The sequence below is a fragment of the Sporosarcina trichiuri genome (assembly GCF_030406775.1).
GTDB lineage: Bacteria > Bacillota > Bacilli > Bacillales_A > Planococcaceae > Sporosarcina > Sporosarcina trichiuri.
Genome location: NZ_CP129119.1, coordinates 1,363,183 through 1,420,853, shown reverse-complemented (window position 1 = coordinate 1,420,853; position 57,671 = coordinate 1,363,183). Strand labels below are relative to the sequence as shown.

Annotated in this window: 59 protein-coding genes and 1 other annotated feature (2 of these 60 only partly in view); of the genes, 57 read left to right on the top strand and 2 right to left on the bottom strand. The window is 55.2% G+C overall.

The genetic code is table 11. From position 1 onward, the window contains the following. The 35 genes from bshC to pyrE all read left to right on the top strand — a co-directional run. A protein-coding gene (bshC, locus tag QWT68_RS07515) for a bacillithiol biosynthesis cysteine-adding enzyme BshC (protein ID WP_290150366.1) crosses the window boundary here: on the top strand, positions 1-298 show its 3' end. The gene continues 1,310 nt to the left of window position 1, outside the view; only the last 298 of its 1,608 coding nucleotides appear in the window; its start codon lies off the left edge, out of view; its stop codon occupies positions 296-298. A 406-nt stretch (positions 299-704) separates the two neighbouring features. Continuing rightward, a complete protein-coding gene (gene mraZ / locus QWT68_RS07510; protein WP_040286942.1) occupies positions 705-1,136 on the top strand; it encodes a division/cell wall cluster transcriptional repressor MraZ in 432 nt (143 codons plus the stop codon). 35 nt (positions 1,137-1,171) lie between these two features. Then, entirely contained in the window at positions 1,172-2,104 is a 933-nt protein-coding gene (gene rsmH / locus QWT68_RS07505) for a 16S rRNA (cytosine(1402)-N(4))-methyltransferase RsmH (protein WP_040286941.1), read from the top strand. Between the two features lie 16 nt (positions 2,105-2,120). After that, positions 2,121-2,489, top strand: coding sequence for a cell division protein FtsL (ftsL, locus tag QWT68_RS07500; RefSeq protein ID WP_290150365.1), 369 nt, complete (start codon positions 2,121-2,123; stop codon positions 2,487-2,489). 83 nt (positions 2,490-2,572) lie between these two features. Continuing rightward, the gene (locus QWT68_RS07495; RefSeq protein ID WP_290150364.1) at positions 2,573-4,723 is read left to right on the top strand and encodes a penicillin-binding protein; all 2,151 of its coding nucleotides are present in this window, start codon (positions 2,573-2,575) and stop codon (positions 4,721-4,723) included. 55 nt (positions 4,724-4,778) lie between these two features. After that, a complete protein-coding gene (locus QWT68_RS07490; RefSeq protein ID WP_488803640.1) occupies positions 4,779-6,692 on the top strand; it encodes a penicillin-binding transpeptidase domain-containing protein in 1,914 nt (637 codons plus the stop codon). A gap of 57 nt (positions 6,693-6,749) precedes the next feature. Continuing rightward, a complete protein-coding gene (gene mraY, locus QWT68_RS07485; protein ID WP_040286937.1) occupies positions 6,750-7,721 on the top strand; it encodes a phospho-N-acetylmuramoyl-pentapeptide-transferase in 972 nt (323 codons plus the stop codon). Next, entirely contained in the window at positions 7,722-9,077 is a 1,356-nt protein-coding gene (gene murD / locus QWT68_RS07480) for a UDP-N-acetylmuramoyl-L-alanine--D-glutamate ligase (RefSeq protein WP_040286936.1), read from the top strand. Between the two features lie 42 nt (positions 9,078-9,119). Next, the gene (gene ftsW, locus QWT68_RS07475; RefSeq protein WP_040286935.1) at positions 9,120-10,211 is read left to right on the top strand and encodes a putative lipid II flippase FtsW; all 1,092 of its coding nucleotides are present in this window, start codon (positions 9,120-9,122) and stop codon (positions 10,209-10,211) included. 20 nt (positions 10,212-10,231) lie between these two features. Next, complete coding sequence (locus QWT68_RS07470; protein ID WP_052461797.1) at positions 10,232-11,065, top strand: cell division protein FtsQ/DivIB; 834 nt, start codon at positions 10,232-10,234, stop codon at positions 11,063-11,065. Then, positions 10,995-11,765 (top strand): DUF881 domain-containing protein, encoded by a 771-nt coding sequence (locus QWT68_RS07465; protein WP_338066436.1) that lies wholly within the window; start codon positions 10,995-10,997, stop codon positions 11,763-11,765. The genes QWT68_RS07470 and QWT68_RS07465 overlap by 71 nt, the downstream gene beginning before the upstream one ends. A 25-nt stretch (positions 11,766-11,790) precedes the next feature. Continuing rightward, on the top strand, positions 11,791-12,504 hold the full coding sequence (locus tag QWT68_RS07460; RefSeq protein WP_040286934.1) for a DUF881 domain-containing protein: 714 nt from the start codon (positions 11,791-11,793) through the stop codon (positions 12,502-12,504). 2 nt (positions 12,505-12,506) lie between these two features. Next, positions 12,507-12,878: a small basic family protein gene (locus QWT68_RS07455; protein WP_040286933.1), complete on the top strand. Its 372-nt coding sequence runs from the start codon at positions 12,507-12,509 to the stop codon at positions 12,876-12,878. Positions 12,879-12,969: 91 nt separating this feature from the next. Next, positions 12,970-14,247: a cell division protein FtsA gene (gene ftsA / locus QWT68_RS07450; protein ID WP_290150362.1), complete on the top strand. Its 1,278-nt coding sequence runs from the start codon at positions 12,970-12,972 to the stop codon at positions 14,245-14,247. 48 nt (positions 14,248-14,295) lie between these two features. Continuing rightward, entirely contained in the window at positions 14,296-15,486 is a 1,191-nt protein-coding gene (ftsZ, locus tag QWT68_RS07445) for a cell division protein FtsZ (protein ID WP_040286931.1), read from the top strand. A 151-nt stretch (positions 15,487-15,637) separates the two neighbouring features. After that, the gene (locus QWT68_RS07440; protein ID WP_040286930.1) at positions 15,638-16,489 is read left to right on the top strand and encodes a sigma-E processing peptidase SpoIIGA; all 852 of its coding nucleotides are present in this window, start codon (positions 15,638-15,640) and stop codon (positions 16,487-16,489) included. Continuing rightward, positions 16,479-17,189, top strand: a complete 711-nt coding sequence (sigE, locus tag QWT68_RS07435; RefSeq protein ID WP_040286929.1) for an RNA polymerase sporulation sigma factor SigE — start codon at positions 16,479-16,481, stop codon at positions 17,187-17,189. Before QWT68_RS07440 ends, sigE begins: the two co-directional genes overlap by 11 nt. A 93-nt stretch (positions 17,190-17,282) precedes the next feature. Then, positions 17,283-18,068 carry an RNA polymerase sporulation sigma factor SigG gene (gene sigG / locus QWT68_RS07430; protein ID WP_040286928.1) on the top strand — a complete coding sequence of 262 codons (786 nt, stop codon included), beginning with the start codon at positions 17,283-17,285 and terminating at the stop codon, positions 18,066-18,068. Between the two features lie 76 nt (positions 18,069-18,144). Beyond that, positions 18,145-18,402, top strand: a complete 258-nt coding sequence (locus QWT68_RS07425) for a PRC-barrel domain-containing protein (protein WP_290150360.1) — start codon at positions 18,145-18,147, stop codon at positions 18,400-18,402. A gap of 57 nt (positions 18,403-18,459) precedes the next feature. Next, positions 18,460-19,152, top strand: a complete 693-nt coding sequence (locus QWT68_RS07420; RefSeq protein ID WP_040287285.1) for a YggS family pyridoxal phosphate-dependent enzyme — start codon at positions 18,460-18,462, stop codon at positions 19,150-19,152. Then, complete coding sequence (locus QWT68_RS07415; RefSeq protein WP_290150359.1) at positions 19,149-19,619, top strand: cell division protein SepF; 471 nt, start codon at positions 19,149-19,151, stop codon at positions 19,617-19,619. Before QWT68_RS07420 ends, QWT68_RS07415 begins: the two co-directional genes overlap by 4 nt. A 19-nt stretch (positions 19,620-19,638) precedes the next feature. Then, complete coding sequence (locus QWT68_RS07410; protein WP_040286925.1) at positions 19,639-19,923, top strand: YggT family protein; 285 nt, start codon at positions 19,639-19,641, stop codon at positions 19,921-19,923. Positions 19,924-19,998: 75 nt separating this feature from the next. Beyond that, positions 19,999-20,775 carry a YlmH family RNA-binding protein gene (locus QWT68_RS07405; protein ID WP_290150358.1) on the top strand — a complete coding sequence of 259 codons (777 nt, stop codon included), beginning with the start codon at positions 19,999-20,001 and terminating at the stop codon, positions 20,773-20,775. 88 nt (positions 20,776-20,863) lie between these two features. Further along, positions 20,864-21,373, top strand: a complete 510-nt coding sequence (locus QWT68_RS07400) for a DivIVA domain-containing protein (RefSeq protein ID WP_040286923.1) — start codon at positions 20,864-20,866, stop codon at positions 21,371-21,373. Positions 21,374-21,424: 51 nt separating this feature from the next. Next, positions 21,425-21,640 (top strand) — a binding site (T-box leader). A gap of 87 nt (positions 21,641-21,727) precedes the next feature. Next, a complete protein-coding gene (ileS, locus tag QWT68_RS07395) occupies positions 21,728-24,484 on the top strand; it encodes an isoleucine--tRNA ligase (protein ID WP_290150355.1) in 2,757 nt (918 codons plus the stop codon). Positions 24,485-24,622: 138 nt separating this feature from the next. Next, positions 24,623-25,102 (top strand): signal peptidase II, encoded by a 480-nt coding sequence (gene lspA / locus QWT68_RS07390; RefSeq protein ID WP_290150353.1) that lies wholly within the window; start codon positions 24,623-24,625, stop codon positions 25,100-25,102. Next, positions 25,102-26,010, top strand: a complete 909-nt coding sequence (locus QWT68_RS07385) for an RluA family pseudouridine synthase (protein WP_290150351.1) — start codon at positions 25,102-25,104, stop codon at positions 26,008-26,010. The genes lspA and QWT68_RS07385 overlap by 1 nt, the downstream gene beginning before the upstream one ends. Positions 26,011-26,254: 244 nt before the next feature. Then, complete coding sequence (gene pyrR / locus QWT68_RS07380) at positions 26,255-26,797, top strand: bifunctional pyr operon transcriptional regulator/uracil phosphoribosyltransferase PyrR (RefSeq protein ID WP_040286919.1); 543 nt, start codon at positions 26,255-26,257, stop codon at positions 26,795-26,797. Positions 26,798-26,826: 29 nt separating this feature from the next. Beyond that, positions 26,827-28,140 carry a solute carrier family 23 protein gene (locus tag QWT68_RS07375; protein WP_040286918.1) on the top strand — a complete coding sequence of 438 codons (1,314 nt, stop codon included), beginning with the start codon at positions 26,827-26,829 and terminating at the stop codon, positions 28,138-28,140. A 155-nt stretch (positions 28,141-28,295) separates the two neighbouring features. Further along, on the top strand, positions 28,296-29,207 hold the full coding sequence (locus tag QWT68_RS07370) for an aspartate carbamoyltransferase catalytic subunit (protein ID WP_290150349.1): 912 nt from the start codon (positions 28,296-28,298) through the stop codon (positions 29,205-29,207). Continuing rightward, on the top strand, positions 29,173-30,447 hold the full coding sequence (pyrC, locus tag QWT68_RS07365; RefSeq protein ID WP_290150347.1) for a dihydroorotase: 1,275 nt from the start codon (positions 29,173-29,175) through the stop codon (positions 30,445-30,447). Before QWT68_RS07370 ends, pyrC begins: the two co-directional genes overlap by 35 nt. 55 nt (positions 30,448-30,502) lie before the next feature. Continuing rightward, positions 30,503-31,279 carry a dihydroorotate dehydrogenase electron transfer subunit gene (locus tag QWT68_RS07360; RefSeq protein ID WP_040286915.1) on the top strand — a complete coding sequence of 259 codons (777 nt, stop codon included), beginning with the start codon at positions 30,503-30,505 and terminating at the stop codon, positions 31,277-31,279. Further along, positions 31,276-32,190, top strand: a complete 915-nt coding sequence (locus tag QWT68_RS07355) for a dihydroorotate dehydrogenase (protein WP_040286914.1) — start codon at positions 31,276-31,278, stop codon at positions 32,188-32,190. Before QWT68_RS07360 ends, QWT68_RS07355 begins: the two co-directional genes overlap by 4 nt. Further along, a complete protein-coding gene (gene pyrF, locus QWT68_RS07350; RefSeq protein ID WP_040286913.1) occupies positions 32,187-32,903 on the top strand; it encodes an orotidine-5'-phosphate decarboxylase in 717 nt (238 codons plus the stop codon). Before QWT68_RS07355 ends, pyrF begins: the two co-directional genes overlap by 4 nt. Then, positions 32,903-33,532 carry an orotate phosphoribosyltransferase gene (gene pyrE, locus QWT68_RS07345; protein ID WP_040286912.1) on the top strand — a complete coding sequence of 210 codons (630 nt, stop codon included), beginning with the start codon at positions 32,903-32,905 and terminating at the stop codon, positions 33,530-33,532. Before pyrF ends, pyrE begins: the two co-directional genes overlap by 1 nt. A 379-nt stretch (positions 33,533-33,911) precedes the next feature. On the opposite strand, the gene QWT68_RS07340 is transcribed toward pyrE, so the two are convergent. Beyond that, positions 33,912-35,603: an Rqc2 family fibronectin-binding protein gene (locus tag QWT68_RS07340; protein WP_290150343.1), complete on the bottom strand. Its 1,692-nt coding sequence runs from the start codon at positions 35,601-35,603 to the stop codon at positions 33,912-33,914. Between the two features lie 138 nt (positions 35,604-35,741). Here QWT68_RS07340 and gmk point away from each other — a divergent pair, with 138 nt between their 5' ends. The 13 genes from gmk to spoVM all read left to right on the top strand — a co-directional run bounded on the left by gmk (position 35,742) and on the right by spoVM (position 48,283). Further along, positions 35,742-36,359 carry a guanylate kinase gene (gene gmk, locus QWT68_RS07335; RefSeq protein ID WP_040286910.1) on the top strand — a complete coding sequence of 206 codons (618 nt, stop codon included), beginning with the start codon at positions 35,742-35,744 and terminating at the stop codon, positions 36,357-36,359. 5 nt (positions 36,360-36,364) lie between these two features. Further along, positions 36,365-36,589, top strand: a complete 225-nt coding sequence (rpoZ, locus tag QWT68_RS07330) for a DNA-directed RNA polymerase subunit omega (protein WP_040286909.1) — start codon at positions 36,365-36,367, stop codon at positions 36,587-36,589. An 87-nt stretch (positions 36,590-36,676) separates the two neighbouring features. Continuing rightward, the gene (coaBC, locus tag QWT68_RS07325; RefSeq protein WP_290150342.1) at positions 36,677-37,885 is read left to right on the top strand and encodes a bifunctional phosphopantothenoylcysteine decarboxylase/phosphopantothenate--cysteine ligase CoaBC; all 1,209 of its coding nucleotides are present in this window, start codon (positions 36,677-36,679) and stop codon (positions 37,883-37,885) included. Then, positions 37,882-40,293, top strand: coding sequence for a primosomal protein N' (gene priA, locus QWT68_RS07320; RefSeq protein ID WP_040286907.1), 2,412 nt, complete (start codon positions 37,882-37,884; stop codon positions 40,291-40,293). The genes coaBC and priA overlap by 4 nt, the downstream gene beginning before the upstream one ends. 24 nt (positions 40,294-40,317) lie before the next feature. Beyond that, positions 40,318-40,839: a peptide deformylase gene (def, locus tag QWT68_RS07315; protein ID WP_052461796.1), complete on the top strand. Its 522-nt coding sequence runs from the start codon at positions 40,318-40,320 to the stop codon at positions 40,837-40,839. Beyond that, the gene (gene fmt, locus QWT68_RS07310; RefSeq protein WP_290150341.1) at positions 40,832-41,773 is read left to right on the top strand and encodes a methionyl-tRNA formyltransferase; all 942 of its coding nucleotides are present in this window, start codon (positions 40,832-40,834) and stop codon (positions 41,771-41,773) included. Before def ends, fmt begins: the two co-directional genes overlap by 8 nt. Beyond that, positions 41,770-43,128, top strand: coding sequence for a 16S rRNA (cytosine(967)-C(5))-methyltransferase RsmB (rsmB, locus tag QWT68_RS07305; RefSeq protein ID WP_290150340.1), 1,359 nt, complete (start codon positions 41,770-41,772; stop codon positions 43,126-43,128). The genes fmt and rsmB overlap by 4 nt, the downstream gene beginning before the upstream one ends. A gap of 26 nt (positions 43,129-43,154) precedes the next feature. Continuing rightward, complete coding sequence (locus QWT68_RS07300; RefSeq protein ID WP_040286904.1) at positions 43,155-43,913, top strand: Stp1/IreP family PP2C-type Ser/Thr phosphatase; 759 nt, start codon at positions 43,155-43,157, stop codon at positions 43,911-43,913. Beyond that, positions 43,910-45,892 (top strand): Stk1 family PASTA domain-containing Ser/Thr kinase, encoded by a 1,983-nt coding sequence (pknB, locus tag QWT68_RS07295; protein WP_290150338.1) that lies wholly within the window; start codon positions 43,910-43,912, stop codon positions 45,890-45,892. Before QWT68_RS07300 ends, pknB begins: the two co-directional genes overlap by 4 nt. A gap of 14 nt (positions 45,893-45,906) precedes the next feature. Next, positions 45,907-46,788 (top strand): ribosome small subunit-dependent GTPase A, encoded by an 882-nt coding sequence (rsgA, locus tag QWT68_RS07290; RefSeq protein WP_040286902.1) that lies wholly within the window; start codon positions 45,907-45,909, stop codon positions 46,786-46,788. A 4-nt stretch (positions 46,789-46,792) separates the two neighbouring features. After that, positions 46,793-47,461, top strand: a complete 669-nt coding sequence (gene rpe, locus QWT68_RS07285) for a ribulose-phosphate 3-epimerase (protein ID WP_040286901.1) — start codon at positions 46,793-46,795, stop codon at positions 47,459-47,461. After that, the gene (locus tag QWT68_RS07280) at positions 47,458-48,111 is read left to right on the top strand and encodes a thiamine diphosphokinase (protein WP_290150336.1); all 654 of its coding nucleotides are present in this window, start codon (positions 47,458-47,460) and stop codon (positions 48,109-48,111) included. The genes rpe and QWT68_RS07280 overlap by 4 nt, the downstream gene beginning before the upstream one ends. 13 nt (positions 48,112-48,124) lie before the next feature. After that, the gene (spoVM, locus tag QWT68_RS07275; protein ID WP_290150335.1) at positions 48,125-48,283 is read left to right on the top strand and encodes a stage V sporulation protein SpoVM; all 159 of its coding nucleotides are present in this window, start codon (positions 48,125-48,127) and stop codon (positions 48,281-48,283) included. A gap of 34 nt (positions 48,284-48,317) precedes the next feature. Here spoVM and rpmB read toward each other — a convergent pair whose 3' ends face one another. Beyond that, complete coding sequence (gene rpmB, locus QWT68_RS07270; protein WP_082023348.1) at positions 48,318-48,506, bottom strand: 50S ribosomal protein L28; 189 nt, start codon at positions 48,504-48,506, stop codon at positions 48,318-48,320. Positions 48,507-48,710: 204 nt separating this feature from the next. On the opposite strand from rpmB, the gene QWT68_RS07265 reads away from it, so the two are divergent. From QWT68_RS07265 to fabG, 9 genes are all read left to right on the top strand, one after another. Continuing rightward, positions 48,711-49,073, top strand: coding sequence for an Asp23/Gls24 family envelope stress response protein (locus tag QWT68_RS07265; protein WP_040286899.1), 363 nt, complete (start codon positions 48,711-48,713; stop codon positions 49,071-49,073). A gap of 17 nt (positions 49,074-49,090) precedes the next feature. Then, complete coding sequence (locus QWT68_RS07260) at positions 49,091-50,755, top strand: DAK2 domain-containing protein (RefSeq protein ID WP_290150333.1); 1,665 nt, start codon at positions 49,091-49,093, stop codon at positions 50,753-50,755. 135 nt (positions 50,756-50,890) lie between these two features. Continuing rightward, positions 50,891-51,553 (top strand): L-serine ammonia-lyase, iron-sulfur-dependent subunit beta, encoded by a 663-nt coding sequence (sdaAB, locus tag QWT68_RS07255; RefSeq protein ID WP_290150332.1) that lies wholly within the window; start codon positions 50,891-50,893, stop codon positions 51,551-51,553. Between the two features lie 14 nt (positions 51,554-51,567). Then, positions 51,568-52,476 carry an L-serine ammonia-lyase, iron-sulfur-dependent, subunit alpha gene (sdaAA, locus tag QWT68_RS07250; RefSeq protein ID WP_040286896.1) on the top strand — a complete coding sequence of 303 codons (909 nt, stop codon included), beginning with the start codon at positions 51,568-51,570 and terminating at the stop codon, positions 52,474-52,476. Next, positions 52,457-54,505 (top strand): ATP-dependent DNA helicase RecG, encoded by a 2,049-nt coding sequence (recG, locus tag QWT68_RS07245; protein ID WP_290150331.1) that lies wholly within the window; start codon positions 52,457-52,459, stop codon positions 54,503-54,505. Before sdaAA ends, recG begins: the two co-directional genes overlap by 20 nt. Positions 54,506-54,643: 138 nt before the next feature. Next, positions 54,644-55,222, top strand: a complete 579-nt coding sequence (gene fapR / locus QWT68_RS07240) for a transcription factor FapR (RefSeq protein WP_040286894.1) — start codon at positions 54,644-54,646, stop codon at positions 55,220-55,222. Further along, positions 55,219-56,208 carry a phosphate acyltransferase PlsX gene (gene plsX, locus QWT68_RS07235; RefSeq protein WP_290150329.1) on the top strand — a complete coding sequence of 330 codons (990 nt, stop codon included), beginning with the start codon at positions 55,219-55,221 and terminating at the stop codon, positions 56,206-56,208. Before fapR ends, plsX begins: the two co-directional genes overlap by 4 nt. Continuing rightward, positions 56,208-57,149 (top strand): ACP S-malonyltransferase, encoded by a 942-nt coding sequence (gene fabD, locus QWT68_RS07230; protein ID WP_290150328.1) that lies wholly within the window; start codon positions 56,208-56,210, stop codon positions 57,147-57,149. The genes plsX and fabD overlap by 1 nt, the downstream gene beginning before the upstream one ends. Further along, positions 57,149-57,671, top strand: partial view of a 3-oxoacyl-[acyl-carrier-protein] reductase gene (fabG, locus tag QWT68_RS07225; protein ID WP_290150327.1) — the 5' portion only. 224 nt of this gene lie beyond the right edge of the window; the window shows 523 of its 747 coding nt (coding positions 1-523); it begins with the start codon at positions 57,149-57,151; its stop codon lies beyond the right edge, outside the window. The genes fabD and fabG overlap by 1 nt, the downstream gene beginning before the upstream one ends.

Genomic DNA, 57,671 nt, shown 5'->3' with positions numbered 1-57,671 from the left:
AATCCAGCAGCATCTCGGCGATACGGATCTGGGTGCGCTTTCAGAAAAAAACCTTGGGTACCATCTCCGCCAAGTGGAATTCCTGCGGGAGAAGACGGAAGACGCGCTGCTGCGGAAGTATGCAGCGGCTCTCGGCAGCTACAACCTGCTGGAGGGCGATCTGTATCCGGAACGCAATCTTCAGGAACGGACCTATACACCGTTCAAATACCTGAACGAATATGGGCCGTCCCTGATCCGCGATCTCCTCGCCGAAGAGATTCCATCGGACGGCAGCCACGTCATCATCTATCTATGACAATTCGAAAGCACATGATCTGCGCGCAGAAGCGCAGGTCATGTGCTTTTTTGGCTGCGCCAATCGGCGGTGCCGATCCCTGGTATAAGCGCGTGGCTAAAGCGGTTCTAACTGCGACTCGCGCGCAAATCCAGGTCCGGGTCGAAGATAGACGAGCCACGCTTGTGAGTTGACCGCAAAACAATCCGAGCAGCAAACCAGCCAGAACAAACGGCAGCCTGCGAACTGGAAAAACCCGGCCCATCAACCTGCTGGTCCTGGTTGAAAAACACCGCCCTGAATTGTAACAAACGTAATAATCTCAATGAATCGAGTGCTATTGATACAAATTCATTGCAAATACAAAAATGGGTGGAGGAAAGTGGGGGGATGTGGTACATTAAACTTATATAGTGGGGTGAAGGGTATGTTCATGGGTGAATACCAACATTCAATCGATACCAAAGGCCGTCTGATCATCCCTTCGAAATTCAGGGAGCATCTTTCGGATGGTTTCGTATTGACCCGCGGACTGGATAACTGCCTCTTCGGCTACCCGATGAATGAATGGAAGAAACTTGAAGAGAAACTGAAAGCGCTGCCCGTCACAAAGAAAGACGCACGGGCATTCACCCGTTTCTTCTTTTCAGGAGCCACCGAAGCCGAGCTGGATAAGCAGGGGCGTGTCAACATTCCCGCTTCCCTTCTCGGCTACGCCAAAATCGCGAAAGACTGCATGGTCATCGGTGTATCCGGCCGTTTTGAAATCTGGTCGGAAGAAATTTGGCAATCCTACTATGAAGAGTCTGCGGACTCCTTCAACGACATTGCAGAGAATATTATGGACTTCGATTTTTAATCAGTACCAGATGACATGGAAAGCAGGCGGTACCCGTGTTCGATCACACAACAGTATTACTGCATGAAGCAGTGGATGGGCTGGCGATCCAGCCGGATGGAATCTATGTCGACTGCACGCTCGGCGGTGCAGGTCACAGCAAAGAAATCGCAAAGCAGCTTTCTGGCGCAGGCAGACTGATCTGTTTCGATCAGGACATGACAGCAATCGAAGCCGCAAAAGAAACACTTCATGACTACTTGGACCGGGTCACATTCATTCATTCGAACTTCAGCCGCATCAAAGAAGAACTGGCCGCTATCGGAATTGAATATGTCGATGGCATCCTCTATGACCTCGGCGTCTCATCGCCGCAACTGGACACCCCGGAGCGCGGATTCAGCTACAACCACGACGCGCCGCTCGACATGCGGATGGACACGGATGCACCGTTGACCGCGTTCGACGTGGTCAACGAATGGAGCTACCAGGATCTGATCCGGATCTTTTTCCGGTACGGAGAAGAGAAATTTTCGAAGAGCATCGCCCGTAAAATCGAGGAAGCCCGCTCGGAACAGCCGATCCGGACAACCGCTGAACTTGCGGAACTCATCAAAGCAGGCATCCCTGCGGCGGCCCGCCGTACAGGCGGCCACCCGGCAAAACGTGTATTCCAGGCAATCCGGATTGCCGTGAATGACGAACTCGGGGCTGCCGAAACGTCATTGACCGATGCGATCGATCTGCTGAATCCGAAAGGCCGGATCAGCGTCATCACGTTCCATTCCCTGGAGGACAGGCTGTGCAAAACAATTTTCAAGGAAGCCTCGACACTGCCTGAGCTGCCGCCGAATCTGCCGGTGATTCCGGAAGGTCTGGACGTGAAGCTAAAGCTGATCACCCGGAAACCGATCCTGCCAAGTGAGGAAGAAATAGAGGCAAACAAACGAGCCCGCTCTGCGAAATTGAGAATCGCAGAACGCAAGTGAAAGGGGAAAAAACGGAATGGCATTGGAACAGAGAAAGTTTGAACCTACGTACATACCGGAACAGGAAACGCAGACATCTCCTGCCGCTGTCCCTGCTCCGAAACCCCGGAGGCTGTTTTCACCCGGAGAAAAATTCCTTGCTGTTGTGTTCCTTGCTGCGGTTGTCATGTTCTCGACGACGGTCCTGCATACACAGGCGAAAATCAACGACACCAACAAGGATATGCACTATCTTTCAAACAAAATCGAGGAAACATCAAAACAAAATATTGAATTGTCCAACCAAGTAAGTGAAAAATCGACATATGAGCGCATTTGGGAAAAAGCAAAGGAACTTGGCTTGAATCTGAATGAAAGTAACGTAAAGGTCGTGCCTGGACGATGAAAAAAAAGAAATTTCGATTTCAAGGTGGAGCCTTTCTGATGCTGTTTATATTTGGAGGGCTCTTTTTCCTTTTGTTCGGAAGAATGCTCCAGATTCAGATCACCGGACAAATCGACGGCCGTGCTCTCGCGGCGATGGCGGATCAGAAATACTTGAAGGAATCCGTCCTGCGGGCCGATCGCGGTAAAATCGTCGATCGCGCAGGTGAAGTGATCGCCACGGACACGCTCAGCTACCGGCTTGTGGCCGTGCTGAGTGAGAAGGCTTCCAAAGGCTCGAAAAAACAGCAGCACGTCACGGATTTTGAAAAGACGGCCGATGTGCTGAGCCAGTATCTCGATATGGACCGGGATGCGATTTTGGAACGGTTCCAAAATGCTCCGGCCGATGCGTATCAGATCGAGTTCGGGAAAGCCGGACGGTCGATTTCAAACGAAACTGCAGATGCCCTCAAAAAAGAGGAACTACCGGGAATCCGGTTTTTCGAGGACAAGAAACGGCTGTACCCGAACGGAAAATTCGCGTCTTACTTAGTCGGCTTTGCCATGCCTGAAGAGATGAAGGACAAAACAGTCCGGACTGTCGGCAAGATGGGGCTCGAAAAAACGTACGATAAACAGCTGACCGGCACGGATGGGAAGATGAACCTCAAGACTGACCGCTGGGGCATACAGCTGCGGGATAACGAAAAGCAGATCGAGGCACCGAAAAACGGACAGACGATCCAGCTGACCCTCGACAAGACGATCCAGAACTTCGTGGAGGACGCGCTCAACCGTGCGGAAAAGGAATATAAGCCGGAGAAGATGCTGGCAGTCGTCGTGAATCCGAAAACCGGCGAGATCCTGGCAATGAGCCAGCGGCCGTCATTCCACCCGGGAACCCGGGAAGGGCTGACTGATAATTGGCTGAACGAGGCTGTCGAGGAAACATTCGAACCGGGTTCGACCATGAAGATGTTCACTCTGGCTGCCGCTATCCAGGAGAACAAATGGGATCCGAATGCATTCTATAAATCAGGGGAGTACAAAATCTACGACCGGACCATCCGGGACGTCAACCGGACCGGATGGGGGACGATCACCTACCTGGAAGGGTTCCAGCGTTCGTCCAACGTATCGATGGCGTACCTGCTGGAACGGATGGGCGATCAGACATTCATCGATTACTTGAAGAAATTCGGGTTCGGCAAAAAAGTGGGCATCGACCTGCCGAACGAAGCGTCCGGAATCATCCTCGATAACTATCCAAGTGAGCGGCTGACGACTTCCTACGGACAGGGGTCTACTGTGACTCCGATCCAGATGATCCAGGCTGCTACGGCAATCGCGAATGACGGAAACATGATGACCCCGTATGTCATCGACCAGATCATCGATCCGAATACCGAAAAAGTAGTGGAACAGCACTCCGCTGAGGCGAAAAAAAGCCCGATTTCCGAAGAGACAGCAAAGCGGGTGCGTGAGGTCCTGGCATCCACCATCACTTCAGAACACGGTACAGGCAAAAAATTCGCGCTCGACGGGTATGATGCGGGCGGAAAAACAGGCACTGCGCAAATTCCCCGCACTTCAGGAAAAGGATACAGGGCCGGGAACGGCAACTATCTATATTCATTCCTCGGCATGGCGCCGATCGATGATCCCCAGCTGCTGACCTATGTACTTGTCCAGCATCCACAGCTGAAAGAAGGAAAATACGGCTCCGATCCGACTTCCGAAATCTTCACGTCTGTGATGGAGAGCAGCCTTAAGTACCTGAACATCGCTCCGGACAGTGAGCATGCGGACAATACAGTCACGATGGAAAATTATGAAGGAGCACCGTCCGGTAAGACGGCAGCTGCACTGAAAGAAAAAGGGCTCATTCCTGTCATCACCGGTGAAGCCGGGGATATTGCTGCACAATCGCCGGCGGCAGGTACGGAACTGACACCAGGTTCCGTCGTGATGCTGCAAACATCGGGTAACACCTTGCTTCCTGATTTCACGGGATGGTCGAAACGACAGATCCTGACATTCAAAAGTTTTACCGATCTGGACATCCGCGTGAATGGGGAAGGCTATGTCGTCAAGCAAAGTCTGTCCGCAGGCTCTGCGGTCACGGAAAACGACCCGGTTGTCATTACACTCGAAGAGCCCGAGCAAATGACGGCACCGGAAACGGAAGAAGAACCCGGAGAAGAGAGCCCATCTGACGGGGGAGAAACAGAAGAGGATATTCTGGGCGGATGAATAGCAGCGCTCGCACTCTCATAAATTAGCAGTAAAACGAGAGGTGTGAGCGCTTTTGAAGCAACTGATTGGAACGCAGTCGAAAAAGAGGCTGCGGGCCGTGTTCATTATTTTTCTGCTGATGATCGGTGCAACTACAGGCAAATTGTTCCACGCGCAGATCATTAAGCACGAATGGCTGAAGGAACGGGCGGAGGCCAACTGGGACAGGGAAATCCCGTTCGGCGGCGTCCGGGGAGAGATCGTGGATCGCAATCAGAAGCTGATTGTCGGCAACCAGCTTGCCCCGACGCTGTATTTCATGCCTTCCCAGCATCCGGATCCGCCGGCAGCGGCCGCCAAAATCGCAACCGTCCTGAAAGTTGATGAGAAAGCGCTGGCAGAGAAGATGAGCAAGAAAGAATACATGGTGAAGCTCGCACCGGAAGCGAAAAACATCACAAAAGCGCAGGCGGATGAAATCACAGCTCTGAAAATCCCCGGTCTCTATACGGGCGTCGACTTCATGAGAAGTTATCCGCACGGTGAAATGCTGTCCCGCCTGCTCGGATTCACAGGGTATGACGGACAGGGTCTCGCTGGGATCGAATACGAATATAACGAGTTCCTGAGCGGGAGCGGTGACAAGATCCGCATGTATACAGATGCGAAAGGAACCCCTCTCCCTCATGTGGATGATGATTTCAAAGACGGTGAAGAAGGTTCATCCGTCGTCCTGACGATCGACGCGGAGATGCAGGAGGTCGTGGAACGGGAATTGTCGCAGGCCATGGAAAAGTATGACGCCGCGCAGGCGCTGGCGATTGTTATGAACCCGAAGACAGGGGAGCTGCTGTCACTTGCTTCCGCACCCACATTCGACCCTGCTAATTACCAAAAAGCGAATCCGGATATCTACAACCGCAACCTGCCCGTCTGGATGACATTCGAGCCCGGGTCCACATTCAAGATCATGACGCTCGCTGCCGGACTGGAAGAAAAACTCATCGATCTCGACAATGAAACCTTCAACGATCCGGGTTATACTATGGTAGGCGGCGCACGTCTCCGATGCTGGAAACGGGAAGGGCACGGTCATCAGTCGTTCCTGGAGGTAGTCGAGAACTCCTGTAACCCGGGGTTCATCGAGATTGGCCGGAGGCTCGGGGAAGAACGTCTTTCCTCCTATATCCGCAATTTCGGTTTCGGTGAATCGACCGGTTCCGGTATCGCGGGGGAAGCGAAAGGGATCCTGTTCGCGAAAGATGCGTTCGGACCGGTGGAACAGGCGACCACTTCGTTCGGCCAGGGGATTTCCGTCACGCCGATCCAGCAGGTCCAGGCCGTCGCTGCGGCGGTGAACGGCGGGATGCTGTACAAACCGTATATCGTGAAGGAGATACTCGGACCGGATGGAAAAGCGAAAGTGTCCTATGTCCCGGAGATGAAGCGGCGGGTCATCAGTGAAGAAACGTCAGCCGAAGTCCGGAGGGCCCTGGAATCAGTCGTTGCCAAAGGGTCCGGCCGCAATGCATTCGTCGATGAAATCAGGGTGGGCGGCAAAACAGGGACAGCTCAGAAAGTGCAGGACGGTGTCTATAAGGACGGTGACTACATCGTCTCGTTCATTGGCATCGCGCCGGCAAACGATCCTGAATTGGTCGTCTATGTCGCAATCGACAGTCCGAAAAACTCCGTCCAGTTCGGAGGCGTCATCTCGGCACCGATCGTCGGACGCATCATCGAGGAGATTGCACCGCTGGCAGGCATTGAGCCGCAAAAGGACCAGCTTGAAAAAGAATATCGCTGGGGAGATCCAATCACACAGCGTACACCGGATCTGATCGGCCTGACAAAGAATAAGCTGGCCGAGCAGCAGCATACCATCCGCATCGAATGGCATGGCAAGGGCAAGAAAGTCAAAAAGCAATTGCCGCTTCCTGATACGGAAATCCATGAAGGTGACGTGATCCATGTCTATACGGAGTAACGGCACCATCATTACTGAACCAACAACCAGTTTGGGAACATAGAAGGAGATTTACAAATGACGCTCGTCACTACAATTACGGCAATCGCCGTAACATTCGGCCTAACGGCTATCCTGGGCTATGCCATCATTCCGCTGCTTCGGCGGATGAAGTTCGGTCAAAGCATCCGAGAAGAAGGACCGGAAGCCCATATGAAGAAAGCAGGCACCCCGACGATGGGCGGACTGATCTTCCTTGTCGCAATCCTGATCGCCACGCCGATCCTGTCTTACATAAATGGTGTCCTGACAACACAGACGATCGTCCTGCTGCTGGTCTTGATCGGATTTGGAATCATCGGATTCCTGGATGACTTCATCATCGTTGTCATGAAACGCAATCTGGGGCTCACGTCCCTGCAGAAACTGATCGGGCAGATCATCATTGCGATTTTCGCATTTTTCCTATTGAAACTCGGACCGTTCGATACGGTCATTTCCATTCCGTTTATGGATTTTGAAATCGACATGGGTGTCTTCTATGTCGTCTTCCTCATCTTCTGGCTGGTCGGATTCTCCAATGCGGTCAATCTGACAGACGGCCTGGACGGACTCGTGTCGGGTACATCCTCGATCGCATTCGCTGCATTCGGGATACTGGCGGTCGCCTATAACCAGCAGGACATCGCCATGTTCTCGTTCGTCGTCTCCGGCGCGATGCTCGGCTTCCTCCTGTTCAACATGAAACCGGCACGGGTCTTCATGGGAGATACCGGATCGCTTGCGCTCGGCGGGGCGCTTGCGATGATTTCGATGCTCATCAAGCAGGAATTCCTCCTGCTGATCATCGGGATCGTCTACGTCATCGAAACACTGTCTGTCATTATCCAGGTCATCAGTTTTAAAACAACCGGCAAACGGGTATTCAAGATGAGTCCCATCCACCATCATTTCGAACTTTCGGGATGGTCGGAGTGGAAGGTCGTGCTCGTATTCTGGAGTGTCGCTTTCCTGGCGGCTGTACTCCCCGTCTTAATGGAGGTGATGTAAATGATCAACGCAGCACAATTCGAAGGAAAGAAAGCACTCGTACTGGGACTTGCGAAAAGCGGCCATGCCGCTGCAAGCCTTCTGGCATCCCGGGGAGCGGAAGTCACCCTGAATGACGCCGCACCTGATGAAGGCAATCCATTGGCAGCGGAACTCCGGGAAATGGGAGTGACGGTCATCTGCGGCGGACACCCTGCCGATATTTTGGATGGGGGCTTCGACTTCATCGTCAAAAATCCCGGAATCCCTTACCGGAACCCCGTCATCGTGAAGGCCGAGCAGGTCGGGATCCCCGTCTGGACAGAGATAGAACTCGCATATCTGGTCAGTGAAGCGCCGATCATCGCCATCACCGGGTCGAACGGGAAGACAACTACGACAACGCTGCTGTTCCATATGCTCAATATCGGTGAGCGTCATCCTCTAATTGCAGGGAATATCGGGACAGTGGCAAGTACTGTCGCATCTAAAGCGAAATCTGATGAACTGATCGTCCTGGAAGCCTCGTCGTTCCAGCTGATGGGCGTTGAACAGTTCCGTCCGCATATCGCCATATGGACAAATTTGTATGAAGCTCACCTTGACTATCATGGCAGCCGTCAGGCCTATGCGGAAGCGAAAGCGAGAATCACGGAAAACCAGCAGGCTTCCGATTATCTTATCTACAATGCGGATCAGCCTGAGCTGCTGCGCTACATAGCCGATACCCGGGCGGCCATGATCCCGTTCACTGTAAAAGAGCGGCAGGCGGAGGGGATTTCTGCGGATGACGAGCAGATCTACTGGCTCGGCAATCCAATCATCAGCCGCAGCAAAATCATGCTGCCGGGGGAGCATAACCTGGAGAATATCCTCTCGGCAACTGCTGCTGCCATCCTTTCCGGCTGCGGCCAGGCAGCGATCGAGAGTGTACTCAGCTCCTTCACTGGCGTACGGCACCGCATGCAATTCGTGAAGGAAGTCGACGGCAGGAAATTCTATAATGATTCTAAAGCGACAAATACACTCGCAACAAAAAGTGCATTGTCCTCGTTCCGTACTCCGACTGTCCTGATTGCGGGCGGACTGGACAGAGGCCATTCCTTCGAGGAGCTGAGGCCGCATATGGCGAATGTGAAAGCTGTCATCGGAATCGGGGAGACCGCCGACCGCCTGCTTCAATTTGCCGAGTCGTGCGGTGTTCAGACTCTCCGTGAGACAGACACGCTTGCTGCTGCAGTGGAAGAAGCCTTCAGCGTCTCCGCAAAAGGGGACACGGTGCTGCTGTCACCTGCGTGTGCCAGCTGGGACCAATATCCGAATTTCGAAGCACGCGGTGATGAGTTCATCGAGGCGGTACAGCGTCTGAAAGTGTAAGGCGGCAGCCGGCAGGCTCCGTACAAATACAACCGCGAAAGGATGCATCTACTGGGTTCCAAATACAGAAACCTGTTTCTCATTGCAGCTGTCAGCCTGACGCTGGTCGGTGTTCTGTTCGTCCATTCGGCTGCAGCCTACTGGGGACAGATCCGCTATGCGGATGCGGCGCCATTCGCCCTGAAACAGCTCATTTACATAGGCGTTTCCATAGGTATCGCTTATATGATGATGCGTTCACCGCATCTTTCTAACGAAAAGTTCTGGACAGTCTTCTACATTGGAACAGTCGTCCTGCTCGCTGCTGTCCTGATTCCCGGGATCGGGGCTGTCAGGAACGGGTCACAGAGCTGGATTGCACTTGGCCCCGTCAGTCTGCAGCCGGCCGAGTTCGTGAAAGTGGCATTGATCGGCAAACTGGCGATGAGCATGACCCAGAAGCCGGGCAGACGTGTGTGGGACTGGCGGCATTTTGCGCTTATCCTTCTGCCGTTTGCACTGATCATGATGCAACCTGACTTAGGCTCAGCCGTCATAATGATCGTTTCGGCATTCGTCGTCCTGTTCATAGCCGGGTATCCCCTTTCTTTCTTTGCCTTCCTCGGTTTTGCGGGCATCGGTTCGTTTGCAGCGCTTGTGCTGGCGGCCCCTTACCGGCTGGACCGCATCAAGTCCTATATCGATCCATGGAGCGATCCGCTCGGAAAAGGGTTTCAGGGCATCCAGTCGCTGTTCGCAATCGCACCCGGCGGACTGCTCGGCCACGGGTTCGGCAACAGCCGGCAAAAGTATTTGTACTTACCGGAACCGCAGAATGATTTCATCTTTTCGATTATAGCGGAGGAGACGGGATTCCTTGGAGCGGCGGCGGTGCTTGCGCTGTTCGTCTGCCTGATGATCGGCGCCTTCGGGATCGCTGCAAGAACTGCCGGCTGGCGGGAATGCCTCGTCGTTTCCGGGATGGCTGCGATCATCATCTTCCAGACGTTCCTGAACGTCGGAGTCGTTTCCGGTCTGCTGCCCGTTACAGGGGTGACGCTGCCTTTCATCAGTTATGGGGGATCTTCCATGCTGACAACCTGGCTTGCCGTCGGAGCCATCCTGCACTTTTCAAAAGGCAGGAAAACAGATTGAGTGAAAAGGAGGGGGAGGAATTGGAAAAAGTTATCGACATTGAAGACCGGATTCCCTCCATGCGGAAAAAACGCCGCAGGAAGACGAACCGCAAATTCATCCTTGTCGTGCTCCTATTTGTCACAGCACTCCTCATCCTCCTTTACTTTCAATCTCAGATGAGCAAAATCGACCGCATTGATGTGAATGGGACTGCTCTTCACGACCGCGATTACTACTTGCGGCAGGCAGGTTTGGCAGAAGGTGATTCCCTTTGGGGGTTCAGCGCGCCGGAAGCAGCTGCGCGGCTCAAGGAAGCGGAAGGTGTGAAGGACGCAGCGGTCAAACGAAAATGGCTGAGAAGCGTCACGGTGCATGTTGACGAATGGGAACCGGTTGCACTGCTGGAGGAAAAAGGCGAGTATGAGTTCATTCTCGAAAATGGTGAGACATTCACTCCGGAGTCCGGTGCAGCGGCAGACGTACCGATTGCCGCAGGGTTCACGACGAAAGAACTCCGAAAACAGTTATCATCCCAGCTGCTGCAGATCGACAGCACCGTCTATCAGCTCATTTCCGAAGTGCACCTGCCGGACAAGAAGAACCCGGACAGTGCCGTCCTGTATATGGATGATGGATATGAGGTGCATGCATCACTTTCAACAATGGCGGACAAGCTGTCGTATTACCCTGACATCGTCAATGAGCTGACAGGTTCAGAGAAAGGGATCATCGACGTGGAAGTCGGTACGTATTTCACGCCATACAGCAAACTGGATGGCGGCGGTAAAGCAGGTGAGGATGATGGGAAAGAAGACGGAGAAGAAGACGGAACCGCAGACGGAGACGAAAGCACCGGAGATGCCGATTCGTAAAAAACGGAATAACCGGATTTGGTATGTGCTTGTGTTCCTTGTCTTCGGGTTCATATTGGCGTTCTCCTACCGGACACTCGGACCGGGTTCCGAGTCCCAGAGAATCCATTCCGAGATGGAGGACAGGGAGGAGAGCTACCGGTCGGAGCTGATCGAGCAGAAAGAGCGCAATAAGCAGCTGGCCGATGAAATCACCGCCAAACAAAAGAAAATCACGCAGGCGGAACGAAATTTGAGTGATTCGGAACAAGATCACGATTCACTCGTGAAAGAAGCAGGAGATCTCCGGCTGCTGCTGGGGGCGGTGCCGGCCAAAGGGGAAGGGCTGCGCGTGTCTCTCGAAGACGGGGATTATGATCCCGCTCAGCAGAATCCTAACGAATACATTGTCCATGAAAGCCAGGTGCTCACTGTCGTGAACGAATTGAAGATTGCCGGTGCACAGGCTTTGTCCATCAATGGACAGCGCCTGAGTGCCAATTCGAGCATCAAATGCACCGGCCCGGTGATCACAGTGGATGGACGGACTTTCCCCGCACCTTTCGTCATTGAAGCGATCGGAGATACGGACACACTGAATTCATCGCTGACCTTGAAAGGCGGCGTCATGGATACACTGCTGCTTGATAATATCGTGATGACAATCGAAAAGAAAAAAGAGATCACCATGTCCGCACTGCGGGAAGAAGGACAAAGTTGAACCTGTTGAGAGAGGAGGGACGGACATGCGGCGCAGTTGGATGTTCACAGCCATCCTGTTCATCGTCGGGTTCATGGTAGCTGTCCAGTACAATACCGTCCAGCAGCCTGATGAACGCGACACCCGTGATATATGGGCGATCCGTAACGAACTGGCGAAAGAGCGCAAACTCCATTCCGAACTGCTGACTGAAGTGCGGGGACTCGATGAAACTCTTAAGAAATACAGCGGGTCGGAAAAAGGACAAGCCGGACAAGCGCTGTCTGAGACGGTCCGGGAACTCCGTGAACAGGCAGGCATGACAGAACTCACCGGTCCCGGCATCGTCATCGATGTCAAGCCTTCCGAAGAAAGTATTGCACTCGGGACGCCCCTCCATGAAGTGAGTCCTGAACTGCTGACGCGTTTTGTCAACGACGCCAACCGTTTCAAGGATATCAACATGGAGATCGACGGAAAGCGGATCACCGCATTGAGTGCAATCCGGGATATCAACGGAAACACGACCGTCAATGGACTGCCCGTCCAGATTCCGCCATTCCAAATTAAAATCATATCAGCGGACATGAAGAATAGTGAAAAATTGTATAACTTTCTGCAATCGTCTTCGTTACTGGATGATTTCTATCTGGATGACTTTGTCCTGGAGATCAGCCAGCCGGCTGAAGACGTGACGATCAGCGGACGTACCGATCCGTTCGAAAATCGATTTTTGAAAGAACTGCCAAAGGGGGACTGACCATGTGGCTGCCGATATTAGGTCTCATACTCGGCGTATCACTCGGATTTCTGACGGACATACAAATACCGCAGGAATATGGCAACTACTTGTCAATTGCTGTCCTGGCGGCGCTTGATACGCTGCTTGGCGGTATACGGGCACATATGCAGCGCGTGTATGATGACCTGGTGTTCATCAGCGGATTCTTCTTCAACATCCTCCTTGCAGCGGCCCTTGCATTCCTCGGCGTCCACTTAGGAGTGGATCTCTATTTGGCTGCCATCTTCGCTTTCGGTGTGCGGCTGTTCCAGAACCTGGCTGTCATCCGGCGCATCCTGCTGACGAAATGGTCGGAGGTCCGCAAAGTTTCTGCGGCAAATAATTCAAAATGAAAGGATTTCGAGAGGAGATGGCGAAAATATTTAGACAACGCACTCACAATACAATAGAATGGAAGAAGAGTCACAATGGGAGGTGCCAAAGATGAGTCAGTCAAATATGTATGTATCACTCGACATCGGGTCCTCCACTATCAAAGTCCTTATCGGTGAGGTGGATGGCGGATCCCTGCATGTGATCGGGGTCGGCAATGTACAATCCGCCGGTATCCGGAAAGGATCCATTGTGGACATAGACGCAACGGTCCAGTCGATCCGCAAAGCGGTCGAACAGGCGGAACGGATGACCGGCCTGCGTATCCAGGAAGTGATCCTCGGGATCCCTTCCAATGGAGTGGCGCTGCAGGACGTCAAAGGCGTTGTCGCCGTCAACTCCGAAAATCGTGAAATTACAGATGATGAATTGGATCGTGTCATGGAATCTGCGCAAGTGATGTCCGTTGCACCTGAACGCGAAATCGTGAATATTATCCCGAAACAGTTCATCGTCGATGATTATGATGAAATCAAGGATCCAAGGGGGATGATCGGTGTCCGTCTCGAAATGGACGGTACAATGATCACCACCTCGAAAACACTCGTGCACAATATTCTGCGCTGCGTGGAGCGTGCAGGCCTTTCCATCCGTGAAATCTACCTGCAGCCGCTCGCATCGGGGACATTCGCCCTGACAGAGGATGAGATGAACCATGGAACGGCGTTCATCGATATCGGCGGCGGGTCGACGACGGTGTCCGTATTTTGGGACAACCGGTTTACGGCGACAGCGGTCCTGCCTGTCGGTGGCGACCATATTACAAAAGACCTTTCAATCATCCTGAAGACGCCGACGGAGCAGGCCCGCAAGATCAAACATCAATACGGCCATGCTTTCTATGATGATGCGTCGGATGATGAGCTGTTCGAGGTCCCGGTCATCGGGGCGGATACAAAAGACCAATACAGCCAAAAATACATATCGGAGATCATCGGAGTCCGTCTTGAGGAACTGTTCGAACTGGTTCTTGAAGAATTATACCGTATGGGCATCCGGGATCTGCCGGGTGGAGTTGTGCTGACAGGCGGCACAACGAAGATGGACGGCATCCTGCAGCTCGCGCGCCATGTCCTGAATACGCGTGTGCGTATTTATACGCCCGAGTATATCGGGGTGCGTGAACCGATGTATTCAACGGCGGTCGGTCTGATCCGTTATGCCAGCATGGAAGATGCATTCTTCGGGTTCCACAGCGCCGAATCGGTTGGACAGGCGAGCGAGGAAACCGCGACTGCGGCCCCTGTGAAAAAGAATCAGGAACCGAAACAGCAGAAGGAATCGATCATCGGCAAAACCAAACGCTTCTTCGACAGCTTTTTTGAATGAACCAATGCATGTCCAGTACTGAAGTTGAATGATTAGGAGGAAAATAAGATGCTAGAGTTTGATACAAATATCGAAGCACTCGCGGTCATCAAAGTAATCGGAGTTGGAGGCGGCGGCAATAACGCGGTCAACCGGATGATCGAACACGGTGTACAGGGCGTGGAATTCATCGCAGTGAATACGGATGCGCAGGCACTGAACTTGTCACAGGCTGAAGTGAAGCTGCAGATCGGCGGCAAGCTGACACGGGGACTGGGTGCAGGCGCCAACCCGGAGGTCGGTAAAAAGGCCGCTGAAGAGAGCCGCGAGCAGCTTGAAGAAGCGCTGCGCGGAGCGGATATGGTGTTCGTCACAGCAGGCATGGGCGGCGGAACCGGGACAGGTGCTGCACCTGTCATCGCGCAGGTCGCAAAAGACCTCGGCGCACTGACTGTCGGTGTCGTGACGCGGCCGTTCACATTCGAAGGACGCAAGCGGTCGACGCAGGCGATCGGCGGAATCACTGCTATGAAAGAATCGGTCGATACGCTGATCGTCATCCCGAACGATAAGCTGCTCGAAATCGTTGACAAGAACACACCGATGCTGGAAGCGTTCCGCGAAGCGGATAACGTCCTCCGTCAGGGTGTCCAGGGTATCTCAGACCTGATCGCCGTGCCGGGACTTATCAACCTGGACTTTGCAGACGTCAAGACAATCATGTCGAACAAAGGTTCAGCCCTTATGGGGATCGGTATGTCGACCGGTGAAAACCGGGCATCGGAGGCTGCGAAGAAAGCCATCTCCAGCCCGCTGCTCGAAACGTCGATCGACGGAGCGAAAGGTGTCCTCATGAATATCACGGGCGGTTCGAATCTGAGCCTGTTCGAAGTGCAGGAGGCTGCAGACATCGTCGCGTCCGCTTCGGATGAAGACGTCAACATGATCTTCGGTTCCGTCATCAACGACGATTTGAAAGACGAAATCGTCGTCACGGTCATCGCTACCGGCTTCACCGATGAACAGATCTCAGCAACGCGCGGAAACCGGACTTCGGGTTACGGCGGAGTCCGCCAGCGGGAGACACAGGCGCCGCAAAGCCATGCGCCGCAGTCCAATCCTGCACGGCATGAAGAGCCGCAGCACCACCAGCCTTCTCAGCAGGAGCCTGTGAGGAACCACACACCTCAACAGCAGCAGCAGCCGCAGGACGATGGTCTGGACATTCCGACCTTCTTGAGGAACCGGCGCCGCAAATAAATGAACATACAAAAAACCTCTGACATTTCTGTCGGAGGTTTTTTTCTTTTCTGACGTTCGGTTCCTGTCGAACTTTTTTCAGGAATGATGACGCAGACTGACAAAACTCTTACGGGATGCATGGTAGTCTTGCAGACAAGGAGGACAGCCTATGTATGGAGAAATCATGATCGGTGTCAATCTGGTATTCAATTACACTGTACTGGCGTTCGCCAATGCTGCGGGGCAGATGCGCACCAGCAGGAAGCGTCTCGCTGCCGCGGCATTTGCAGGAGCACTGCCGGCGGTTATCTTCCAAGGGTCACTGGCCGCTTCGGGTGCCGCCCTGCTTCTGATGGTCGGCACAGCTTTCGGGTTCAGGATGAAGCAGCTGGCCGGTGCAGCGGGACTCGTACTGATGGGCGCCCTCCTGGCAGGCGGACTGCTCTCGGCGATCCCCTTCAGCGAATGGGGGCAGGCGGGCCATGTCCGGACAGCACTTTTTGCAGGACTGGCATTCGCTGTGCTGCAGTTCGTCAAAGGGAAATGGCTGTCTGTCCGCCAGCTGAGCCGGCTTTCGGAATTCCGGAGCTCTTCCGTCCTTCGGCTCTTCGGCCGCTCCCTCCCCGTTGAAGTGTTCATCGATACGGGCAACAGCTGCACGGAACCGCTGTCAAATGATGCCGTCCACTTCGTCTCGCTGCGTGCTGTCCGGGAGGCCATACCGGAAACCCTGCTCCGCCGCCTGGAAAACGCATTGGATACAGGCATTCCCGACCTGTCGACGTTTCCTGAAGACAGCCGGAAGCTGCTGCGCCTGATACGGATCCAGACAGTGGACGGCACCGGCTGGGCAGTCGGCATCCGGTTCGATGAATGGGTCCTTGAAGGCGGCCGGCGGCTTGACCCAGGCTACATTGTACTGACTTCAGAGAACACCCGGTATCCGCATCAGGCGTCCGCAATCTTACACGTCTCAGCCTTGGAAACAGGAGAAGAAAGGGGAATGGTGCATGCTACATGAACTGAAGAAATGGCTTGCAGTCTTGTCTGGGATCTTCAAGAAGAAGAACGGAACATTTTATATCGGCGGTCATGAGTCGCTGCCGAAACCTCTCACACGCGAGGAAGAGGCCGAGACGATCGCCGCCTATATGGCCGGGGATCAGCAGGCGCGCGATCGCCTGATCGAGAAGAACCTCCGGCTTGTCGTCTACATCGCCCGCCGTTTCGATAATACGAATACGCATATCGAAGATTTGATCAGTATAGGGGCGATCGGTCTCATTAAGGCGATCGAGACGTTCAAAAGCGATAAGAACATCAAACTGGCAACGTATGCCTCACGCTGCATCGAAAACGAAATTCTGATGCATCTCAGGAAAACGAACCGTCTCCGTTCGGAAATCTCGTTCGATGAGCCGCTGAACTCCGATGCGGACGGCAACGAGCTTCTGCTGTCCGACATACTCGGGACGGATGAAGATATCATTACGGACGATGTCGAAAAGAAGATGGAGCGCCAGCATATGATCGAAGCGGTCACGACGCTCAGTGATCGTGAACGCCATATCATGGAATGCCGCTTCGGCCTGACAGGGAAGATGGAGATGACGCAGAAAGAGGTGGCCGACCTGCTCGGCATTTCCCAGTCTTATATTTCACGTCTCGAGAAGAAAATCATTTCGGATCTGCGTGAACGGCTCAACCAGCCGATCACCTGATGGGTATAATTGGCGGTATCGAAAACCGAATAGAACACCACTCCGGGGATAAGCTATCCTGTACAGTCATCTACAGAATACGGAGGAATTCAGATGGTACGTACAAGAGTGGAAATCTGCGGTATCGATACATCTACTTTGCCGCTTCTGTCGAGTGAGGTAATGAAAGAGACGTTCATCCGCCTGCAAAGCGGCGATGAATCCGCACGTGATGAGTTAGTGACAGCCAATTTACGTCTCGTCCTGAGTCTGGTCCAGCGGTTCGCCTATCGCGGTGAACCGGCGGATGATCTGTTCCAAGTCGGCTGTGTCGGCTTGCTGAAGTCGATCGACAACTTCGATTTAAAACATAATGTCAGGTTTTCAACATACGCTGTCCCGATGATCGTCGGGGAGATCAAGCGCCATCTGCGCGATCACCATACCGTCCGCGTGTCGAGGTCGCTGCGGGATATCGCTTATAAAGCCATCCGTGCGAAGGAAGATTTCATCAACGAACATCAGCGTGAACCGAGAATATCGGATCTGGCAGCGCTGACAGAAATCCCGGAAGAGGACATCCTGCTTGCATTGGACGCAATTCAGGACCCGATGTCACTCCACGAGCCGATGAACGGAGATGGCGGCGATCCGATCTATATGATGGACCAGCTGCATGACAAAACGGTTTCAGAAGAACGCTGGCTGACGTACGTGTCGATGAAGGAAACGATGACCGAGCTGGACGGCCGGCAGCAGCTGATCCTCTCCAAACGTTTCTACCTCGGCCAGACACAGACGGAAATCGCAAAAGAACTCGGGATTTCCCAGGCACAGATTTCAAGGCTCGAAAAGCAGGCGATCGCTCAAATACGAGCTGGCATGGAACAGAGCAAATAATGACTTGACGCAATGTGCATCGCGCATTGCGTTTTTTTGCGGGCTTGTGCATAGACTGTGAAGAAGGAGGGATTCTATGCGGTTTTCAGAAATCCAAAAGAAAGAAGTGATCGATCTTAACCGCGGGAAGTTTCTCGGTTTCGTACAGGATGCTTCGATCGATATCACGGACGGTAAAATACAGACGCTTCATATCGGGGGTACGGAGCGCTCGTTATTCATGGAGTCGCGGGTCAAGGACCAGAAACAGGTGAGATATGAGGAAGTGGTCACCATCGGTAAAGATATCGTGCTGATCCAAAAGAAACTGCCCCCTGGAATGACTAATCATTGATAACTGACGCACTGCTTGGTACAATGGAACAAAGTATCCAGAAAAGTAGTGAAGATGATGACACGTTTACAACAGCGAATCACCATAATCGAAGAGGACGTGCGCCAGGCGTGTGAACGGGCCGGCAGGGATCGCGGGGACGTAACAGTCGTTGCAGTCACAAAACAGGTGTCCGGACAGCGCGCAAAGGAAATTCTCGGCGAAGGGATCATCCATCTCGGGGAGAACCGTCCGGAAGGGCTTCTGGCCAAACAGGAAGTGATTCCTCAAGGTGCGGTCTGGCATTTCATCGGGAATGTCCAAAGCCGCAAAGTGAAGGAGATCATCGAACGGATCGACTACCTGCATTCCCTCGACCGCCTCAGCCTGGCGAAAGAGATCCAGAAACGTGCCGTCGAACCGATCGACTGCTTTGTACAAGTCAACGTCTCCGGTGAAGCTTCAAAATCGGGTCTTGCTCCGGACGAGACCGAAGAATTCATCAGTAAGCTGCGCGAATACGATAAGATACGTGTCATCGGCCTGATGACGATGGCACCGAATACGGAAGACGATCAGCTGATCCGATCCGTGTTCAGGAGTCTCCGCGAATTGCGGGACAAACTTGCTGCCAAGCAGATGCCGCATGCACCGGTGACGAAGTTGTCCATGGGGATGTCAAATGACTACATCATTGCAATCGAAGAGGGCGCAACCCATGTGAGGATCGGGACAGCACTCGTCGGTTCGGAAAGCGGGGGAGACGAATGAGCATCAAAAACAAATTCGAGAAATGGTTCTACCTTGACGAGGAAGAAGCGGCAGCCCAGGAGGCGGAAGTCCGGCAGCCGGCGCCTGTGAAACAGGAGCGCAAGCCGGGCAAACCGGCTCCGATGAAAAACGCCCCGATGCCGAAACAATCCCGTGAAAACCAGCCGGCCGGGAACATTGTCAGCCTCCAGAGCGTCCAGAAATCATCGAAGGTCGTTCTTTTGGAACCGAGGGTCTATGCAGAAGCCCAGGACATTTCCGAGCATCTGATGAACAAGCGTGCTGTCATCGTCAACCTGCAGCGGATCGACCGCGATCAGGGCGTCCGGATCGTCGACTTCCTGAGCGGTTCCGTCTATGCGCTCAACGGGGACATCCAGCGGATCGGCACGGATATATTCCTCTGCGTGCCTGAAAACGTCGAAGTGAATGGCTCCATCTCCGACTATATGAATGAAAGAAACTGAATGAGGTGTACCGACCGTAATGGATTTATTACTGCTTCAACTATTTAAAGTGATCAGCTTAGCGCTGACTGTCTACTCGATAGCTCTTGTCATCTATATCCTGATGTCATGGGTGCCGGCTTCGCGGGATACTGCGTTCGGAAGGATTCTAGAAAAGATTGCAGAACCTTATTTGGGGTTTTTTCGGAAATTCATCCCGCCGCTCGGCATGATCGATATTTCTCCAATCGTAGCATTGCTTGCGCTCCGTCTGATCGAAAGAGGGCTCGCATCGATATTCATCTGGCTGCTGAATGTCCTGTAAGTACAGGATTACCAGACCTGACAGAAAACATCACATCCTCACTCCGTGGGGATTTTTTTATAAGGAGACAGACCAATGGATGGCATCTTGCAGCATTTCAGAAAAGAAGAACAGCCCTTTGTCGAACTCGTGCAGGACTGGGTCCGGGAAGTCGAGGACCTCTATTCCCCGAAACTGACAGGTTTCCTCGATCCGCGTGAGCGGTTCATCGTCCAGTCGGTGGTCCGGGGAAGCGGCCTCCTGACAGCGGAACACGGCGGTTTCCAGGAGGCCGAACGGAAACGGCTGCTTCTGTATCCCGATTATTATGCACCGACGGAGGAAGATTTCCAGATTGCCGTCTTCGCCATCCGCTATGCGGCGAAATTCGTGACACTCGAACACCCGGCCATTCTCGGTTCCCTGATGGGGCTCGGTCTCGACCGCTCGAAATTCGGGGACATCCGTCTGGAAGGCGAAGCCGCCCAATTTGCAGCCGCCTCGGAAATCGGCGCGTATCTGGAGGCGAATTTCACATCCGCCGGAAAAGCGAAAGTCCGTCTTGAAGAAGTCGGCACGCCCGAAGAGTATATCGAGACGGACGAAGAATGGACGGAGGAGACCCGGATTGTCAGCTCCCTCCGCCTGGATACCGTCCTGTCTTCACTGCTCAATAGTGCCAGGCAGAAATCGGCTTCGTATATAACAGGCGGAAAAGTGAAAGTGAACTGGCGTGTCATCGAGCAGCCGTCTTTCGAACTGAACGAATCGGACGTGCTATCCGTCCGGGGGTACGGGCGCTTCAAAGTGATCGCCATCGAAGGGCGCACGAAAAAGGACAAGATCCGTCTGGTTGCCGGGAAGTTGGAATGATTTTTTAGGGACGGACTTTAGAAAAAGCCGGTTTTCTGTTATAGTCAACGGTAGATGCATTAAGATCATCAAAAGGGGAGAGACTTGAATGGCGCTTACACCAATTGATATACATAACAAGACGTTCGGCAGCAGATGGCGGGGCTACGACGAAGACGAAGTGAACGAATTCCTGGAGCAGCTCATGAAAGACTACGAAAACCTGATGAACGAAAACAAGGAATTGACACGCAAACTGAAGGAGACCGAAGATCAGATTGCGCATTTCAATGCGATCGAGGATACGCTGCAGAAGTCGATCATGGTGGCGCAGGAAGCGGCTGAAGACGTCCGCCGCAACTCCACACAGGAAGCGAAGCTGATCATCAAGGAAGCGGAGAAGAATGCAGACCGCATCGTCAATGAAGCACTCTCCCGTTCCCGTGAAATCTCGATGGAAATCGACGACTTGAAGAAGCAGTCGAAAATCTTCCGAAACCGCTTCCGCATGCTGATCGAAGCCCAGCTGGACCTAGTGAAAATGGATGACTGGGATGAACTGCTGGAATATGAGGCAAACACGAAGAAGCTCGAAACAGCGGCCGCAGACGACGAGTGACCGCAGCTTGACGAAAGACCCTGCCGCAATTATAATATGGTTCATATTACAAGACAGGCGCTGAAAGAGACAGTACTTTCCAGACAGGTGTGATGCCAGCGAGCCGGGGAGGGTGGGAGCCCGGCCAGACACATGGGAAGGAAGATCACTCCGGAGCCGGACTGCCGACCGCAGTCCCGGAACACACCCCGTTACGGTGTTCGAGAGGCAGCTGTATGACGCAGCTGCAACTAGGGTGGTAACGCGAGCACAATCCTCGTCCCTTTTTGGGGACGGGGATTTTTAGCGTTCAGGATAGTGGATGTACGTGCTTGGGACCGAGCTTGGATGACTAGAAACCGAGGAGGAATTGGAATGGATTATAAAGAAACACTGCTGATGCCGAAAACGGACTTCCCGATGCGCGGCGGCCTGCCAACGAAAGAACCGCAGATGCAGGAGAAATGGGATCAGGAAAACATGTACCGGAAAGTGCAGGAGCGCACAAAAGGCCGGCCGGTGTTCATCCTGCATGACGGACCGCCTTATGCGAATGGCGATCTCCATATGGGGCATGCGCTCAATAAGGTGCTGAAGGATATCATCGTCCGCCATAAATCCATGACGGGCTACCATGCGCCGTACGTGCCGGGCTGGGATACGCACGGTCTGCCGATCGAGCAGGCACTCGTGAACAAAGGGGTCAAACGGAAAGAGCACAGCATCGCGGAATTTCGTGAAATGTGCAAAGAATACGCCCTTCAGCAGATCGACAACCAGCGCTCGCAATTCAAGCGGCTCGGTGTGCGCGGTGACTGGGAGAACCCGTACATCACACTGAAGCCTGCATTTGAAGCGCGGCAGATCAAAGTGTTCGGTGATATGGCGAAAAAAGGCTATATCTACAAAGGACTCAAGCCTGTCTACTGGTCCCCATCATCGGAAACCGCTTTGGCGGAAGCGGAGATCGAGTATCAGGACAAAAAGTCGCCGTCCATCTACGTCAGCTTCCCGGTCCGTGACGGAAAAGGTCTTCTGGACGACGACGTCAACTTCCTGATCTGGACGACGACACCTTGGACGATTCCTGCAAATCTTGGTATTTCCGTGCATCCGGACTTCGTCTATACGGTTGTTGCAACAGGCGGGAAAAAGTTCCTCGTGGCAAAGGACCTCGTCAAACAGCTGGCAGAGGAACTTGCATGGGAGAATTATGAGACAGCAGGCGAATACAAAGGCCGCGAACTTGAACTGATGACTGCAAGCCATCCGCTCTATGACCGTGAATCCCTCGTCATGCTCGGCGAACACGTCACAGCAGATGCAGGTACGGGCTGCGTCCATACAGCACCCGGCCACGGGGAAGATGACTTCCACGTCGGCAAGAAATACGGGCTCGGCGTCCTGTCCCCTGTCAATGACCGCGGTGTCATGACGGCGGAGGCCCCGATGTTCGAAGGCCTCTTCTACGAAGACGCGAACAAAGCGATCACCGAAAAGCTGAAGGAAGTTGGCGCACTCGAAAAGCTGTCATTCTTCACCCACTCCTATCCGCACGACTGGCGGACGAAGAAACCGGTCATCTTCCGGGCGACGTCCCAGTGGTTCGCGTCGATCGAGTCATTCCGCGGTGAACTGCTGGAAGCGATCCGCAACACGAAGTTCACGCCGGCCTGGGGCGAGACGCGCCTGTTCAACATGGTGCGCGACCGCGGGGACTGGTGTATTTCCCGGCAGCGTGTATGGGGTGTTCCGATCCCGGTATTCTATACGGAGAATGACGAGCCGATCATCACAGATGAGACGATCGATCACATTTCCAATCTGTTCCGTGAACACGGATCGAACATCTGGTTCGAGTGGGACACGAAAGACCTGCTTCCGGAAGGGTTCACACATCCGGGCAGCCCGAACGGTTCGTTCACGAAAGAGACGGATATCATGGATGTCTGGTTCGACTCGGGATCGACCCATCAGGGTGTGCTTGTGGAGCGTGACGACCTGTCGTATCCGGCGGACCTGTACCTGGAAGGCTCCGACCAGTACCGCGGATGGTTCAACTCATCCCTGACGACAAGCGTCGCCATCAACGGCATCGCCCCTTACAAGGGACTGCTGAGCCATGGCTTCACCCTCGACGGCGAAGGCCGTAAAATGAGTAAATCGATCGGCAACGTCATCCTGCCGTCCAAAGTGATGAACCAGTTCGGTGCCGATATCCTGCGCCTGTGGGTAGCTTCCGTCGACTATACAGCGGACGTCCGCGTGTCCGACTCGAACTTCAAACAGGTGTCCGAAGTGTACCGGAAGATCCGCAACACGGTCCGGTTCCTTCACGGTAATACGTCAGACTTCAACCCGGCGACCGATGCAGTGCCGTTCAGCGATCTCCGTCCTGTCGACCAGTACGTTTACGCGAAACTGCAGGATCTGATCCGTGAGGTGCGCGATGCCTATGAGAATTACGAATTCGCAGTCGTCTATCATGCCATCAATTCGTTCTGTACGAACACATTGAGCTCATTCTATCTGGACATCGCAAAAGATGTCGTCTATATCGAAGCGGCTGACCATTCGCACCGCCGGGCGATGCAGACGGTCATGTACGAAGCGCTGATCACCCTGCTCAAACTCGCAGCACCGATCCTTCCGCATACAGCGGATGAAATGTGGGCGTATCTCGAGCATGAAACAGCAGAGAGCATCCAGCTGACGGATATGCCGGATGCGCAGGATCTCGGAACCGAAGAACTGCGCAGCGCATTCGACCAGCTGATGGCTGTCCGCGATGATGTATTGAAAGCACTGGAAGAAGCACGGAACAGCAAAGTGATCGGCAAATCGCTCGAGGCGCATGTCTCCGTCGCGCTCCGCGATGACCTTGCTCCGCTTTTTGAAACCGGGGACATCAACTTCGCCCAGTTCTTCATCGTTTCGGAATTCAGCGTCATGCCGGAATCGGAGCTGCCTGCACAGGCGGAACAATTCCCGTCCGGCAAGATCGCCGTCGGGAAAGCGTCCGGTGAAAAATGTGAACGCTGCTGGACGATTTCAGAAACGGTCGGGCAGGACGGCAAGTATCCGGAACTGTGCGCGCGCTGTGCAGACGTCGTATCGCACCATTACGCATAATTGACAACATCCGACACTGCAGAGACGCCGGCCAGCCGGCTGCTGCAGTGTCTTTTGCGTGACGTGCCGTTTGGCGTGTACGCAGCCCTCCGGGGTATGATAAACTTAAACCGACACTGCAGGACGGAGGGAACAGGTTTGCTGATTTATTACAGTATCGCGGTGATTGTCATTTTGCTCGACCAGCTGACAAAATGGGCAGTCGTATCTTCAATGGAAATCCGGGAGCGTATTCCGCTGATCGACCCGTATCTCAGTCTGCTGTCCCATCGGAACCGCGGCGCGGCATGGGGCATGCTGGAAGGGCAGATGTGGCTGTTCGCCATCGTGACGGTCGCGGTCATCGCAGGCATCGTCTACTTCTTCCAGAAGGAAGCGAAAGGCAGCCCGCTGTTCGCCTGGGGACTGATGCTGCTGCTGGGCGGAGCAGTCGGGAACTTCATCGATCGGATGGTACGCGGGGAAGTCGTCGATTTCGTCAGTGTCCTCATCCCGGTCATCAACTATGATTTCCCGATATTCAACGTGGCGGATGCCGCATTGACGATCGGTGTCATTCTCGTCATCCTGCATCTTTTATTGGAAGAAAAAAAGGATAAGAAAGCAAAGGTGGACTAATGGAGCAGATTCAATACATCATCGAACACGAAACAGCCGGGGAGCGGATCGACAAAGCACTGACAGCCGCCAATCTCGACTGGTCACGGACGCTCATCCAGCAATGGGTGAAAGAGGGGATCGTGCTTGTCAACGGCAGCACGGTGAAGGCGAATTACAAGGTGAAGGACGGCGACGTGCTGACGGTCGATGAGCCGGAGCCGGAAGAACTCGATATCCCTGCAGAAGATCTGGATCTTGATATCGTCTATGAAGATAAGGATGTGCTTGTCGTCAATAAGCCGAGCGGGATGGTCGTCCATCCGGCACCCGGCCATACGACAGGGACGCTTGTGAACGGTCTCATGTATCATTGTGACGACCTGTCGGGCATCAACGGCGTCATGCGCCCCGGGATCGTACACCGGATCGACAAGGATACTTCCGGGCTGCTCATGGTAGCGAAGAACGACAAGGCCCATGCCTCGCTTGTGGATCAGCTTGTGGCGAAATCAGTGACGCGTGTCTATACAGCCCTCGTGCACGGACATATCCCGCATGACAACGGCACGATCGACGCGCCGATCGGCAGGAATCCGAAAGACCGGCAGAGCATGGCGGTCGAGAATAACGGCAAAAATGCCGTCACCCACTTCAAAGTGCTGGAACGTTTCGGGGATTTCACACTCGTCGAATGCCGGCTGGAGACGGGGAGGACCCATCAGATCCGTGTCCATATGAAATATATCGGCCATCCGCTTGCGGGAGATCCGAAATACGGACCGGAAAAGACGATCGAGTTCGACGGACAGGCATTGCACGCAGGTACGCTCGGATTCGTCCATCCCGTATCCGGCGAGTATATGGAATTCGAAACGCCGCTGCCTGAAAATTACAGACAGCTGCTGGATGAGATGCGCGCAAAATAAGGTTGACGCGCATTCCGGAACACGGTATGCTTGTAATAGAAATCGAATAGCGGACCTTTAATGCCAATCCAGAGAGGTTGGGAAGGATGCACGGATTTCCAGGACGCCTGCCTGAGGGGGAGGCTGTCATCTGGATACGATTGCGCATGCAAACCTTCCTGCCCGAACGACGGCCGGAAGGTTTTTTGTTTGGGCACAGACATGCCGCTGAGACGTCACAAGTGGAAATCGAGGAGGAACCGGAATGGCAGAAAAAGCGAATATCTTGGATGAAAGTGCGATCAACCGTGCACTGACACGGATCGCCCATGAAATCATCGAACGCAACAAAGGGATCGACCATTGCATACTTGTCGGCATCAAGACACGGGGAGCTTTCCTGGCAGCCCGGCTGGCGGAGAAGATCGAACAGATCGAAGGCCGCCCAATCCGGACAGGCGAACTCGATATTTCGCTGTACCGGGATGACCTCGGACTGAAATACGAGAACAAGGAGCCCCTGGTGAAACAGGTCGATATCAACTACAGCCTGGCAGATGAAAAGGTCGTGCTGATCGATGATGTGCTCTATACAGGAAGAACTGTGCGGGCTGCGATGGATGCGGTCATGGATCTCGGCCGGCCGGCAGCGATCCAGCTGGCGGTGCTCGTCGACCGGGGACACCGGGAACTGCCGATCCGCCCGGATTTCGTCGGGAAGAACATCCCGACATCGAGCGGTGAGCGGGTCGTCGTCAACTTGACGGAATCCGACAGCGAAGACAGTGTCACCATCCATTCCAGATAATCGACCCAAGATTCGGAGGCTGTATGCAAATGGCAGAAAAAGTATTGGACGTCCATGAAAAACCGGAAGCCGGCAAATGGCTTGCGCTCAGTCTCCAGCATATGTTCGCGATGTTCGGGGCGACGATACTCGTCCCCCAGCTCGTCGGACTGAGCCCTGCAATCGCACTGCTGACGAGCGGAATCGCAACACTGGTGTTCATCGTCATAACGCAGGGGAAAGTGCCCGCCTACCTCGGCTCCTCATTCGCCTTCATCGTACCGATCCAGGTGGCGACGAAAACAGGCGGAATCGGCAGCGCCATGATCGGCAGCATGTTCGTCGCACTTGTTTACGCGATCGTGTCACTCATCATCTGGAAGACCGGGCATAAGTGGATCATGAACATCCTGCCGCCGGTCGTTGTCGGGCCGGTCATCATGGTGATCGGTCTCGCAGTCGCACCGACGGCTGTCGGGATGGCGAGCCGCATCGACGTGGACGGCGTGTCCACCTACAGTCTTCTTCATTTTTCGGCAGCGATCGTCACGCTGGCCGCCGCGGTCATCTGCATGATGTTCTTCCGCGGCGTCATCAGCCTGATGCCTGTGCTGATCGGAATCATCATCGGCTACATCTACTCGGCGGTCATCGGTATCCTGGACTTCCAGCCTGTCATGGAGGCGAAGTGGTTCGCATTTCCGGACTTCCTGATTCCGGGCGTCACATATGACTTCGTCGTGACACCGACACTGCTGTTCATCATGGTGCCGATCGCGATTGTCACGATTTCCGAGCATATCGGCCATCAGCTCGTGCTCGGCAAGGTCGTGGAGCGGGATTTCATCCGCGATCCGGGGCTGAACCGCTCGCTGCTCGGTGACGGGGTCGGGACGCTGATCAGCGGTCTGCTCGGCGGACCGCCGAAGACGACGTATGGCGAGAACATCGGCGTCATGGCGATCACCCGGGTCTACAGCGTGTATGTCATCGTCGGAGCCGCCGTGTTCGCCATCCTGTTTTCGTTCCTCGGAAAAGTGATGGCGCTCATCGCAACGATTCCGACAGCGGTGCTCGGCGGAATTTCGATCCTGCTTTTCGGGATCATCGCATCATCCGGCCTCCGTATGCTCGTCGACAACCATGTGGATTTCGACAACCAGCGCAACCTGGTCATCACGTCGATCATCCTGGTCATCGGCATCGGCGGCGCCTCGCTCAATTTCAGCGAGACATTCCATATCGAAGGGATGGCACTGGCAGCGATCGTCGGCGTGCTGCTCAATCTGCTGCTGCCTGGCCGGGAGAAGCAGACACTCGAGGATCATCCGGAAGATCCGATCTTCATCAGCAAAGACAACTGAATACGCGTGACCTTTTAACATTGTACTGAGAGACAAGGAAAGGTTTATGTGAATGGTGTCCTGGACTGACAGGACCCGTCTGTACATAAATAGCCTTCCTGCCTGCCGGGAAGGCTTTTTTTACGGCCTTTCCTCAACTAAAGGAGGATGACAGCATGGAAAACTTACTGACAATGACACAATTCAACGAAGAGGAAATCATGGAGATCCTGAATTATGCGGAATATTTGAAGCGCCACGGCATCCGTGAATTGCCCGGGAAATACTTGGTGAGCAACCTGTTCTTCGAACCGAGCACCCGGACGAAACTGAGCTTCGAAATCGCGGAACGGAAATTGGGTCTTGAGATCATCCAGTTCGATCCGGGCCACTCGAGCACGACAAAAGGGGAGACGCTGTTCGATACGGTCAAGACCCTGGAAGCGCTCGGTGTCAACGCGGTGGTCATCCGTCATCCCGAAAAGGATTATTACAAGCAGCTGGAAGGCATCAGGATCCCCGTTTTCAACGGCGGCGACGGCACTGGTCAGCATCCGAGCCAGTCGCTGCTGGACCTGTTCACCATCAAAGAGGAATTCGGCAGTTTCCGCGGCTTGAATATCGTCATCGCAGGAGATCTGTCACACAGCCGCGTCGCCGCTTCCAATGCCGAAGCGCTGAGGAAGCTCGGTGCGAACGTCAGTTTCGTCTGCCCGCCGGAATGGTCCGGCGACTACGATGCGCTGCCGGAGTGGGATCAGATCATCGGAAAAGCGGATGTCGTCATGCTGCTGCGTGTGCAGCACGAGCGCCATGATGAAAAGATGAGCTATACGAAAGAGGAATACCACGCCCGCTACGGTCTGACCGAAGAACGCGCAGCAAAGTTGAAAGAGGATGCAATCATCATGCATCCTGCGCCCATCAACTGGGGTGTCGAAATCGCTGAATCACTCATGCATCACCCGAAGCTGCGTGTCTACGAAGCGGTGGAGAACGGTGTCTATATCCGCGCGGCAGCGATGGAAATGATTTTACGGGGAGGAAACGTACATGCACAAGCTGCTCCGAAATATCTGGCTATATGATGAAACACCCGAAGACCTGAAGGACGTCCGTATCCGGGACGGGCGGATCGAGGAAATCGGGAAGGGACTTGCGGAAAACGATGCAGAACTGATCGATGGCAAGGGGCTTTGTCTCGCACCCGGGTTCGTCGATGTCCACGTCCACTTGCGTGAACCGGGCGGAGAACGGAAAGAGACGATTGCGACCGGTACGGAAGCGGCGGCAAAAGGCGGCTATACGACAATCTGCGCAATGCCGAACACGCGGCCTGTCCCGGACACGGCGGAAAATTTGGAATACGTCAATGACTTGATACGCCAGCATGCATCGATCCGGGTGCTGCCGTACGCATCCATTACGATCCGGGAAGCCGGGAAGGAGCGGACGGACCTTGCAGAACTGAAAGCGCATGGTGCCTTCGCGTTCACGGATGACGGCGTCGGCATCCAGGAAGCCGGGATGATGTACGAGACGATGCAGGACGCGGCAAAGCTCGATATGGCGGTCGTCGCCCATTGCGAAGACAATACACTGATCTATGGCGGTGCGATGCACGAAGGGACGCGCAACAAGGAACTCGGCCTGCCGGGCATCCCGTCAGTCGCGGAGTCGGTCCATATCGCCCGGGACATCCTGCTCGCTGAAGCAGCGGGCGCCCACTACCATGTATGCCATGTCAGCACGAAGGAATCCGTCCGGGTGATCCGGGATGCGAAACGGGCAGGCGTGCGCGTCACCGCTGAAGTGACACCGCATCATCTGCTGCTGACCGAGCACGATATTCCCGGCGACGACGCGATGTGGAAGATGAACCCGCCGCTCCGGGGACATGAGGACCTGGCAGCTCTGAGAGAAGGGCTGTTCGACGGCACAATCGATTTCATCGCCACTGACCATGCACCGCATACAGCGGAGGAAAAAGCGGCAGGATTCAAGAAGGCGCCGTTCGGGATCACAGGGTTCGAAACAGCCTTCCCGCTTCTGTATACGCACTTCGTAAAAAACGGGGACTGGTCGCTGAAGCAGCTTGTGGATTGGCTTGCAGGTAAGCCGGCTGACGTATTCCGCCTTCCTTACGGGAAGCTCGCAAAAGGAATACCGGCGGATCTCGTGCTGCTCGATCTGTCGGCAGAACGGACGATCGAGCCGGCGTCATTCCTCTCAAAAGGCAAGAACACGCCATTCGGAGGGACGACATGTACAGGATGGCCTGTCATGACGCTGTACGGCGGACAGACAGTCTATGAAGATAAGGAATAGGAAACACAGATAAGACAGAGCAAACAGACAGGATGACAGCAAAGGAGGTCCGCAAATGATACTGCAAGACAAGATGGTCATTCGAAGCAAACGTCAGCTTGCTGACCGCATCATGGAAATGGAGCTGGAAGGGGAACTGGCGGCGGAAATCACATCGCCCGGCCAGTTCGTCCATATTCGGGTAACCGATACATATGAGCCGCTGCTCCGCCGGCCGATTTCGATCGCTTCCTATGACAGGGACCGCCGGCGGATGACGATCATCTTCCGGGCGGAAGGAAGAGGGACGCAAATCCTTGCGGAAAAAGCTGTGGGTATCTCCGTCGACGTACTCGGACCGCTCGGGAACGGGTTTCCGAGCGGGCAGCCGAAGCCGGGCGAAACGGTACTGCTGGTCGGCGGAGGCATCGGGGTGCCGCCGCTCTACCAGCTGTCGAAAGAGCTGACAGCTGCGGGTGTCCGTGTTGTCCACGTGCTCGGGTTCCAGACGGCATCCGCCGTCTTCTATGAACAGGAATTCTCAGCACTCGGCGAAACGCGGATCGTCACAGCTGACGGCACTGCCGGCGAGAAGGGATTCGTGACGGATTCCCTACGTGCGCATCCTGTCGATTTCTCTGTCTATTATACATGCGGACCGACACCTATGCTGTCCGCAGTGCAGGAGGCGTATGCCGGCAAACCCGGCTACCTGTCATTCGAGCAGCGGATGGGCTGCGGCATAGGCGCCTGCTTCGCCTGTGTCTGTGAAACGAAAGAAACTGACAGCCGGCCGTACGTCAAAGTCTGTTCGGACGGACCGGTATTCCCAGCAGGGGTGGTGGCCATATGAACCGGTTGGCGGTGGAACTGCCGGGCCTGTCACTGAAGAACCCGATCATGCCGGCATCAGGCTGTTTCGGCTTCGGCAAGGAGTACGGCAATCTGTATGATCTGTCCCAGCTCGGCGCGATTATGATCAAAGCGACGACTCTGGAGCCGCGCTTCGGAAACCCGACGCCGCGTGTCGCAGAAACGGCAGCCGGCATGCTGAATGCCATCGGCCTGCAGAATCCCGGCCTGGCCAGCGTGCTGCAGGATGAACTGCCGCGGCTTGCAGAGATCGACGTGCCGATCATCGCGAATGTCGCGGGTTCCGAAGTGGCTGATTATGTCCAGGTGGCGGAAGCGATCTCACAAGCGCCGAACGTCCAGGCGCTGGAACTGAATATCTCGTGTCCGAATGTCAAATGCGGAGGGATCGCATTCGGCACGGATCCGGTTCTCGCCGGCGAACTGACGGCGGCGGTCAAAGCCGTATCGTCCGTGCCTGTCTATGTGAAATTGTCGCCGAATGTCGCGGACATCACTGTGATCGCACAAGCTGTCGAAGCAGCCGGTGCAGACGGACTGACGATGATCAATACACTTGTCGGCATGCGGCTCGACCGGAAGACCGGCAAGCCTGTCATCGCGAACAGGACAGGAGGGCTGTCCGGCCCTGCGGTGAAGCCCGTCGCGATACGGATGATCCATGAAGTGAGCCGGGCAGTCGGAATCCCGATCATCGGAATGGGGGGCGTGACGGACACAGGGGACGTCATCGACTTCCTGTCGGCGGGCGCAAGCGCGGTCGCCGTCGGTACGGCGAACTTCGTCAATCCGTTCGTCTGCCCGGAGATCATCCGCGAACTGCCGGCAGCGCTTGATGAAATCGGGGCAGCCACGGCAGCGGAGTTAATCGGAAGGAGCCACAGAGTATGAATACATCACCGATCATCGCACTCGATTTTGAAGACGGACAGTCGGCCATGACCTTCCTCGAGCCGTTCGAGACAGGAACGTTCGTGAAAGTCGGGATGCAGCTGTTCTATAAGGAAGGTCCTGCAGTCGTCCACCAGCTGAAAGAGAGAGGGTTCGACGTGTTCCTCGATTTGAAACTGCATGATATCCCGAATACGGTGAAGTCGGCGATGACTTCAATCGCTCAGACTGGCGCGGATCTGGTCAATGTCCACGCGGCTGGCGGTGCGGCCATGATGGAAGCGGCGCTGGAAGGGCTTGACAAGGGGACGGCGGCAGGGGGACGGCGCCCTTCGCTCATAGCGGTGACACAGCTCACCTCCACCACCGAAGAACAGATGCAGCGTGAACAGCTGATCGGACGGACGCTTGATGAGTCCGTTCTGCATTATGCAAAGCTCGCGCAGACAGCCCGCTTGGACGGCGTCGTGTGCTCTGTCCTGGAGACAGGGAAGATCGCCGATGCCTGTGGGAAGGAATTCCTGAAAGTGACGCCGGGCATCCGGATGGCGGATGATGCGGCGCACGATCAGAAGCGGATCGCAACCCCAACGCAGGCGAGGGAGCTCGGATCGACACATATCGTCGTCGGCCGGTCGATCACCCAGGCGGCGGATCCGCTCACAGCCTATCGGGAAATCGTGAATCAATGGAAAGGGATGGATGGACGATGATGAAACAGGAGATTGCAGAAATATTGCTGAACGCGGAGGCTGTGACACTCAGTCCCGACGAGCCGTACACATGGGCGTCCGGCATCGAGTCGCCGATCTACTGCGACAACCGGCTGATCATGTCCGACCCGGCCGGACGGCGCCGGGTGGCGGAAGGGCTTGCGGAGATCATCCGCAAACAGTATCCAAACACAACAGTCATCGCGGGAACAGCGACAGCAGGAATCCCGCACGCTGCCTGGGTTGCGGACATCCTTGGCCTGCCCATGGTCTATATCCGGTCGAAAGCGAAAGGGCACGGACGCAGTAAACAGATCGAGGGCCGTGTGAAACCGGAGGACCGCGCAATCATCGTGGAAGATCTCATTTCGACAGGGGGCAGCAGTCTGACGGCAGCGGCAGCACTCCGTGATGAGGGTATACCCGTGGAAGGGATCGTCTCCATCTTTACATATGGTCTCGACAGCGCCGATCAGGCATTCGCGGAAGCGGATCTGACGTATACAAGTCTGACGGATTTCGATGCGCTGGCCGAAGTGGCGGCACGCACAGGCGCCATCCGCCAGGAATCCCTGGCTCCGCTGAAGGACTGGCACGGCAGATTGAAGACAGGGGCACTGCACAATTGACAGGAAGCAGGGATGGCCTCCCCTGCTTCTTTTTTGGTTCCAGGAAGGAATGATATCTTGATCGGCTGGAAAAGCATCCTGCGGGGAAGGAAGCGGAGATCATCGAGAGTTTGGCCGCGGGAGTGGGGCTGGACGGAGGCTGATTGTGAAGTTATGAGCGCAGCGGGCCTGTTTATGATCACTTTCAGGGGTTTATGAGCAAATCCGGATGTTTATGAGCGGAATTCCTGTTTTATGATCACTTTTCCGGATTTATGAGCGGAACGGCCACGTTTATGATCACTTTCAAGTTTCCCGGGGCGTCCCTGCTGCAAGGACCGCCAATAACCACTGGGAATACGAAAAAACCGGCGGGGCTGCTGCCCTGCCGGTGTGCTGATCATGCTTTCAGTTTGCGGACGAGGTCCTCGTCCGGTGTGACATAGACCGTCTGCTGTTCAAAGTAGATAACAAAGCCGGGTTTCGAGCCGTTCGGCTTTTTCACATGCCGCACTTCCGTGAAGTCGACCGGCACGGAAGCGGAGCCGCGCGCTTTGCTGAAATAGGCAGCAAGTGCTGCCGCCTCCTGGATCGTCCCGTCATCGGGCTGTTCGTCATGGATGACGACATGGGAGCCCGGGATGTCCTTCGTATGCAGCCAGATATGATTGCGGGCGGCCAGCTTCGATGTCAGCCAGTCGTTCTGCCGGTTGTTCTTGCCGACGGAGATCTTGGTGCCCGACGTCGACACGTAGGACTCCGGCATCGGCTTTTTCGGCTTCGCTTTCTTCTTGCCTTTCCGTGCTTTCATCAGCCCGAGATCTGCCAGTTCATCCCGGATTTCGTCGATATCATCGGTCGATGCCTGCATGACCTGCTGCTTCACCATTTCGAAATAGCTGATGTCCTCGGCTGCCTTTTCGAGCTGGTCGGCAATCTGGATCAATGCATTTTTCGCTTTTGCATATTTCGAGAAGTAGCGCTGGGCATTCTCGATGACCGTCTTGCGCGGATCGAGCGGGATGGTGACCGTCGTGCCCTGTTCATAATAGTTGTCGACTTCCGCTTCCTTCTGCCCTTTCCCGATTGCATAGCTGTTCGCGGTCAGCAGTTCGCCGTAGAGCTGGAACGTATCGAGCCGCCCGGCATCCTTGCGTTCCTTCTCGAGTTTCTGGACTTTCAGTTTCAATTTCGCGATCTCGTTGTCGAGCCAGCGCTCGAGATCGGCGGCCTGCGCCTTCACCCGCTCACGGACCGCACGTGCAAAGTACACTTTGTCGAGCAATTCGCCGAGAGTCGGATAGAGCGTCGGCGGCTGACCGGTGAAGGTCAGATCCGCTGCCGAGAACAGCAGCTTGCCGTCCTTCTCGACTGCATTCGGTCTGAATGGACCGTCCGAGAAAGTGCGCACGAATTCATTGTACACATCGAATGCCCGCGGGCTGTCCGCATTGTGCATCCGGTACAGCAGCTCCTCGGCGTGGACGGGAGAGAAGCCGGACAGACGGCCGACGACCGCTTTCGGCGAGTCGAATTCCGGCAGCAGTGTGTCGAATTCCTGTTCCGTCAGTTCGAACGGATCGAGTTTGTCCTGGGCGGGTGCCGGTACATACGGCTGGCCCGGCATGATGGTCCGGTAGCTGTTGACCGCAGGCGGCAGGTGCTTCAGACTGTCGACGATCATATTGCGTTCCGGATCGATCAGCACAAAGTTGCTGTGCCGGCCCATGATCTCGAAAATGATTTCGCGTTCCATATCATCGCCGATTTCGTTTTTCGAACGGATCCTGAATGTAAGGATGCGGTCCGTGCCTGTCTGCCGGACAGCGGTCACCGTGCCCCCTTCCAGGTGTTTCCGCATCGTCATGCAGAACATCGGCGGTTCCGATGGGTTCTGGATCGTCTCTTCCGTGAACTGGACACGTGCATAGGAAGGATGGACCGAAAACAGCAGTTTCCGGTTCTGTCCCTCAGCACGGATGACCAGCACGATCTCCTGGGCGTTCGGCTGATGGATCTTCGTGATCCGGCCGTTTTCGATTGCTTGCAGTTCGCGTCTCATCGCGGTTGTGAACAACCCGTCAAATGCCATGTGCATTCCTCTTTCTTTTCGTTTTCTCCATTTTAGCACTAGACGGCTGACATATGGTATAATACGAATACATTCTTCGGATCGTTCCCGGTCAGGGCTGATTTGAAAAGAAAGACTATAGTTTAGAAGAGGGATTCCATGTTTAAACAACGAGGGCTTTTGATTGTCCTGTCCGGCCCCTCGGGTGTCGGAAAAGGGACTGTCCGGAAAGAACTGTTCACACAGCCGGATACGAATTATGAATATTCGATTTCGATGACGACGCGGCTGCCGCGGGAAGGCGAGACGGATGGCGTCGACTATTATTTCCGTCCGCGCGAGGAGTTCGAACGCCTCATCGCGGAGGGCAAGCTGCTGGAGCACGCCGAGTATGTAGGGAACTACTACGGGACGCCGCTCGATTATGTGAACGAGACGCTCGACTCCGGTCGGGATGTCTTTCTCGAAATCGAAGTGGTCGGCGCAGCGCAAGTGCGTGAAAAGATGCCGGACGGACTGTTCATCTTCCTGGCGCCGCCGAGCCTGTCGCATCTGGAGCAGCGGCTCGTCGGCAGGGGCACGGAAGTACTCGAAGTCATCGCATCGCGCGTTGCAAAAGCGCGGGACGAACTCGAGATGATGGATCTGTATGATTATGTCGTGGAGAACGACGAAGTCTCGAAAGCGTGCGACCGCATCAACGCCATCGTCACAGCGGAGCACTGCAGACGAGAACGTGTCGAAGAACGCTATTTAGCTATGCTGGAAGGGGAATGAAACCAATGCTGTATCCATCGGTAGATTCACTGAAAGAGAAGATCGATTCGAAGTACACGCTCGTATCACTGGCAGCGAAGCGCGCCCGTGATATCCAGGAAAACCATAACGAAGAGACGATGAAGTACAGATCGCACAAAAATGTCGGCAAAGCACTGGAAGAAGTTGCAGCCGGCCTGCTGAACAAGCAGAAGACCGATGATTCGATCGTCTATGAAGACGAGATCTGAGAACTCCCAAGCTGAATAAGAAATGGACGCTCCCTTAGAAATCGATTTTCTTGGGGAGTTTGTCATTTTTGGAAAGGATTGAACATCTTGCTGACAAACAAAAAGATCTTACTTTGCGTGACAGGCGGCATCGCAGTCTATAAGGCGGTGGCACTCGTGAGCAGACTGAGCCAGGCAGGTGCGGCGGTCAAGGTGGTCATGACGGAATCCGCCACGGAATTCGTCCGGCCCCTGTCGTTCCAGGTCATGTCCCGGAATGATGTCTATACGGATACATTCGATGAGAAGGACTCCTCCGTCATCGCGCATATCGACCTTGCCGACTGGGCAGACCTGATCATAGTCGCTCCGGCGACCGCGAATGTCATCGGCAAGCTCGCGAACGGGATCGCGGACGATATGGTCACCACACTGCTGCTTGCGGCGACAGCCCCGGTCTGGATAGCGCCGGCCATGAATGTCCATATGTACGAGCATCCGGCAGTCCTGCGGAACATCGACCGTCTGGCGCGTGACGGCTATGAATTCATCGAACCGTCGGAAGGGTTCCTGGCCTGCGGCTATGTCGGCAGGGGACGTCTCGAAGAACCCGAGAAGATCACAGAACTGGCCGCTGCCTTCTTTACAGAGCAGCCGCAGCGTCCGCTTGCGGGCAAGAAAGTGGTCGTGACAGCCGGCCCCACCCTGGAACGGATCGATCCTGTGCGGTACATCTCCAATTTTTCAAGCGGCAAGATGGGCTATGCGATGGCGGAAGCCGCAGTCGCACTGGGGGCGGACGTCGTCCTGATCACAGGGCCGGTTGCACTCGATCCTCCTGAAGGTGCGGCGGTTGTCCGTGTCGAAAGTGCTGCTGAAATGCTGGAAGCCGTGCTTGCGCAGTATGATGATGCCGATTATGTCGTGAAATCGGCGGCTGTCGCGGATTATCGCCCGCAGACCGTGCATCCGAACAAGATGAAGAAGAAAGAAGGCAATTCGGTGCTGGAACTGGAACGCACGGCCGATATCCTGAAAACACTCGGTGACCGGAAGACGCACCAATGCCTCATCGGGTTCGCAGCTGAGACGGATGATGCGATCACGTACGGAAAAGGGAAACTCGCTTCGAAAAACCTGGATTGGATCATCGTCAACGACGTGACGGATCCGTCAGGCGGTTTCGGAAGCGATTCGAACGTCGTGACCCTCCTGTCGAAAGACGGCAGTGAAACACCGTTTCCCGCCATGGAAAAACGGGCGCTTGCGAAGGAGCTTCTGACAGCTGTCGCGGCGCAGGGATCTGATGCGCAATGATCGCAGAAGTGATTGTGGATGTTGCCGCCTATCCGATCGACAGGCCTTTCGACTATAAGATCCCGGAACTGTTCCGCGGATTCGTCGAGCCCGGCATGCGGGTCAAAGTGCCGTTCGGTCCGCGCAAAGTGGCAGGTTATGTCGTCGGGCTGAAAGAGACGAGCGGTCTGGATGAGACCAAGCTGAAGTCCGTCGAGCAGCTCATCGATTTCGAACCGGTCCTCTCGCCGGAACTGCTCGAAATGTCGAAATGGCTGGCGGAAGATACGCTCGCCTACCGGATCGATGCCCTGCAGGTCATGCTGCCGGCAGCGATGCGTGCGAAGTACGAGAAATTCATCGTCGCTATGAAGCCCGATGGGATCCAAGGCGAGGCACTCATGGATATGATGGGCGGCAGGGAACGGGTGCCGCTGAAAATGGCGGATACCCCCGAATTGCTGAAACAGCTGAAGGCCGCCGCAGCGAGCGGAGCGGTCCGTGTGGAAACACTCGTCAAGCAGCAGACCGCGGTCAAGAAAGTCCGTATGATCACCATCCAGGATGCGGCTTCGATCGAGGGGGTTCTGTCCGGGCTGTCCAGACAGGCAGCCAAACAGCGCAGGCTCCTTGAGTGGATGCTCAGCCATGCAGGTGAATCGATGGAAGCCGGACGTCTGCTGAAAGAGGCGGACGTCACTGCGACCGTCCTGAAAAGTGTGATCGACAAAGGGGCGGCGCAGGAGAATAAGACAGAAGTGTACAGGGAGCCGGAAGATGTCCGCATGGAAGAGGCTGCCGTCCCCCGTGAGCTGACCGCCCATCAGCAGGAGGCGGTCGGGCAGGTGACGGACGCATTCCGTAACGGACAGGACAGCGTATTCCTTCTCCACGGCATTACCGGCAGCGGCAAGACGGAAGTCTATCTGCAGACGATCGAGGAAGTCGTGAAAAACGGCCGGGAGGCGATCGTCCTCGTGCCTGAGATCTCCCTGACCCCGCAGATGACATCGCGTTTCAAGGAACGTTTCGATGATCAGGTCGCTGTCATGCACAGTGCCCTTTCTGCGGGCGAGAAGTATGATGAATGGCGAAGGATCCACCGGAAGGAAGTGAAAGTGGTCGTCGGCGCAAGGTCGGCTGTGTTTGCTCCTTTCGAAAATCTGGGCATCATCATCCTGGATGAAGAGCACGAATCGACCTACAAGCAGGAAGACTCACCGCGCTACCACGCGCGCGACGTCGCGATCTGGCGCGCTGCCTACAACCGCTGTCCGGTCATACTTGGCAGCGCAACCCCTGCACTTGAATCGTATGCACGCGCTTCGAAAGGGCTCTATCACCTTCTAGAGCTGCCTGTCCGGGTGAAAGAGCTGGCACTCCCGTCCGTCCATGTTGTCGATATGCGGAACGAACTGAAGGAAGGCAACAGGTCGATGTTTTCCGTCCCTCTCGCCGAAGCGATCCGGGAACGGCTGGACAGGCATGAGCAGACCGTGCTGTTCCTGAACAAACGCGGATTCTCTTCTTTCGTACTGTGCAGGGACTGCGGCACGACGATCCAATGCCCGAACTGCGACATCTCCCTGACCTACCACCGGGCCAGTGAAAGCCTGAAATGCCATTACTGCGGTCACGAAGACGCGGTTCCGCAAGAATGCCCGGAATGCGGCAGTGAGCATATCCGTTTCTTCGGCACAGGGACGCAAAAGGCGGAGGAAGAGATCGGCCGCCTGTTCCCGGAAGCCCGTGTACTGCGGATGGACGTCGACACGACAAGGCAGAAAGGGTCGCATGCCCGCCTCCTGCAGAAGTTCGGTGAAGGGAAAGCGGATATCCTGCTCGGCACCCAGATGATCGCAAAAGGGCTCGATTTCCCGAACATCACGCTCGTCGGCGTGCTCGCAGCCGACACGACCCTCCACCTGGCCGACTTCCGGGCTGCCGAGAAGACGTTCCAGCTGCTGACGCAGGTGAGCGGGCGGGCCGGCAGACATGAACTGGAAGGGGAGGTCTTCATACAGACCTATACCCCTGAACACTATGCGATCGAACTGTCGAAGGCCCAGCTCTATGAGCCGTTCTATGCGATGGAAATGGGGGCGCGCAAGCAGTTCGGCTATCCGCCGTTCTACTATATCGTCAACATCCAATTCAGCCATGAGAACCTGCTGAAAGTCGTCGAGTATGCTGAAAAGGCGGCACGTTTCCTGACAGAGAGGCTCAGTCCGGAAAGTGTGCTGATCGGACCGACAGCATCGGCGGTCAGCCGGGTGAATAATAGATATAGGTACCAATGTCTGATAAAATACAAAAAAGAACCGAAACTGACAGAGACACTGCAGGCGCTCATCCGTCATTACCGCACCGGATGGATCAAAGACGGGCTCCTGCTGTCTGTGGATAAATCCCCGGTCGTCATCTATTGACGGGGCGAGAAAAGAGGAATTCGTTTGACTGTACTGGAAATCGTGAAATACCCTGACAAAATACTTGAAACGAAAACAGCGGAAGTCGTGAAGTTCGACCGCAAGCTGCACAAACTGCTCGATGACATGATGGAAACGATGATCGCATCAGACGGTGTCGGCATCGCAGCGCCCCAGGTCGGACAGTCGATCAGGGCGGCCATCGTCGATATCGGCGAAGGGGATCCGCCGATCGAGCTCATCAATCCTGTCATCACCGCAGTGGGCGGGGAAGACACCGATCTTGAAGGATGCCTGAGCTTCCCGGATCTGTATGGAGAAGTGAAGCGGCCGTTCTTCGTGCGGGTGGAAGCACAGGAACGGGACGGCTCCCTGTATGAACTCGAGGCGGAAGGCTATGAAGCCCGGGCGATCATGCACGAGATCGATCACTTGGACGGCATCCTGTTCAATACGAAAATCAGCCGCATTGTCGATGCTTCGGAATTCGACGAACCGGATGAAACGCTGGCGGCGTTAGGAGAGGACGTGACGGAAAATGAGTAGACTCGTGTTCATGGGCACGCCTGATTTTTCAGTGCCCATCCTGCGTATGCTCCACGAAGAAGGCCACGAGATTGCAGCAGTCGTAACGCAGCCGGACCGGCCCGTCGGACGCAAGCGTGTCCTGACCCCGCCGCCTGTGAAAGCGGAGGCGCTGCGTCTCGGACTGCCTGTCATCCAGCCTGAAAAGCTGAAAGGATCAGCGGAACTTGCAGAGATCATCGCACTTGAGCCGGATCTCATCGTCACAGCCGCTTTCGGCCAGCTTCTGCCGAACGATTTGCTGGATGCCCCGAAACTCGGCTGCATCAACGTGCACGCCTCACTGCTGCCGGCCTACCGCGGCGGTGCGCCGATCCACCAGGCCGTCATGGACGGCTGTGAAGAGACCGGCGTGACGATCATGTACATGGTGCAGAAGCTCGATGCCGGGGACATGATCTCACAAGTGAAAGTGCCGATCACGGAGACTGATGATACCGGCAGCATGTTCGGCAAGCTTTCGGCTGCCGGTGAACAGCTGCTGAAGGAGACGCTGCCCTCCATATTGGAAGGGACGAACGAACGGATCCCGCAAGACGAGACGCTCGTGACATTCGCCCGCAATATCAGCCGCGAACAGGAACGGATCGACTGGAACCGGCGCGCGCGGGATATCCATAACCAAGTGCGCGGCCTGTCGCCATGGCCGACAGCCTTCACGACCTTCCGCGGGGAAACCGTGAAGATCTGGAAAACCGAAATGGCCGAAGGTTCAGCGGACGGAGCTGCCGGTGACATCACGGATATCCAGAAAGACCGGATCATCGTCCGGGCCGGCGACGGAAATTCCGTCGCCATCACGGAGCTCCAGCCTGCCGGCAAGAAGCGGATGACGGCATCGGTCTTCCTGAACGGTTCCGGAAACGACTGGAAAAAAGGGGAGCGTTTCGTATGACGGCAAAGAAGAAGACGATCTGGAAAGGGAATGTCCGTGACGCTGCCCTCTCGATCCTCCTCGAAGTGAGCCGCAATCAGGCCTACAGCAACCTTCTGCTGACGAGGACGTTCGAAACGTATGGTATCAAAGACCAGGACAAAGGGCTCCTGACGAATTTGGCGTACGGCACACTGCAGCGCAGACTGACGCTCGATTACTATCTCGAGCCGTTCATCAAAGGGAAGCTTGATGACTGGGTGCGTGAGCTGCTGCGCCTGTCGCTGTATCAGATTGTGTACCTGACGAAGATTCCGCCCCACGCGGCCGTCAACGAAGCCGTCGAAATTGCGAAGCGGCGCGGTCATAAAGGCACGGCGAGCCTGGTCAACGGTGTGCTCCGTTCCGTCTTGCGGCAGGGCGTCCGCTCGATTGATGATATTCCCGACGAGACGAAACGGCTTGCCCTTGCAACGAGCCATCCTGAATGGCTGATCCGCAGATGGATCGACCAGTACGGCATGGAAGAGACCCAGCGGATGGCGGAAGCGAACAACATCCCGCCGGTCAATACAGCGCGTGTCAACACGGTTCACACGACAGTGGAGAAAGCGCTCCATCAGCTGAAGAGCGAAGGGGCGAAAGCCGAAATCGGCAAAGTGGTCCCTGAGGCGATCTACTGCCATAGCGGCAATGTCGCTAATACGTATACGTACACGAAAGGCTGGCTGACCGTGCAGGACGAAAGCTCCATGCTGCCGGTCTACGCACTGGATGTGCAGCCGGGCATGAAAGTGCTCGATATGTGTGCGGCACCAGGCGGCAAGACGACTCAGATCGCAGAGCATCTGGCGGATACCGGTGAAGTCCATGCACATGACCTGCATGAGCATAAGCTTGAACTGATCGAACAGAACGCGGACCGGCTCGGACTGAAATCGATCTGGACATCGAGCGGCGACAGCCGGGAACTCAGGGATGTGTATGAAGCGGAATCGTTCGACCGAATCCTCGTCGATGCACCGTGCAGCGGTCTCGGTGTCATCCGTCGCAAACCGGAAATCAAGTACAACAAGACGGAACAGGACGTCGAATCGCTTGCCGAAATCCAGGCGGAACTGCTGGAGACGGCATGGACACTCGTTAAACCGGGAGGCAAGATTGTCTACAGTACATGCACGGTGGATAAAACCGAGAATGACGGCGTTGTCCTACATTTCCTCGAACGGCATCCGGAAGCTGAAAAGGAAGTGCCGGAATTTTTCCGGGAGGCCGGTCTTTCAACACCGAATGGCATGCTGCAAGTGATGCCGCACCACTTCGGGAGCGACGGCTTCTTCGCAGCGGCCATCGTGAAGCCGGAGCTTGAGCAGTAAAGTCAGAAATGATTGGGGGAAACGATATGCTGTTCAGTGTTCGGACGGACATAGGCAGGAAACGTACGTTCAATGAAGATCAGGCTGCTGTATTTGAACTTGATGACGGAACCGTACTCGCCGTCATAGCAGACGGGATGGGCGGCCATCGGAGCGGTGATGTAGCGAGTGCAATGGCGGTCAGGCTGATGGGGGAACTTTTCAGCGGACTCCGCGGCCATACTCCCGGGCATGCCGAGAAATGGACAGCCTGGCTGGATGACTGTGTGCGGGACGTCAACCGGCTCATTTATGAGAAAGCGCAATCATCTGCGGAACATGAAGGGATGGGGACGACACTGGAAGCAGCCGTCTTCCAGGGCGGAAACTGCTACATCGCACATGTGGGGGACAGCCGTGTCTATAAAATCCGCGCTAATACGATCACACAGATCACAAAAGATCATTCCTACGTCAATGAGCTGCTCGCAAGCGGTGAAATTACGGAAGCTGAGGCGGAAGTCCATCCTCAGCGAAATTGGATCATGAGAGCTGTCGGTTCCGAACGCAGCATCCGGCCTGATTTCTATCACGTCCCATTTGAGTATGGCGACTGTCTGCTCATGTGTACGGACGGGCTGAGCAACAAAGTCGATGAAGGAACGATGCGGGAACTGATCGAAGCGGATGGTACGGTGGACAGCAAAGTAACGAAGCTGATCGATCTTGCGAATGAACGGGGCGGAGAGGATAATATCACAGCGATCCTGCTCACACTCCCTGAACAGGGAGCGGATGCTATATGATCGGTAATCGGATCGGGGACCGCTACGATATCATCGGCACGATCGGCGAAGGGGGCATGTCGAAAGTCTACCTGGCGCATGACCTTATCCTTGACCGTGACGTCGCCATCAAAGTACTTAATTATGAATTTGCGCACGAAGAAGAGCTGAAACGCCGTTTCCAGCGGGAGGCGCTGTCCGCGACAAGTCTAACCCACCCGAACATCGTCAATATTTTTGACGTGGGTGAAGAGGGAGAACTCCATTATCTTGTAATGGAATATGTCAAAGGCATGACGCTGAAGCGCTACATACTCGAGCAGGGCCCGCTTTCGCCCGAAAAGGCGATTCCGATCATGCTGCAGCTGACAGCCGCGATTTCAAATGCACACCATAACGGCATTATCCACCGTGATGTCAAACCGCAGAACATCTTGATGGACGAAGACGGGAATGTGAAGATCACCGACTTTGGTATCGCCATGGCGCTGACAGCGACGTCGCACACGAAAACGAACTCCGTCCTCGGTACGGTCCACTATCTTTCGCCGGAACAGGCACGGGGAGGCATGGCGACGAAGAAGTCCGATATCTATTCACTTGGCATCGTTTTCTACGAGCTGCTGACCGGAAAGCTGCCGTTTTCCGCGGAATCCGCCGTGGCAGTCGCATTGAAGCATCTTCAGGAAGAAACTCCATCCGTCCGTGCGGAACACCCGGAAATCCCGCAGAGCGTGGAGAATATCATCCTGAAGGCGACGGCGAAGGATCCGCGCCACCGATACGTATCCGCAGATGCCATGTATGAAGATTTGCAGACATCCCTGAGTCCGTCGCGCGCGCGCGAAGCGAAATTCACGCTGCCCTTTGATGAGGATGAGACCCGGGCCCTGCCAGTCATCAAAGATGTGCCGCAGCTGATCGATCCGGAAGAGACAGTGAAGCTCGATCCTGTGAAACCTGCACCGAAGCAGCCGAAAACGGATCCTTTGAAAAAGAAGCGGAAAAAGTGGCCTTGGCTGGTCGCCGTGTTCCTGCTGCTGATTGCAGCCGGAGCGATTCTGTATCTGACGGGCGTATTCGATCAGCAGGCGACCGTACCGGATGTCCTTGGCAAGACGGAAGCTGATGCAATCGCCCTGCTCGAAGAAAATGGTCTGGTTGTCGACGGCAAAGCAGTCGAGCAGCCTTCTGAAGAGTACGAAGCGGGTGAAGTTTTCCGGACAATCCCGGAAGCGGGCAAGGAACGGGACAAAGGGAGCGCTGTGAAACTGTATGTCAGCACCGGCAAGGAGACAATGACCTTCAGTGACTATTCCGGACGTGAATACAAGTCCGTCAAAGAGCGGCTGGAAACGTATGATTTCCGTTCCGTGGAGGCCGAAGAAGTGTACGACGACAAACCGGAAGGGACGATCCTGAGTCAGGATCCTGAGCCGGATACGGAAGTCGTACCGAGCGAGACGGATGTCGTCTTCACCATAAGCAAAGGGCCTGAGCTCGTTACATTGGAGAGCCTCACCGGCTACACCGATGATCAGCTCAATGCCTATGCAAAATCATCCGGCTTCAACATCACCGTGAAAAAGCGCACGCATTCCGACAGCATCCCGGAAGGACAGGTCCTGAGCCAGGATCCTGCAGCGGGGCAGTCCCTGCCGATCGGAGCGAAAGTCGATGTCATCGTCTCGAAGGGTCCTGCACAGAAACCTGTCAAGCTGTACGTGAAACGCATCAAGATCCCGTATGAAGAGGCTGCTCCGGATGGGTCGGATGAAGACGGGGAAGACGAGGACAAAAGGGAGCCGCAGACCGTCCGCATTTATATCCAGGACAGGTCCCATTCAATGACGGACCCTGCAGAGAAGTTTGACATCACGGAAGACACCGAAAAACAGATCACCGTCGAGCTGGAAGAAGGCCAGCGGGGCGGCTACAAAGTGATGAGAGGTTCCACTGTAGTGGATGAAAAGACATTCGATTACAAAGACATTCAATAAGAAAGAGGGATAGGATGCCGGAAGGACAAATTCGAAAAGCGCTCAGCGGTTTTTATTACGTGAACGATGAAGGGGCCACGGTCCGTTCCCGGGGACGCGGCGTATTCCGGAAACGGAAAATCACCCCGCTCGTCGGCGATTGGGTGACCTATGTGCAAGAAGGCGGAGAAGACGCCACAATCACCGAAATCCACCCGAGAAAGAATGAACTGGTGCGCCCCCCTGTTTCCAATGTGGACATCGCGCTGCTGGCTGTTTCCATCGTCGAGCCGGCGTTCAGTCCCGGACTGCTGGACCGGTTTCTCGTGCTTGTCGAATCGCACGGAATCGAGCCCATCATCTGCCTGACCAAGAAGGACAAAGCTGCGGCTGCGGAATTGGAAACTGCAGAACAGTGGGCCGGCTACTACAGATCCATCGGCTATCCGGTCCTTATGACGTCAATCGGCGATCCGGAAATCCTTGACCTCCTCAACCCTTATTTGAAAGGGAAGACAGCGGTTCTTGCCGGCCAGTCGGGTGTCGGGAAATCGACGCTGCTGAATACGCTGCTGCCGGAGCTGCTGCTCGAGACAGGGGTGATTTCGGAATCCCTCGGGCGCGGTAAGCATACGACCCGTCATGTTGAACTGCATGAAGTGGCAGGCGGTCTTGTTGCGGATACGCCGGGCTTCAGCTCACTCGAGTTCGACACGATGGAAAAAGAGGAGCTGGGCAGCTGTTTCCCGGAAATCGCGGCCGCGTCCGAGCAGTGCAAATTCAGAGGCTGTCTGCATTTGAAAGAGCCTTCCTGTGAAGTGAAGCGGCAGGTGGGATCCGGTCAGATCCTGCAGAGCCGCTACGATAACTACCTGCAGTTCCTGCAGGAAATCATGGACAGAAAGCCGAGGTATTAATAGAATGATCAAACTGGCACCGTCAATCCTATCAGCGGATTTCGCGAAATTAGGAGAAGAGATCAAAGAAGTGGAGCGGGGAGGCGCGGACTGGATCCATGTCGATGTAATGGACGGTCATTTCGTCCCGAACATCACGATCGGCCCGCTGATCGTCGAGGCGATCCGTCCGGTGACGGACCTGCCGCTCGATGTCCATCTGATGATCGAGGAACCGGACCGATATATCGAACAGTTCGCAAAAGCGGGCGCCGATTATATCACCGTCCATGTGGAAGCGTGCCGTCATCTGCACCGCACCGTCCAGCTTATCCGGTCGTTCGGTGTGAAGCCGGGCGTCGTGCTGAATCCCCATACCCCGGTGGAAACGATACAGCATATTCTGGAAGATATCGACCTGGTGCTGTTCATGACCGTCAATCCGGGATTCGGCGGGCAGAAGTTCATCCCGTCTGTCGTACCGAAAGTGAAGCAGTTGTCCGATATGCTGAAAGAACGCGGCCTGTCCGTAGACATCGAGATCGATGGCGGTATTACACCTGAAACGATCGGTGTCTGTGCGGAAGCGGGAGCTACTGTCTTCGTTGCAGGGTCCGCCATCTACAATAAGGAAGACCGCGCAGCGGCCATCCGCGATATCCGCGAAGCTGGCGAGCGGGCACTCGGCAAGTGAAGACGATCATCATATGTGCAGGAGGGCCGGAGGATGAACTGATTCCTCTGGCTCCTTTTGCAGAAGAGGATGCCTGTTTCATCGGAGCGGACAGGGGAGCTGTCCATCTGCTTAAGGCGGGGATCACGCCGGCGGCGGCTATCGGGGATTTCGATTCAGTGACAGCTGAGGAGTTTGCGGCAATCGAAGCGTCGGGCTGCCCGGTCGACCGCTGGCCCGCAGAGAAGAACGAGACGGATACGGAGCTGGCACTGCAGACGGCTCTCCAAATGGATCCCGGCCGTGTGATCATCACAGGCGTGACCGGCGGCCGTCTGGATCACATGTTTTCGGCCATCCAGCTGCTCGGACGGTATGCAGCCCTGCAGACAGGGACAGAACTGCTGCTGGCCAACCGGCAGAACGAAATGAGGATTCTGCATGCCGGCTCTTCGGAAGCCAACCGCAATGCAGCCTATCCCTATCTGTCATTCTTCCCGCTGACCGAAACCGTCGAAGGGCTGACACTGCGGGGTGTGAAATATGAAGTGACCGGCGAAACGATGCATTTCGGTGACACGCGCTTCACGAGCAATGAAATACTCGGACCGTCCTGTACTATCTCATTCCGCACGGGCATATGTTTAATGGTAAGGAGCTCAGATTCCTGAAAGGAGTGGGAACTTGCGGATTTATACATTTACATTGCCTAAGTTTGTCAGCGGAATTGTACGGAAGTGCATGGTGGTGTTCTCGAAAGAGGAAACAGCGAAAGCGAAGACGAAACCAGCTGCCGCTTCAACGAAGAAACGGAAAAAACGCAACGAAAAAACGCCGGGCTGACCACAGCCTGGCGTTTTCTTTACGTTGCGGTCTATTATACACGCTGAACTTTACCTGATTTGAGTGCGCGGGCAGAAACCCATACACGCTTCGGCTTGCCATTTACAAGAATACGGACTTTTTGAAGGTTTGCACCCCAAGTACGTTTGCTGGAGTTCATTGCGTGGGAACGGTTATTCCCCGAGCGTGCTTTGCGACCTGTAATTACACATTCTTTAGCCATTTTATAACCTCCTCGCGAATGATGATTAATATAATTCGCATACTAGAACAATTTATCATATCCACAAGAGGCTTGCAAGCTTTTTTCACTGTTCTTTCAAGTAGTATTCCTTTACACGACAAAGAAAACGCTTGCTTTCTTTTCTTATAAGGGGTGATATAGTACAATGATGACAGTGAAACTGGATGCAGGAGGGATCGTGGCATGTCAATTCAATTGGAAAACGATTATGGCAAGATTGATATAACGAATGATGTGATCGCCCGGGTCACCGGTGAAGCTACAGTCGAATGTTATGGTGTTGTCGGCATGGCGTCCAAGCACCAGATTCGGGACGGGCTTACTGAAATATTGCGCAAAGAGAATTTCAGCAGGGGCGTCATCGTAAGAAACGCAGGGGCCGATATGCAGATCGATCTGTACATTATTGTCGGATACGGGACGAAAATCACGGAAGTTGCCTACCAGGTGCAATCCAAAGTGCAGTATACACTGAAAAAAATACTCGGATTGACGATTGGTGCCGTCAATATTTACGTACAGGGCGTTCGTGTAACGAACCTGTGAAGGAGGAACACAGTTCAATGAAGTCGATCGATGGACAGAAGTTTGCGGAAATGGTGCAGATGGGTGCACATCACCTCAAACAGAATGCAGATTATGTAGATTCTTTAAACGTATTCCCGGTGCCGGATGGCGATACAGGGACGAATATGAATTTGTCGATGACCTCCGGGGCGAAAGAGACGGCGGCGAACAGCTCCGGGCACCTCGGCAGGACATCACAGGCGCTGTCGAAAGGACTGCTGATGGGCGCGCGGGGCAACTCAGGTGTCATCCTGTCTCAGCTGTTCAGAGGATTCGGGAAAGCGGTCGAAGATAAGGAGACCCTGACAGCGGGTGAATTTGCCGCTGCTCTTAAGTATGGCGTGGAAACAGCCTATAAAGCGGTCATGAAACCTGTCGAGGGCACGATCCTGACAGTTGCCCGTGAGGCGGCACAGCAAGCTGTGGAAACAGCTGCGGAAAGCGATGACCTGATCCAAGTGATGGAGGCGACAGTCGCTGAAGCGAAACAATCGCTGAAACGGACACCGGATCTGCTCCCTGTCCTGAAGGAAGTCGGCGTTGTCGACAGCGGCGGCCAGGGGCTCGTCTATGTGTACGAAGGATTCCTCGCTTCGCTGAAAGGGGAGGAACTGCCGGAGCGTACAGTTGTCCTGTCGATGGATGAACTTGTCAGTGCAGAGCATCACCGCAGCGTCCAGGGATTCATGGACACGGCGGATATCCAGTATGGCTACTGTACGGAATTCATGGTCCGGTTCGAAGAGGACAAGACGAAAGACCATCCGTTCGATGAAACCCAGTTCAGGCAGCAGCTGAGCGAACTCGGTGATTCGCTGCTGGTCATTTCCGATGAGGAGATCGCAAAAGTACATATCCATACGGAAGACCCGGGTGACGCACTGTCATACGGTCAGACGTTCGGTTCCCTCATCAACATCAAGATCGAAAACATGCGCCAGCAGCATATGGATATCGTCGGCAGCCCGGCGTCCGGAAATGCGGGCAAGGAGCCTGCTGCGAAGCATCCGTATGCCATCGTGACCGTCGCCTTGGGCAGCGGAATCGCTGAATTGCTCAGGAGCATCGGGGCTTCCTATGTCATCGAAGGCGGCCAGACGATGAATCCGTCGACGGAGGACATCGTGAAGGCGATCCGGGAAGTCGGCGCTGAGCGGGTCCTGATCCTGCCGAACAACAAAAACATAATCCTGGCAGCCGAGCAGGCAGCGGAACTTGCGGGCATCGAGGCGGCAGTCGTGCCGACAAAGACGGTCCCTGAAGGGCTGGCGGCAATCCTGGCATTCAATCCGGAAGCGCAGGTCTCCGCGAATGCCAAAACGATGACAGCAGCAGCGGCAAGTGTGAAGACCGGTCAGGTGACGACCGCAGTGCGCGACACGACAATCGACAATGTCTCGATCCATAAGGACGATTATATGGCGATTGCGGACGGTAAGATCACGATTGCGACACCGTCACTTGAAACGACGATGAAAGCCCTGATCGGTGAACTGATTACTGAAGATGACGAAATTGTCACGATCATCTATGGGGAAGACGTGTCGGAGAAGGAAGCGGAAGAGATGGCCGCCTACATCGAAGGGCAGTCCTCCAACGTGGAGATCGAGCTGTACAGCGGCAGGCAGCCATTGTACCCATATATCCTTTCAGTGGAATGATGTAAAACGACAAAAGCGTCCCAGCCTTGCTGGAGGCGCTTTTCCTATGGGCATAGACGTTCGTGATTTTTGTTATCCGGCCGTTTTTCGTGTAGAATGGAAACTAGGAAGATGTGTAAAAAGGGGGAGTTTTCGTTGAAATATAGATCCGTATTTGAAATCATCGGTCCTGTCATGATCGGTCCGTCATCATCCCATACAGCAGGTGCTGCCAGGATCGGACTAGTTGCACGCGATCTGTTCGGCAGGCAGCCGGATTGGGCGCGTATCCATCTGTATGGATCGTTCGCCGAAACCTACAAAGGGCATGGAACGGACGTAGCGATCATCGGCGGCCTGCTCGGATATGATACATTCGACGAACGCATCCGGACAGCTTTCGACGATGCGGAGGAACTCGGCATGTCCTTTGAATTCATCGCAGAAGAGGAAGAGGCGGATCATCCGAACACCGCAAAGCTTGTGATCGGCGATGACGAAGGTGTCATGGAACTGGTCGGCATCTCAATCGGCGGCGGCACAATGGAAGTCGTTGAGCTGAATGGTTTCACACTGCGGCTGTCAGGTCATTTCCCGGCGCTTCTCGTCGTCCATGATGACCGTGCAGGTGTCATCGCAAATGTCTCGAACGCTATTGCCGCCCAGGATATGAATATCGCACATATGGAAGTCGGCAGAAAAGAGAAAGGGAAGATGGCGCTGATGGTCATCGAAGTCGATCAGGTCGTGACCGATGAGCTGATCGAGCAGCTGCGTGCTCTTCCGAACGTCACACAAGTTTCGACATTGGCAAACTGAGGAGGCGGACAACTATGGATATTTTGTTTTCAACAGTGAAGGAATTGGTGGAAGTTGCTGAGAAGGAACAGCAGCCGATCTCGGAGATCATGATCCGGCAGGAGATGCTCCTGACACGCCGTTCACGTGAAGAGATTTTCGCTCAGATGGAGAACAACCTGGCAGTCATGGAAAGTTCGGTCGAAGAAGGGCTGAAAGGCGTCCATTCCAAGTCGGGGCTCACCGGCGGGGATGCTGTACTTATTCAGGAGTATATGAAAACCGGCAAGGCCCTCTCAGGTGAACTGCTGCTCGATGCGGTCAGCAAGGCTGTCGCGACGAATGAAGTCAATGCAGCGATGGGCATGATCTGTGCAACCCCGACTGCCGGCGCGGCAGGGATTGTGCCGGGCACTCTGTTCGCAGTGAAGAATAAGCTGAATCCGACGCATGAGCAGATGGTGAACTATTTGTTCACGACAGGGGCGTTCGGCTTCATCGTCGCGAACAATGCGTCGATCTCCGGCGCTGCAGGAGGATGCCAGGCAGAGACGGGTTCAGCTGCGTCCATGGCGGCCGCAGCGATTGTCGAAATGGCGGGCGGCACGCCGCAGCAGAGCGCGGAAGCCTTCTCGATCGTCATGAAGAACATGCTCGGTCTCGTCTGTGACCCTGTCGCAGGGCTCGTCGAAGTGCCGTGTGTGAAGAGGAATGCGATGGGGGCAGCCAAAGCGCTCGTCGGTGCGGATATGGCGCTCGCAGGCGTCGTCAGTGTGATCCCGACGGACGAAGTCATTGAAGCGATGCATAAGATCGGCCAGTCCATGCCATCCGCCCTCCGCGAAACGGCAAAAGGCGGTCTGGCTGCAACACCGACAGGAAAAGCGCTGGAAGCCGAGATTTTCGGGAAGGACAAGGAAGCCCGTGACACAGTCACTAAGTGATCCTGTCACTTCACTGAAAGGGATCGGGAAGACGGCCGGTGAACAGCTGGCTTCGCTCGGGATCGAAACAATCGAACAGCTGGTGCTGACATTCCCTTACCGGCATGAGGATTTCAGGCTGAAAGATCTGGCTGAAACGCCTCACGGGGAACGGCTCACGATAGAAGGACGGGTGGAGAGTGTTCCATCCGTCCTCTTTACCGGCAGCAGGAAATCACGGCTGCAGATCCAGCTGCTGGTCGGACCGCATCTGGTGAAAGCGGTCTTCTTCAACCAGCATTACCTGAAAGAGAGGCTGAATCCGGGACAGATCATTACGGTCACCGGGAAATGGGACCGCGGCCGGCAGCTCATCAATGTCAGCAATTTCAAGGATGGTCCGAAAATCGGACAGGCTGATTTTGAACCGGTGTACAGTCTGAAAGGTGTCGTCAAGCAGCCGACATTCAGGCGGTGGATGCGCCTGGCGCTCGACGAGATCGAAGGCAGCATGCCCGAAACGCTGCCCGCCTCCCTGCTTACGGCCTACAAGCTGCCGACGCTCGCTGAGACGCTCGAGATGGTGCATTTCCCGACCGCGCCTGATGATGTGAAACATGCCCGAAGGCGCGTTGTCTACGAAGAGCTCCTCCATTTCCAGCTGAAGATGGCCGCCTTGAAAAAAGTGCGGAAAGCCGCCGGGAAAGGGACGCCGATCGGATACGATATCGAGAAACTCAAGCAGTTCATCGCCACGCTGCCGTTTGAACTGACAGGCGCCCAGAAGCGGGTCGTCAATGAACTGTGCGCGGAATTGAAAAGCCCGCTCCGCATGAACCGGCTGCTTCAGGGCGATGTCGGGTCCGGAAAGACGGTCGTTGCTGCCATCACACTGTATGCGGCCATCACTGCAGGCTACCAGGGGGCCCTGATGGCGCCGACCGAAATATTGGCGGAACAGCATGCGGAGACTTTAGCCGGCTGGCTGGAACCCGCGGGTGTCTCTGTCGCTTTCCTGACAGGTTCGACAAAAGGGAAGGCGCGTCGTGACATCCTCGGACGATTGGCGGCAGGTGAAGTGGATCTTCTGATCGGCACCCATGCGCTCATCCAGCCGGACGTCGATTTCAGGAAACTCGGACTTGTCATCACGGATGAACAGCACAGATTCGGTGTCGAACAGCGCCGCATCCTGCGTGACAAAGGGGAGCATCCTGATGTGCTGTTCATGACAGCGACACCGATCCCGAGGACGCTGGCCATCACGGCCTTCGGAGAAATGGATGTCTCCCTGCTCGACGAAATGCCGGCAGGCCGCAAGGAGATCGAGACCCACTGGCTGAAAGAAGAGTCACTGTCACCCGTGCTGCGGCGGATGGAGAAGGAACTGCAGGCAGGGCGGCAGGCATACGTAATCTGCCCGCTAATCGAAGAATCCGACACACTGGACGTACAGAATGCGGTCGACGTATTCGGGCAGCTTTCGGCTTATTTTGCAGGCCGTTATACTGTCGGACTCATGCATGGCCGGCTGCATGCCGATGAAAAAGAACAGATCATGCGGGATTTCAGCGAGGGGAAGATCGACTGCCTCGTCTCGACGACAGTCGTCGAAGTCGGCGTGAATGTACCGAATGCGACATTCATGCTCATTTACGATGCGACCCGTTTCGGTCTTGCTCAGCTCCATCAGCTCCGCGGACGTGTCGGACGCGGTGCGGACCAGTCCTACTGCGTGCTGCTCGCGGACCCGAAGACGGAAGAGGGAAAAGAGCGGATGATGACAATGGCCGAGACGAACGACGGATTCCTGCTTGCGGAAAAAGACCTGGAGCTCCGGGGTTCCGGTGATTTCTTCGGCAAGAAACAGAGCGGCCTGCCGGAATTCAAGATGGCCGATCTCGTCCACGATTATCGGGCGCTGGAAACAGCAAGACAGGATGCCGAACGGCTGCTTGCGACCGATGAATTCTGGAACGATGCCGATTACGCCGGCTTACGGAGAACGGTGGAGGAATCCGGAGTGCTTGAGAGTGAGCGTATCGACTGAGTGCAGGTGTGTTTCCCCGTTCGCGGTCAGCTTTACAAGCAGGAAGAATGCGAAAGAGCAGACCGCTCTTGCATTCTTTTTTTTTACTTTATATACTGTTACTATTACCAAGTGCTAATCAGGAAGGGGAAGGCGACGTTGCGTTTACAGAAAAAGGACCGTCAGCAGGAGCTTCAGCAGCTGCTTGAAACAACCCCCTTCCTGACGGATGAAGAGATTGCACAGCATTTCAGCGTCAGTGTCCAGACCATCCGGCTGGACCGGCTGGAGTGCGGGATCCCGGAACTGCGGGAACGTCTCCGGTCGGCGGCAGCCGAAACGATTGCCGGGAAAGTGAAGGCGCTGGAACAGGACGAGGTCATCGGGGAGATCATCGATATCGAACTGGACAGCAGAGCGATATCGATCTTGGATATCACGGCTGCGCATGTATTCCAGAAAAGCGGTATCGCACGCGGTCATCATCTGTTCGCACAGGCCAATTCCCTGGCAGTCGCCGTGCTGGACGATGAGCTGGCACTTACCGCGAAATCTGTTCTCCATTTCGTCAAGCCGGTGAAAGCGGGCGACCGGGTCATCGCGCGGGCGGCAGTCCGGAGCCGCAGCGGCAGCCGGGCCGTTGTCGACGTCGATTCCACTGTCGGGGAAGAGACTGTATTCAGCGGGGAATTTCAGATGTACCGTTCGACCGCGGCGGACAAGGAGGATGCCAAATGAGAATAGCTGTAGATGCAATGGGCGGTGATAATGCCCCTGAGGAAATTATCGCAGGGGCACTGCAGAGCCTGAAAGACTACGAGGATATACATATTGAACTTTTCGGGGACCGGGAGAAGATGGCTCCGTACCTGGAAGACCATGACCGGCTGACGGTCACACACTGCAGCGAAGTGATCGGACCGGACGATGAGCCGGTACGCGCCGTGCGGAGGAAGAAAGATGCCTCCATGGTCAAGATGGCGGAAGCGGTGAAAGAAGGCAGGGCGGACGCCTGTGTCTCCGCAGGCAATACTGGCGCTTTGATGGCGGCAGGCCTGTTCATCGTCGGCCGCATCCAAGGGATCGAACGTCCCGCATTGGCACCGACCCTTCCGACGCTTGGCGGAGAAGGGTTTGTCCTGCTGGACGTCGGTGCCAATGCCGAAGCAAAGCCATCCCACCTCGTGCAGTACGCGATCATGGGCAGTATTTACGCGGAGAAAGTCCGGGGAATCCGGAACCCGCGTGTCGGCCTGCTGAACATAGGAACGGAAGAAGGAAAAGGGAACGACCTGACAAAGGCCGCGTTCGAGGAATTGAAGATGGCCCCTTTGAATTTTGTCGGCAACGTCGAAGCGCGTGATCTCCTGACAGGCACGGCAGATGTCGCCGTGACGGACGGATTCACCGGTAATATGGTGCTGAAGACGATCGAGGGCACTGCGGCCGGGCTGTTTTCGATGCTGAAGGACGTGTTCGCGTCTTCATTGAAATCCAAGATCTCGGCAGCTCTCGTCAAAGATGAGCTGCGGGGATTAAAGCACCAGATGGACTATACAGAATACGGTGGTGCCGGATTGTTCGGCCTGAACTCACCGGTCATCAAAGCGCATGGCTCATCCAATGCCAATGCTTTGAAAAACGCAATACGGCAGGCACGCACGATGGCTGAACACCGTGTGACTGATACAATACGCGAAACGATTGTCGAGGAGGAAGCATGATGACGAAACTAGCATTCTTATTTCCCGGACAAGGGTCCCAGAAAGTCGGGATGGGAACGGAATTGGCTGCGGACGAGAGCGGGCGGCAATTTTTCGAGACAGCAGACTCAATGCTCGGGTTCCCGCTGAGCAGACTGATGGAAGAGGGGCCTCAGGAAGAATTGACGGTAACGTATAATGCACAGCCTGCACTCCTGACGGTCGGCGCGATGGCAGCAGACCGTCTGATCCAGGCGGGGATCCGTCCTGACTATACGGCAGGACACAGCCTGGGCGAGTACACAGCATTGTATGCCTCGGGTGCCCTGACGTTCGAAGACGCCGTGCGGATCGTACATAAACGCGGCCTGTTCATGAATGAAGCGATGCCGGCGGGAGAAGGCGCGATGGCAGCAATCCTGGGCCTCGATCAGGAGACGCTGACCGGTGTGACGGATGCCGTCAGTGCGGAAGGGAAACTCGTCCAGCCGGCGAATTTGAACTGTCCGGGGCAGATTGTCATCTCTGGCACGAAGGAAGGCGTGGACGCGGCCTGCACCCGTCTGAAGGAAGCCGGTGCGAAACGTGCGCTGATGCTCGATGTCAGCGGGCCGTTCCATTCCGAACTCATGCGTCCCGCAGCAGGGAAGCTCGGGGAAGTGCTCGAAAACACAGACCTGCACGACGCGGCTGTTCCTGTCATCGCAAATGTGACGGCGGAGCCGGTGACGGACAGCAGTGAAGTGAAACGGCTGCTGATCGAACAGCTGTCTTCCCCGGTGCGCTGGGAGGAGTCCGTACGCACAATGATAGATGCCGGCGTAACCAAATTCATCGAATGCGGTCCCGGCAAAGTGCTGAGCGGGCTGGTCCGCAAGATCGACCGGTCGGTATCCGTCTGGCCGGTGTATGACGAAGAGACACTGGCGGCTGTCATCGAAGCGGCAAAGGAGTGGGACTGATGGAGAGGTTCACAGGTAAAACGGCTGTCGTCACAGGAGCCTCGCGCGGCATTGGCCGGGAGATCGCGCTGCTGCTGGCACGTGAAGGTGCGAGCGTAACGGTCAACTACAGCGGCAGCAAGGAACGTGCTGATGAAGTCGTATCGGCGATCGAGGCGGACGGCGGACGGGCGATCGCTGTCCAGGCGGACGTCACAGACCCGGACAGCGTGAAAGCGCTGATAGCTGAAACGCTCGAAACATTCGGCTCGATCGATCTTCTCGTCAATAACGCGGGAATCACTAAGGACAATCTCCTGATGCGCATGAAAGAGGACGAGTGGGATGCAGTGCTCGATACGAATTTGAAAGGCGTCTTCCTCTGCACGAAAGCGGTCTCCCGCCAGATGATGAAACAGCGCGCCGGACGCATCGTCAACATGGCGTCGGTTGTCGGCATTGCCGGCAATGCAGGACAGGCGAACTATGTAGCCGCAAAAGCGGGTGTGATCGGACTGACAAAAACGACGGCCAAGGAACTCG

What these genes read in the sequence shown, in the direction of transcription:
- mraZ (WP_040286942.1), top strand. Translation starts at nt 705, where the DNA reads ATGTTCATGGGTGAATACCAACATTCAATCGATACCAAAGGCCGTCTG.
- ftsL (WP_290150365.1), top strand. Translation starts at nt 2,121, where the DNA reads ATGGCATTGGAACAGAGAAAGTTTGAACCTACGTACATACCGGAACAG.
- QWT68_RS07495 (WP_290150364.1), top strand. Translation starts at nt 2,573, where the DNA reads ATGCTCCAGATTCAGATCACCGGACAAATCGACGGCCGTGCTCTCGCG.
- mraY (WP_040286937.1), top strand. Translation starts at nt 6,750, where the DNA reads ATGACGCTCGTCACTACAATTACGGCAATCGCCGTAACATTCGGCCTA.
- murD (WP_040286936.1), top strand. Translation starts at nt 7,722, where the DNA reads ATGATCAACGCAGCACAATTCGAAGGAAAGAAAGCACTCGTACTGGGA.
- ftsW (WP_040286935.1), top strand. Translation starts at nt 9,120, where the DNA reads ATGCATCTACTGGGTTCCAAATACAGAAACCTGTTTCTCATTGCAGCT.
- QWT68_RS07465 (WP_338066436.1), top strand. Translation starts at nt 10,995, where the DNA reads ATGGGAAAGAAGACGGAGAAGAAGACGGAACCGCAGACGGAGACGAAA.
- QWT68_RS07460 (WP_040286934.1), top strand. Translation starts at nt 11,791, where the DNA reads ATGCGGCGCAGTTGGATGTTCACAGCCATCCTGTTCATCGTCGGGTTC.
- QWT68_RS07455 (WP_040286933.1), top strand. Translation starts at nt 12,507, where the DNA reads ATGTGGCTGCCGATATTAGGTCTCATACTCGGCGTATCACTCGGATTT.
- ftsA (WP_290150362.1), top strand. Translation starts at nt 12,970, where the DNA reads ATGAGTCAGTCAAATATGTATGTATCACTCGACATCGGGTCCTCCACT.
- ftsZ (WP_040286931.1), top strand. Translation starts at nt 14,296, where the DNA reads ATGCTAGAGTTTGATACAAATATCGAAGCACTCGCGGTCATCAAAGTA.
- QWT68_RS07440 (WP_040286930.1), top strand. Translation starts at nt 15,638, where the DNA reads ATGTATGGAGAAATCATGATCGGTGTCAATCTGGTATTCAATTACACT.
- sigE (WP_040286929.1), top strand. Translation starts at nt 16,479, where the DNA reads ATGCTACATGAACTGAAGAAATGGCTTGCAGTCTTGTCTGGGATCTTC.
- sigG (WP_040286928.1), top strand. Translation starts at nt 17,283, where the DNA reads ATGGTACGTACAAGAGTGGAAATCTGCGGTATCGATACATCTACTTTG.
- QWT68_RS07425 (WP_290150360.1), top strand. Translation starts at nt 18,145, where the DNA reads ATGCGGTTTTCAGAAATCCAAAAGAAAGAAGTGATCGATCTTAACCGC.
- QWT68_RS07420 (WP_040287285.1), top strand. Translation starts at nt 18,460, where the DNA reads ATGACACGTTTACAACAGCGAATCACCATAATCGAAGAGGACGTGCGC.
- QWT68_RS07415 (WP_290150359.1), top strand. Translation starts at nt 19,149, where the DNA reads ATGAGCATCAAAAACAAATTCGAGAAATGGTTCTACCTTGACGAGGAA.
- QWT68_RS07410 (WP_040286925.1), top strand. Translation starts at nt 19,639, where the DNA reads ATGGATTTATTACTGCTTCAACTATTTAAAGTGATCAGCTTAGCGCTG.
- QWT68_RS07405 (WP_290150358.1), top strand. Translation starts at nt 19,999, where the DNA reads ATGGATGGCATCTTGCAGCATTTCAGAAAAGAAGAACAGCCCTTTGTC.
- QWT68_RS07400 (WP_040286923.1), top strand. Translation starts at nt 20,864, where the DNA reads ATGGCGCTTACACCAATTGATATACATAACAAGACGTTCGGCAGCAGA.
- ileS (WP_290150355.1), top strand. Translation starts at nt 21,728, where the DNA reads ATGGATTATAAAGAAACACTGCTGATGCCGAAAACGGACTTCCCGATG.
- QWT68_RS07385 (WP_290150351.1), top strand. Translation starts at nt 25,102, where the DNA reads ATGGAGCAGATTCAATACATCATCGAACACGAAACAGCCGGGGAGCGG.
- pyrR (WP_040286919.1), top strand. Translation starts at nt 26,255, where the DNA reads ATGGCAGAAAAAGCGAATATCTTGGATGAAAGTGCGATCAACCGTGCA.
- QWT68_RS07375 (WP_040286918.1), top strand. Translation starts at nt 26,827, where the DNA reads ATGGCAGAAAAAGTATTGGACGTCCATGAAAAACCGGAAGCCGGCAAA.
- QWT68_RS07370 (WP_290150349.1), top strand. Translation starts at nt 28,296, where the DNA reads ATGGAAAACTTACTGACAATGACACAATTCAACGAAGAGGAAATCATG.
- pyrC (WP_290150347.1), top strand. Translation starts at nt 29,173, where the DNA reads ATGCACAAGCTGCTCCGAAATATCTGGCTATATGATGAAACACCCGAA.
- QWT68_RS07360 (WP_040286915.1), top strand. Translation starts at nt 30,503, where the DNA reads ATGATACTGCAAGACAAGATGGTCATTCGAAGCAAACGTCAGCTTGCT.
- QWT68_RS07355 (WP_040286914.1), top strand. Translation starts at nt 31,276, where the DNA reads ATGAACCGGTTGGCGGTGGAACTGCCGGGCCTGTCACTGAAGAACCCG.
- pyrF (WP_040286913.1), top strand. Translation starts at nt 32,187, where the DNA reads ATGAATACATCACCGATCATCGCACTCGATTTTGAAGACGGACAGTCG.
- pyrE (WP_040286912.1), top strand. Translation starts at nt 32,903, where the DNA reads ATGAAACAGGAGATTGCAGAAATATTGCTGAACGCGGAGGCTGTGACA.
- QWT68_RS07340 (WP_290150343.1), bottom strand. Translation starts at nt 35,603, where the DNA reads ATGGCATTTGACGGGTTGTTCACAACCGCGATGAGACGCGAACTGCAA.
- gmk (WP_040286910.1), top strand. Translation starts at nt 35,742, where the DNA reads ATGTTTAAACAACGAGGGCTTTTGATTGTCCTGTCCGGCCCCTCGGGT.
- rpoZ (WP_040286909.1), top strand. Translation starts at nt 36,365, where the DNA reads ATGCTGTATCCATCGGTAGATTCACTGAAAGAGAAGATCGATTCGAAG.
- priA (WP_040286907.1), top strand. Translation starts at nt 37,882, where the DNA reads ATGATCGCAGAAGTGATTGTGGATGTTGCCGCCTATCCGATCGACAGG.
- fmt (WP_290150341.1), top strand. Translation starts at nt 40,832, where the DNA reads ATGAGTAGACTCGTGTTCATGGGCACGCCTGATTTTTCAGTGCCCATC.
- rsmB (WP_290150340.1), top strand. Translation starts at nt 41,770, where the DNA reads ATGACGGCAAAGAAGAAGACGATCTGGAAAGGGAATGTCCGTGACGCT.
- QWT68_RS07300 (WP_040286904.1), top strand. Translation starts at nt 43,155, where the DNA reads ATGCTGTTCAGTGTTCGGACGGACATAGGCAGGAAACGTACGTTCAAT.
- pknB (WP_290150338.1), top strand. Translation starts at nt 43,910, where the DNA reads ATGATCGGTAATCGGATCGGGGACCGCTACGATATCATCGGCACGATC.
- rsgA (WP_040286902.1), top strand. Translation starts at nt 45,907, where the DNA reads ATGCCGGAAGGACAAATTCGAAAAGCGCTCAGCGGTTTTTATTACGTG.
- rpe (WP_040286901.1), top strand. Translation starts at nt 46,793, where the DNA reads ATGATCAAACTGGCACCGTCAATCCTATCAGCGGATTTCGCGAAATTA.
- rpmB (WP_082023348.1), bottom strand. Translation starts at nt 48,506, where the DNA reads ATGGCTAAAGAATGTGTAATTACAGGTCGCAAAGCACGCTCGGGGAAT.
- QWT68_RS07265 (WP_040286899.1), top strand. Translation starts at nt 48,711, where the DNA reads ATGTCAATTCAATTGGAAAACGATTATGGCAAGATTGATATAACGAAT.
- QWT68_RS07260 (WP_290150333.1), top strand. Translation starts at nt 49,091, where the DNA reads ATGAAGTCGATCGATGGACAGAAGTTTGCGGAAATGGTGCAGATGGGT.
- sdaAA (WP_040286896.1), top strand. Translation starts at nt 51,568, where the DNA reads ATGGATATTTTGTTTTCAACAGTGAAGGAATTGGTGGAAGTTGCTGAG.
- plsX (WP_290150329.1), top strand. Translation starts at nt 55,219, where the DNA reads ATGAGAATAGCTGTAGATGCAATGGGCGGTGATAATGCCCCTGAGGAA.
- fabD (WP_290150328.1), top strand. Translation starts at nt 56,208, where the DNA reads ATGACGAAACTAGCATTCTTATTTCCCGGACAAGGGTCCCAGAAAGTC.